Annotated in this window: 61 protein-coding genes, 1 tRNA gene and 2 pseudogenes (1 of these 64 cut by a window edge); 26 read left to right on the top strand and 38 right to left on the bottom strand. The window is 62.9% G+C overall.

Features of this window, described 5'->3' with window-relative positions:
• Both purL and NKJ46_RS04830 read right to left on the bottom strand, forming a co-directional pair.
• Positions 1–561, bottom strand: partial view of a phosphoribosylformylglycinamidine synthase subunit PurL gene (purL, locus tag NKJ46_RS04835; protein WP_352663343.1) — the beginning only. The gene continues 1,677 nt to the left of window position 1, outside the view; 561 of the gene's 2,238 nt are visible here — the first part of the coding sequence; the start codon lies at positions 559–561; its stop codon lies off the left edge, out of view.
• 149 nt (positions 562–710) lie between these two features.
• Complete coding sequence (locus NKJ46_RS04830) at positions 711–2,123, bottom strand: aminotransferase-like domain-containing protein (RefSeq protein ID WP_352662554.1); 1,413 nt, start codon at positions 2,121–2,123, stop codon at positions 711–713.
• Positions 2,124–2,216: 93 nt separating this feature from the next.
• On the opposite strand from NKJ46_RS04830, the gene NKJ46_RS04825 reads away from it, so the two are divergent.
• The 3 genes from NKJ46_RS04825 to NKJ46_RS04815 all read left to right on the top strand — a co-directional run bounded on the left by NKJ46_RS04825 (position 2,217) and on the right by NKJ46_RS04815 (position 3,249).
• Complete coding sequence (locus tag NKJ46_RS04825; protein ID WP_352467262.1) at positions 2,217–2,462, top strand: DUF1127 domain-containing protein; 246 nt, start codon at positions 2,217–2,219, stop codon at positions 2,460–2,462.
• Between the two features lie 135 nt (positions 2,463–2,597).
• The gene (locus tag NKJ46_RS04820; protein WP_352662547.1) at positions 2,598–2,849 is read left to right on the top strand and encodes a type II toxin-antitoxin system prevent-host-death family antitoxin; all 252 of its coding nucleotides are present in this window, start codon (positions 2,598–2,600) and stop codon (positions 2,847–2,849) included.
• Positions 2,842–3,249, top strand: coding sequence for a hypothetical protein (locus NKJ46_RS04815; protein ID WP_352662544.1), 408 nt, complete (start codon positions 2,842–2,844; stop codon positions 3,247–3,249). The genes NKJ46_RS04820 and NKJ46_RS04815 overlap by 8 nt, the downstream gene beginning before the upstream one ends.
• Before the next feature lie 22 nt (positions 3,250–3,271).
• Here NKJ46_RS04815 and NKJ46_RS04810 read toward each other — a convergent pair whose 3' ends face one another.
• Genes NKJ46_RS04810 through purC form a run of 7 tightly spaced genes read right to left on the bottom strand, consistent with a single transcriptional unit; the run spans position 3,272 to position 7,049 of the window.
• Positions 3,272–3,919 (bottom strand): Pr6Pr family membrane protein, encoded by a 648-nt coding sequence (locus NKJ46_RS04810; RefSeq protein WP_352662541.1) that lies wholly within the window; start codon positions 3,917–3,919, stop codon positions 3,272–3,274.
• Between the two features lie 4 nt (positions 3,920–3,923).
• A complete protein-coding gene (locus NKJ46_RS04805) occupies positions 3,924–4,334 on the bottom strand; it encodes a hypothetical protein (RefSeq protein ID WP_352662538.1) in 411 nt (136 codons plus the stop codon).
• Between the two features lie 2 nt (positions 4,335–4,336).
• Entirely contained in the window at positions 4,337–5,002 is a 666-nt protein-coding gene (locus tag NKJ46_RS04800) for a glutathione S-transferase family protein (RefSeq protein WP_352662535.1), read from the bottom strand.
• 31 nt (positions 5,003–5,033) lie between these two features.
• Positions 5,034–5,702: a phosphoribosylformylglycinamidine synthase subunit PurQ gene (gene purQ / locus NKJ46_RS04795; protein WP_352662532.1), complete on the bottom strand. Its 669-nt coding sequence runs from the start codon at positions 5,700–5,702 to the stop codon at positions 5,034–5,036.
• Positions 5,699–5,953: a hypothetical protein gene (locus NKJ46_RS04790; protein ID WP_352662529.1), complete on the bottom strand. Its 255-nt coding sequence runs from the start codon at positions 5,951–5,953 to the stop codon at positions 5,699–5,701. Before NKJ46_RS04790 ends, purQ begins: the two co-directional genes overlap by 4 nt.
• Positions 5,954–5,971: 18 nt before the next feature.
• Positions 5,972–6,214 (bottom strand): phosphoribosylformylglycinamidine synthase subunit PurS, encoded by a 243-nt coding sequence (gene purS, locus NKJ46_RS04785; RefSeq protein WP_352663341.1) that lies wholly within the window; start codon positions 6,212–6,214, stop codon positions 5,972–5,974.
• A 40-nt stretch (positions 6,215–6,254) separates the two neighbouring features.
• Complete coding sequence (gene purC, locus NKJ46_RS04780) at positions 6,255–7,049, bottom strand: phosphoribosylaminoimidazolesuccinocarboxamide synthase (protein WP_023674725.1); 795 nt, start codon at positions 7,047–7,049, stop codon at positions 6,255–6,257.
• 270 nt (positions 7,050–7,319) lie between these two features.
• Here purC and NKJ46_RS04775 point away from each other — a divergent pair, with 270 nt between their 5' ends.
• On the top strand, positions 7,320–7,640 hold the full coding sequence (locus tag NKJ46_RS04775; RefSeq protein ID WP_352662526.1) for a DUF1476 domain-containing protein: 321 nt from the start codon (positions 7,320–7,322) through the stop codon (positions 7,638–7,640).
• Between the two features lie 120 nt (positions 7,641–7,760).
• Positions 7,761–8,534 carry an HpcH/HpaI aldolase family protein gene (locus NKJ46_RS04770; protein WP_352662523.1) on the top strand — a complete coding sequence of 258 codons (774 nt, stop codon included), beginning with the start codon at positions 7,761–7,763 and terminating at the stop codon, positions 8,532–8,534.
• Here the strand turns inward: NKJ46_RS04770 and NKJ46_RS04765 are convergent.
• Entirely contained in the window at positions 8,531–9,079 is a 549-nt protein-coding gene (locus tag NKJ46_RS04765; protein WP_352663339.1) for an RBBP9/YdeN family alpha/beta hydrolase, read from the bottom strand. The two genes, NKJ46_RS04770 and NKJ46_RS04765, sit on opposite strands and share 4 nt — an antisense overlap.
• A 271-nt stretch (positions 9,080–9,350) precedes the next feature.
• Between NKJ46_RS04765 and NKJ46_RS04760 the strand changes: the two genes are divergently transcribed.
• Positions 9,351–10,163 carry a VOC family protein gene (locus tag NKJ46_RS04760; protein WP_352662520.1) on the top strand — a complete coding sequence of 271 codons (813 nt, stop codon included), beginning with the start codon at positions 9,351–9,353 and terminating at the stop codon, positions 10,161–10,163.
• A 70-nt stretch (positions 10,164–10,233) separates the two neighbouring features.
• Here NKJ46_RS04760 and NKJ46_RS04755 read toward each other — a convergent pair whose 3' ends face one another.
• Genes NKJ46_RS04755 through NKJ46_RS04740 form a run of 4 tightly spaced genes read right to left on the bottom strand, consistent with a single transcriptional unit; the run spans position 10,234 to position 13,410 of the window.
• A complete protein-coding gene (locus tag NKJ46_RS04755; protein ID WP_352662517.1) occupies positions 10,234–10,806 on the bottom strand; it encodes an RBBP9/YdeN family alpha/beta hydrolase in 573 nt (190 codons plus the stop codon).
• The gene (gene purB / locus NKJ46_RS04750; RefSeq protein ID WP_352662515.1) at positions 10,806–12,113 is read right to left on the bottom strand and encodes an adenylosuccinate lyase; all 1,308 of its coding nucleotides are present in this window, start codon (positions 12,111–12,113) and stop codon (positions 10,806–10,808) included. Before purB ends, NKJ46_RS04755 begins: the two co-directional genes overlap by 1 nt.
• A gap of 59 nt (positions 12,114–12,172) precedes the next feature.
• Positions 12,173–12,673: a hypothetical protein gene (locus NKJ46_RS04745; protein WP_352663337.1), complete on the bottom strand. Its 501-nt coding sequence runs from the start codon at positions 12,671–12,673 to the stop codon at positions 12,173–12,175.
• A gap of 11 nt (positions 12,674–12,684) precedes the next feature.
• Positions 12,685–13,410: a DUF2259 domain-containing protein gene (locus tag NKJ46_RS04740; RefSeq protein WP_352662512.1), complete on the bottom strand. Its 726-nt coding sequence runs from the start codon at positions 13,408–13,410 to the stop codon at positions 12,685–12,687.
• A gap of 245 nt (positions 13,411–13,655) precedes the next feature.
• Between NKJ46_RS04740 and NKJ46_RS04735 the strand changes: the two genes are divergently transcribed.
• The gene (locus NKJ46_RS04735; protein ID WP_023674734.1) at positions 13,656–13,910 is read left to right on the top strand and encodes a DUF2171 domain-containing protein; all 255 of its coding nucleotides are present in this window, start codon (positions 13,656–13,658) and stop codon (positions 13,908–13,910) included.
• A gap of 47 nt (positions 13,911–13,957) precedes the next feature.
• Here the strand turns inward: NKJ46_RS04735 and NKJ46_RS04730 are convergent, their stop codons facing one another.
• Entirely contained in the window at positions 13,958–14,977 is a 1,020-nt protein-coding gene (locus NKJ46_RS04730) for a P1 family peptidase (RefSeq protein WP_352663335.1), read from the bottom strand.
• 14 nt (positions 14,978–14,991) lie between these two features.
• Entirely contained in the window at positions 14,992–16,065 is a 1,074-nt protein-coding gene (locus NKJ46_RS04725; protein WP_352662510.1) for a branched-chain amino acid ABC transporter substrate-binding protein, read from the bottom strand.
• A gap of 179 nt (positions 16,066–16,244) precedes the next feature.
• Between NKJ46_RS04725 and NKJ46_RS04720 the strand changes: the two genes are divergently transcribed.
• From NKJ46_RS04720 to NKJ46_RS04700, 6 genes and pseudogenes are all read left to right on the top strand, one after another.
• Positions 16,245–16,739, top strand: a complete 495-nt coding sequence (locus tag NKJ46_RS04720; protein WP_352662507.1) for a flavin reductase — start codon at positions 16,245–16,247, stop codon at positions 16,737–16,739.
• A 33-nt stretch (positions 16,740–16,772) separates the two neighbouring features.
• Positions 16,773–16,893 (top strand): annotated as a pseudogene (locus tag NKJ46_RS34720) (AAA family ATPase); the annotation flags it as partial.
• A gap of 72 nt (positions 16,894–16,965) precedes the next feature.
• Positions 16,966–17,304: an XdhC family protein gene (locus tag NKJ46_RS04715; protein ID WP_352662504.1), complete on the top strand. Its 339-nt coding sequence runs from the start codon at positions 16,966–16,968 to the stop codon at positions 17,302–17,304.
• Between the two features lie 6 nt (positions 17,305–17,310).
• Entirely contained in the window at positions 17,311–18,015 is a 705-nt protein-coding gene (locus NKJ46_RS04710; RefSeq protein WP_352662501.1) for an XdhC family protein, read from the top strand.
• A complete protein-coding gene (locus NKJ46_RS04705; RefSeq protein ID WP_352662498.1) occupies positions 18,012–19,622 on the top strand; it encodes an NTP transferase domain-containing protein in 1,611 nt (536 codons plus the stop codon). Before NKJ46_RS04710 ends, NKJ46_RS04705 begins: the two co-directional genes overlap by 4 nt.
• Before the next feature lie 92 nt (positions 19,623–19,714).
• Positions 19,715–20,572 carry an alpha/beta hydrolase gene (locus tag NKJ46_RS04700; protein ID WP_352662495.1) on the top strand — a complete coding sequence of 286 codons (858 nt, stop codon included), beginning with the start codon at positions 19,715–19,717 and terminating at the stop codon, positions 20,570–20,572.
• On the opposite strand, the gene NKJ46_RS04695 is transcribed toward NKJ46_RS04700, so the two are convergent.
• Entirely contained in the window at positions 20,569–21,606 is a 1,038-nt protein-coding gene (locus NKJ46_RS04695) for a DUF1176 domain-containing protein (protein WP_352662492.1), read from the bottom strand. The two genes, NKJ46_RS04700 and NKJ46_RS04695, sit on opposite strands and share 4 nt — an antisense overlap.
• Positions 21,607–21,729: 123 nt before the next feature.
• Between NKJ46_RS04695 and NKJ46_RS04690 the strand changes: the two genes are divergently transcribed.
• The gene (locus NKJ46_RS04690; RefSeq protein ID WP_352663333.1) at positions 21,730–22,236 is read left to right on the top strand and encodes a DUF1993 domain-containing protein; all 507 of its coding nucleotides are present in this window, start codon (positions 21,730–21,732) and stop codon (positions 22,234–22,236) included.
• Between the two features lie 51 nt (positions 22,237–22,287).
• Here the strand turns inward: NKJ46_RS04690 and NKJ46_RS04685 are convergent, their stop codons facing one another.
• Positions 22,288–22,452, bottom strand: coding sequence for a hypothetical protein (locus NKJ46_RS04685; RefSeq protein ID WP_023674744.1), 165 nt, complete (start codon positions 22,450–22,452; stop codon positions 22,288–22,290).
• A 386-nt stretch (positions 22,453–22,838) separates the two neighbouring features.
• Here NKJ46_RS04685 and NKJ46_RS04680 point away from each other — a divergent pair, with 386 nt between their 5' ends.
• Together NKJ46_RS04680 and NKJ46_RS04675 are read left to right on the top strand one after the other, a co-directional pair.
• A complete protein-coding gene (locus tag NKJ46_RS04680) occupies positions 22,839–23,906 on the top strand; it encodes an aldo/keto reductase (RefSeq protein WP_352662489.1) in 1,068 nt (355 codons plus the stop codon).
• 48 nt (positions 23,907–23,954) lie between these two features.
• Entirely contained in the window at positions 23,955–25,220 is a 1,266-nt protein-coding gene (locus tag NKJ46_RS04675; protein ID WP_352662486.1) for a cysteine desulfurase-like protein, read from the top strand.
• A gap of 18 nt (positions 25,221–25,238) precedes the next feature.
• Here NKJ46_RS04675 and NKJ46_RS04670 read toward each other — a convergent pair whose 3' ends face one another.
• From NKJ46_RS04670 to NKJ46_RS04650, 5 genes are read right to left on the bottom strand one after another with little or no spacing between them, the layout of a single operon-like run.
• Positions 25,239–26,270, bottom strand: coding sequence for a histone deacetylase family protein (locus NKJ46_RS04670; protein WP_352662483.1), 1,032 nt, complete (start codon positions 26,268–26,270; stop codon positions 25,239–25,241).
• On the bottom strand, positions 26,267–26,791 hold the full coding sequence (locus NKJ46_RS04665; protein ID WP_352662480.1) for a GNAT family N-acetyltransferase: 525 nt from the start codon (positions 26,789–26,791) through the stop codon (positions 26,267–26,269). Before NKJ46_RS04665 ends, NKJ46_RS04670 begins: the two co-directional genes overlap by 4 nt.
• The gene (kce, locus tag NKJ46_RS04660; protein ID WP_352662477.1) at positions 26,791–27,720 is read right to left on the bottom strand and encodes a 3,5-dioxohexanoate:acetyl-CoA acetone transferase; all 930 of its coding nucleotides are present in this window, start codon (positions 27,718–27,720) and stop codon (positions 26,791–26,793) included. Before kce ends, NKJ46_RS04665 begins: the two co-directional genes overlap by 1 nt.
• Positions 27,721–27,730: 10 nt before the next feature.
• The gene (locus NKJ46_RS04655; RefSeq protein ID WP_352662474.1) at positions 27,731–29,098 is read right to left on the bottom strand and encodes an aminotransferase family protein; all 1,368 of its coding nucleotides are present in this window, start codon (positions 29,096–29,098) and stop codon (positions 27,731–27,733) included.
• Position 29,099: 1 nt separating this feature from the next.
• On the bottom strand, positions 29,100–30,740 hold the full coding sequence (locus tag NKJ46_RS04650) for a N,N-dimethylformamidase beta subunit family domain-containing protein (protein ID WP_352662472.1): 1,641 nt from the start codon (positions 30,738–30,740) through the stop codon (positions 29,100–29,102).
• Between the two features lie 156 nt (positions 30,741–30,896).
• On the opposite strand from NKJ46_RS04650, the gene NKJ46_RS04645 reads away from it, so the two are divergent.
• The 5 genes and pseudogenes from NKJ46_RS04645 to NKJ46_RS04625 all read left to right on the top strand — a co-directional run bounded on the left by NKJ46_RS04645 (position 30,897) and on the right by NKJ46_RS04625 (position 33,619).
• Positions 30,897–31,145 (top strand): ParB N-terminal domain-containing protein, encoded by a 249-nt coding sequence (locus tag NKJ46_RS04645; protein WP_023674751.1) that lies wholly within the window; start codon positions 30,897–30,899, stop codon positions 31,143–31,145.
• Positions 31,146–31,266: 121 nt separating this feature from the next.
• Complete coding sequence (locus NKJ46_RS04640) at positions 31,267–31,752, top strand: SRPBCC family protein (RefSeq protein WP_352662469.1); 486 nt, start codon at positions 31,267–31,269, stop codon at positions 31,750–31,752.
• Between the two features lie 24 nt (positions 31,753–31,776).
• A pseudogene (locus NKJ46_RS04635) lies at positions 31,777–32,732 on the top strand (alpha/beta fold hydrolase).
• 157 nt (positions 32,733–32,889) lie between these two features.
• Positions 32,890–33,288 (top strand): GFA family protein, encoded by a 399-nt coding sequence (locus NKJ46_RS04630; protein ID WP_352662466.1) that lies wholly within the window; start codon positions 32,890–32,892, stop codon positions 33,286–33,288.
• Positions 33,289–33,406: 118 nt separating this feature from the next.
• Entirely contained in the window at positions 33,407–33,619 is a 213-nt protein-coding gene (locus tag NKJ46_RS04625) for a hypothetical protein (RefSeq protein WP_023717422.1), read from the top strand.
• A 13-nt stretch (positions 33,620–33,632) separates the two neighbouring features.
• Here the strand turns inward: NKJ46_RS04625 and NKJ46_RS04620 are convergent, their stop codons facing one another.
• Complete coding sequence (locus NKJ46_RS04620) at positions 33,633–33,995, bottom strand: hypothetical protein (protein ID WP_352662463.1); 363 nt, start codon at positions 33,993–33,995, stop codon at positions 33,633–33,635.
• A 5-nt stretch (positions 33,996–34,000) separates the two neighbouring features.
• On the opposite strand from NKJ46_RS04620, the gene NKJ46_RS04615 reads away from it, so the two are divergent.
• The 3 genes from NKJ46_RS04615 to NKJ46_RS04605 all read left to right on the top strand — a co-directional run bounded on the left by NKJ46_RS04615 (position 34,001) and on the right by NKJ46_RS04605 (position 37,579).
• On the top strand, positions 34,001–34,369 hold the full coding sequence (locus NKJ46_RS04615; protein ID WP_352662460.1) for a hypothetical protein: 369 nt from the start codon (positions 34,001–34,003) through the stop codon (positions 34,367–34,369).
• Positions 34,370–34,806: 437 nt separating this feature from the next.
• On the top strand, positions 34,807–35,826 hold the full coding sequence (locus NKJ46_RS04610) for a glycoside hydrolase family 25 protein (protein ID WP_352662458.1): 1,020 nt from the start codon (positions 34,807–34,809) through the stop codon (positions 35,824–35,826).
• 742 nt (positions 35,827–36,568) lie between these two features.
• Positions 36,569–37,579: an MBL fold metallo-hydrolase gene (locus NKJ46_RS04605; RefSeq protein WP_352662455.1), complete on the top strand. Its 1,011-nt coding sequence runs from the start codon at positions 36,569–36,571 to the stop codon at positions 37,577–37,579.
• A 179-nt stretch (positions 37,580–37,758) separates the two neighbouring features.
• On the opposite strand, the gene NKJ46_RS04600 is transcribed toward NKJ46_RS04605, so the two are convergent.
• From NKJ46_RS04600 to NKJ46_RS04580, 5 genes are all read right to left on the bottom strand, one after another.
• Complete coding sequence (locus tag NKJ46_RS04600) at positions 37,759–41,523, bottom strand: vitamin B12-dependent ribonucleotide reductase (protein WP_352662452.1); 3,765 nt, start codon at positions 41,521–41,523, stop codon at positions 37,759–37,761.
• A gap of 645 nt (positions 41,524–42,168) precedes the next feature.
• Complete coding sequence (locus tag NKJ46_RS04595) at positions 42,169–42,657, bottom strand: NUDIX hydrolase (RefSeq protein WP_352662449.1); 489 nt, start codon at positions 42,655–42,657, stop codon at positions 42,169–42,171.
• 220 nt (positions 42,658–42,877) lie between these two features.
• Entirely contained in the window at positions 42,878–43,378 is a 501-nt protein-coding gene (gpt, locus tag NKJ46_RS04590) for a xanthine phosphoribosyltransferase (RefSeq protein WP_023674762.1), read from the bottom strand.
• A 213-nt stretch (positions 43,379–43,591) separates the two neighbouring features.
• A complete protein-coding gene (locus NKJ46_RS04585; protein ID WP_352662446.1) occupies positions 43,592–44,425 on the bottom strand; it encodes a universal stress protein in 834 nt (277 codons plus the stop codon).
• 77 nt (positions 44,426–44,502) lie between these two features.
• Positions 44,503–45,252, bottom strand: a complete 750-nt coding sequence (locus tag NKJ46_RS04580; protein ID WP_352662443.1) for a competence/damage-inducible protein A — start codon at positions 45,250–45,252, stop codon at positions 44,503–44,505.
• Positions 45,253–45,401: 149 nt separating this feature from the next.
• Between NKJ46_RS04580 and NKJ46_RS04575 the strand changes: the two genes are divergently transcribed.
• Positions 45,402–46,388, top strand: coding sequence for an alpha/beta fold hydrolase (locus tag NKJ46_RS04575; protein WP_352662440.1), 987 nt, complete (start codon positions 45,402–45,404; stop codon positions 46,386–46,388).
• 37 nt (positions 46,389–46,425) lie between these two features.
• Here the strand turns inward: NKJ46_RS04575 and NKJ46_RS04570 are convergent, their stop codons facing one another.
• The 8 genes from NKJ46_RS04570 to NKJ46_RS04535 all read right to left on the bottom strand — a co-directional run bounded on the left by NKJ46_RS04570 (position 46,426) and on the right by NKJ46_RS04535 (position 53,120).
• A complete protein-coding gene (locus NKJ46_RS04570) occupies positions 46,426–47,319 on the bottom strand; it encodes a carbohydrate ABC transporter permease (protein ID WP_023674766.1) in 894 nt (297 codons plus the stop codon).
• Between the two features lies 1 nt (position 47,320).
• On the bottom strand, positions 47,321–48,172 hold the full coding sequence (locus tag NKJ46_RS04565) for a carbohydrate ABC transporter permease (protein ID WP_376705884.1): 852 nt from the start codon (positions 48,170–48,172) through the stop codon (positions 47,321–47,323).
• Between the two features lie 186 nt (positions 48,173–48,358).
• Positions 48,359–49,684, bottom strand: coding sequence for an ABC transporter substrate-binding protein (locus NKJ46_RS04560; protein ID WP_352662437.1), 1,326 nt, complete (start codon positions 49,682–49,684; stop codon positions 48,359–48,361).
• Positions 49,685–49,717: 33 nt separating this feature from the next.
• A complete protein-coding gene (locus NKJ46_RS04555; RefSeq protein ID WP_352662435.1) occupies positions 49,718–50,803 on the bottom strand; it encodes an ABC transporter ATP-binding protein in 1,086 nt (361 codons plus the stop codon).
• A gap of 164 nt (positions 50,804–50,967) precedes the next feature.
• Positions 50,968–51,207 (bottom strand): DUF2188 domain-containing protein, encoded by a 240-nt coding sequence (locus NKJ46_RS04550; protein ID WP_023674770.1) that lies wholly within the window; start codon positions 51,205–51,207, stop codon positions 50,968–50,970.
• Between the two features lie 28 nt (positions 51,208–51,235).
• Positions 51,236–51,529, bottom strand: a complete 294-nt coding sequence (locus NKJ46_RS04545; protein WP_352662432.1) for a DUF982 domain-containing protein — start codon at positions 51,527–51,529, stop codon at positions 51,236–51,238.
• A 62-nt stretch (positions 51,530–51,591) separates the two neighbouring features.
• A complete protein-coding gene (locus NKJ46_RS04540; RefSeq protein WP_352662429.1) occupies positions 51,592–51,909 on the bottom strand; it encodes an SH3 domain-containing protein in 318 nt (105 codons plus the stop codon).
• Positions 51,910–52,016: 107 nt separating this feature from the next.
• A complete protein-coding gene (locus NKJ46_RS04535; RefSeq protein WP_352662426.1) occupies positions 52,017–53,120 on the bottom strand; it encodes an NADH:flavin oxidoreductase/NADH oxidase in 1,104 nt (367 codons plus the stop codon).
• A gap of 153 nt (positions 53,121–53,273) precedes the next feature.
• Between NKJ46_RS04535 and NKJ46_RS04530 the strand changes: the two genes are divergently transcribed.
• Entirely contained in the window at positions 53,274–53,852 is a 579-nt protein-coding gene (locus NKJ46_RS04530) for an NUDIX domain-containing protein (RefSeq protein ID WP_352662423.1), read from the top strand.
• A gap of 63 nt (positions 53,853–53,915) precedes the next feature.
• On the opposite strand, the gene NKJ46_RS04525 is transcribed toward NKJ46_RS04530, so the two are convergent.
• Positions 53,916–54,001, bottom strand: a tRNA-Leu gene (locus tag NKJ46_RS04525).
• Positions 54,002–54,463 lie beyond the last annotated feature (462 nt).

Raw genomic sequence — 54,463 nt, 5'->3', positions numbered from 1 at the left:
CGCGGCAAACGCATTGACCAGGATATTGCCATTGTAGCGGGCGTCGAAATTGACCTCGCCGCCGACCGTCGGCACACCGAAGGAATTGCCGTAGCCACCGACCCCGGAAACGACGCCGGCAACGAGGTGCCTGGTTTTGGGATGGTCCGGCGCACCGAAGCGCAGCGCGTTCATCGCCGCGATCGGCCGCGCGCCCATGGTGAAGACATCGCGCAGGATGCCGCCGACGCCGGTCGCCGCTCCCTGATAAGGCTCGATGTAGGAGGGATGGTTATGGCTCTCCATCTTGAAGACGACGCAGTCGCCATCTCCGATGTCGACCACGCCGGCATTCTCGCCCGGGCCCTGGATGACTTGCGGCCCGGTGGTCGGCAGCGTGCGCAGCCACTTCTTCGAGGATTTATAGGAACAATGCTCGTTCCACATCGCGGAAAAAATACCGAGTTCGGTAAAGCTCGGTTCGCGCCCGACCAGGTCGAGGATGCGCTGGTACTCGTCGGGCTTCAGCCCGTGCGCGGCAATGAGTTCCGGAGTGATCGGCACGGAATTGGAAATGGTCATGGTCGGCAATTTGTGTCCTTGGGATCGAGTCCCGTCTTATCGCAAGCTTTGCAGCCGATACACCCCGTCCGATGACTAAAACAACGGAAAGCAACAGCTGGCCGCAAGTAGCGAAAGATCGCCACTCGACCCGCCGGTTTCAAGCCGGTTCAGGAAAAGCTGTCATAGCCGGCGCGGCCTTCGTCCAGAAGCCGCCGGATCACCGCGACGCCGTGCGCGATATCGCCCCGGTGTCGCGGCTGCGAGATGCCAAACCGCACGCCGTGAAAGGCCTGTTCGGAACGTCCCGCCTTGAACTCGTCCTCGTCGTCGATGAGCACGCCATGTTCGAGGCAAGCCTGTTTGAAAGTGCCGGAAAGCCATGGGTCCGGCAAAGTGAGCCAGACGAAGGGCACATTATCCAGCGCCTTGAAGTCGAATCCGTCGAGTGTCTCGCGCACGATCGCAATGCGCGCACCGATCTCGCCAATGCTGCGCTTGCGCATCTCGGCGGCCTGACCGGACAGCACCAGTCGGCTGCCCACCTCCGCCAGCAGGAAGGGCAGGCCGCCCGTCATCATCTTGTGGGCAACCCGGATGCGATGACGATAGGCCGGCGGGCAGGCGAGCCAACCGCCGCGAACACCCGCCGCGACCGATTTCGACAGGCCGCCGGCAACGATGGTCCGTTCGGGAGCATATTCGGCCAATAAAGGTGTCGGATCATCGGTCAGTCCGCCATAGAGATCGTCCTCGATCAGGACGACGTTGTATTGACGGGCGACTTGCGCGATTGCCTCGCGGCGCGAGGCCGACAGCGTTGTCAGCGTCGGATTTTTGGCCGTCGGCATCAAAAACATCATCTTCGGATGCTTTTGTGCACAGACGCGTTCGAAATCCTCGGGATCGATGCCCTCGTCGTCAGCCGCCACCAATGCGGTCCGGCGACCGATAAGGCCGGCGCTGCGGGAAATCTGCGAATAGGTGAGGTGCTCGAAGACGACATAGTCGCCTGGGGCGGTGAGCCCCGCAATGGTTGCCATCACCGCGGCGTGGGTGCCGAGCGTGGGTACGATCGCATCTGCGGCCGGGCGAAAGGAATTGCGTGACAGCCAGCGCCTGCCGGCTTCGAACCAGCGGTCCGGGAAATCACGAGTATAGCTTGAAATCTCATGCGGATGGTCTTGCGCCGTGCGTGTCAACACATCGGCGACGATGGCACCCTGGCCGACATCCGGTGCGGCCGTGCTATCGAAGCGCAGCTTGTCGCCGGGCTCATCCATATAGCGCGTGCCTTGTTCGACCGGCCCCAGGAACTCCGGCTTCGCGCTCTCCGACTGTTGAGCGAGAACATAGGTCCCGCGGCCGACCTCGCCGCTGACCAATCCCCGCTCGCGCAGCAGTTGATAGGCCCTGCCGACCGTGCCGACGGTCGTGCCGATGTCGTATGCCAGATCGCGCTGCGGCGGCAGCTTTGCCCCTGCACCGATCAGGCCGCGGTCGATGTCCGTCTCGATGGAATCGGCAAGCCGCTGATAGAGCGGGCCGGTGCCGGCGGTAAGGTCTGGAAGCCAAGTTGTCATGGTGACAATTTTGTACATTGCACCGATTTGGGAGTCAACACATATGAAGCAAGCCGTAAAAAACGGCACAATTGCAATCTTGGCAGAAAGAAAATGGGTACAATAGAGACAATCCGCTACGCGGCAGTTGAATTGACCGGAAGCCGCTCGTCGGGCCGGAGATCCTATGTTCGCCGGCTTGTGCAAGTGGTCACGTCATTCGTCCGATGGATCGACAGCCTGCTGGATCGCCGACGCAGTCGGCTAGTTCTGCTCGAGATGACCGACGCCCAGCTCAAGGATATCGGCATTTCGCGCTGCGATGCCCATCGTGAGGGTCTGAGGCCGTTCTGGGACTGAGCCGCCACGCTGGTCATCGCGGAGATGCGACCTCCTTCTTGCCTTCACAGGATTCCCACCTGCGACGCCTCCGATAAATAGGGGTATTGCTGAAAACAGCTATTTCACCTATTTTCCGGCGTGAAGGAGATTACCATGGCGAGTTTCACGCTCACAGATCTCGGCAATAAGTCTGGCGAGGTCGTCGAGGCTGCGTTCCGTGGTCCCGTCGACATCACCAAGCGCGGCAAGCGAAAGTTCGTGCTCCTCACGGCGGAGCAGTTTGACCGCATCACCGGCCGCAGCGCTCAGCGGGCACACCGCGTTGAGGATCTGTCGGCCGAGGAACGCGACGAGCTTCTGGCCGGCCTCGACGCAATTGCGCGAGATGATGTCCGGGATGACTGAGCTTGGTCACGGACAGATCATTCTCTACTCCTATCTGTGGGCAAGGGAATATGACCGCGGCGAGGAGAGCGGACGCAAGGCGCGGCCGGCTTGCGTCATGCTGATCGTTGCCGGTAAGAATGGCCGCAAGCAGGCGCTGCTCTTTCCGGTCACGAGTCAGCCGCCACGCCCTGACGCGTACTATGTCGAGGTTCCTGAGACGGAGGCCCGTCGCGCCACGCTCTATACGCCAGCCTGGGTTATCGTCGATGAGTTCAACACCGATGATCTCGCGACGAGCTGGGCGCTCGAGGATGCCAAGCCGCTTGGCCAATTCACGCGCAAGTTCATGTCACGGATCGCCGGTGAAGCTGCTGCGGCGATCCGTGCAGGCGCCGCGCGAACCGTGCCAAGACGCTAAAGGCAGCCAGGGCGGGAGAACGTCATCGCGGATGCATGCGTTCCGCCCTGATCCGCGTGACACCGTGGTCCACAAGCACCGCCACAATGCACAGCATCAGAAAAAGCCCGGTGATGGCCAGAGCTGAGACGGCGACGCTGGTCGCACCGTTCTTAGCGAGATCGAGGAACGGGTAGGGCACTTCACCGGCAATCGGCGCCCGCAGCAGCGCGTAGGCCAGGTAGGCGATCGGATAGATCATCCACCAGGAGATGTCGCGCCACCGCGTCGAGCCGTCAGCTCCCGCCACAAGCCACCACAGCACAAACAGCACCGGCGTCACATAGTGCAGAAGAACGTCGCAGAGCAGGAACAGCCCTTGCGGCTGCCAGAGCTGCGCCAGGACCGTTGCATAAACGATGAGAACCAGCGTTATGGCGACGGCTACGCCCGCTCGCATCCGTGGCCCGGCAAAGGCCGGAAACCAGGCGTAACCCGTCGATGACAGCAACGAGGCATGGACAAGCACCGCGCCGATGTTGGTCAGGATGGTGAAGAAGCTGAAATAGAAGACCAGCGAGCCGACAAAGCCGCGGCCGGCCGCCATTGATGCCGGGACGGTGATGCAGATCTGCAGGACGAGTCCGGCCAGGCCGATAACCAGACCGGTGATCTGCAGCAAGCGACCCACTGGGCTAGGCAGCAGCGCCGCAGGCCGGATTGCCCGCCTGCCAGCGGGCAATGTCCGAGCCGATGCGCGCGCCGAGCGGTTCCGCCATCAGCGGGCCGAACACGTCGACGCGGCTCGAATTGCCTTGCGCCTGCACGACCAGCAGCGGCTTTCCGCCATAATGCTTGGCCGGCACCAGCAGGAAGCGGGGCGTGCCGCTAAACGAATTCAGTTCGTTGGCCATCTGGTAAGATTTGAAGGCAGGGTCCTTGCTGGCGATCCAGCATTTGTGGGCAGCGATTGCCACCTGTTCCATGGCAAGCAGTGACGCGCTCTTGCCCGCCGGCGCCGGCGTGCTCTTCGGGCCTGACTGGCATGAGGCGAGTACAAGCCCGGCGACAGTAGCGACGGCGAGGCGCGTGGTCGTCAGTCTCATGTTCAAGCGGCGCCCATCTCGAGTTCGGACAGAAAGATCTTCAGACCGTCTGTCATCTCACCCCAGACGCGCGACAGCGCCGGATGCTGCAAGGCGATTTGCTCGTAGGCATCGAATTTCGGATAGGCGTCAAGCAGGTCGGGGCGGCCGATCGTTGTCCTGAAATTGTTGAAGATGAAGCGGGTCGGCGTCAGCCAGGCATCGGCGAAGGAGATGTCGTCGCCGAGCGCGAACGGGCCATGCGCCATGCGGGTCTCGATTGCAGCAAGCCCGTGATGCAATCGGGCGAACTGGGCCTTGATCTCCGCCTCATTGCGCTGCGGCACGAAATAGAGCTCGAACAGCTTCATCATCGGCGCGAGCACGTCGAGGTCGGTGATGCGGGCGAACATGCGCACCAGCGCCCGGTCTTTCGAATCCTTGGGCAGCAATGCAGGCTCGGGAAAGCGCTCCTCCAGATATTCGGCAATGACCACCGATTCGACGATCGTTTCGCCCGAGCCGGTGATCAGCACCGGAATCCGGTTGAGCGGCGAGATGGCACGAAAGGCTTCGGGGATGGGAAACCCCGGCGGTGGTGCAATGACCTTGAGCGGCACGTTCTTGATATAGGCCAGCGCCCGCACGATCGACGAATAGGGCGACAACGGCCGCGAATAGAGTTTCATGACCGTCGCTCCAGGAGGAAAATTGAAGGCATCAAGCGGCGATGCCCAGCGCGCTTTCGAACAGCGCCCGGCCGTCGCTGCCGCCATGCGCCGCTTCGATCAGGTTTTCCGGATGCGGCATCAGGCCGAGCACGTTACCGCGGCCGTTGACGATGCCGGCAATGTCGTTGATCGAGCCGTTGGGATTGGTGCCTTCGGCATAGCGGAACACCACCTGGCCTTCGCCCTCGAGGCGAGCCAGCGTTTCCACGTCGGCAAAATAATTGCCGTCATGATGCGCCACCGGCGCGCGGATGACCTGGCCCGGCTGATAGCGGCGGGTAAACATCGTGTTGGCATTAGCAATCTGCAGCTTGACTTGCCGGCAGACGAATTTCAGCGAGGTGTTGCGCATCAATGCGCCCGGCAGCAAGCCTGCCTCGACCAGGATCTGGAAACCGTTGCAGACGCCGATGACCGTGACGCCCCTGGCCGCCTTTTCGGCCACAGCCCGCATCACCGGCATGCGCGCGGCAATGGCACCGCAGCGCAGATAATCGCCAAAGGAAAAGCCGCCGGGAATGGCGATCAGGTCGACATCGGGAATTTCGGTGTCGGTCTGCCAGACGGTGACCGGCGGCGTGCCGGAAATCTTGGTCAGCGCCGCGATCATGTCGCGGTCGCGATTGAGGCCGGGGAGCAGAACGACGGCTGATTTCATTTTGGTTCGTAAGGCCTCTGGGCTTCGGCGAGTTCACGCAATTCTAGGCGGCGTCCGATATGTTCGAGGCGATCGTCCTGCCGCACCACCACGCCGTAAATATTCTTCACATCGCCCTCGGTAGCGATGAGATGACAACGGATTGAACCCAACTCGGACTTTGCCTCGCCAAGTGTCAAATCCATCCTGTCCACCCGCAACTGAATGGATTTGAGGACTTCAAAAATCAGGCTTCCATCGATCTCGGTCATCTACCCTCCGGCACAACCTCAGGTAATGGCCACACTATAATTCTCAATCACCGTATTCGCCAGAAGCTTGTCGCACATCGCCTTCAAGTCGGCCTCGGCCTTGGCCCTGTCGCCCTCGGCAAGCTCGACATCGAAAACCTTGCCTTGCCGCACCTGGCCGATGCCGCCGAAACCCATTGCGGACAGCGCATGCTCGATTGCCTTGCCTTGTGGGTCGAGCACGCCGTTCTTGAGGGTTACGGTAATGCGGGCCTTGATCACGCTGGACATGCTCCTGTTCATCTGTTGAGCGCGCAAGCCGTCAGTGCGGCTTGCCTTTGACCCCGTCGGTCGATGCGACCAGCACCGGCCCGGCCGGACGCGGCGGTTCGTTCTCGTTCATGATGCCGAGACGGCGGGCAACTTCCTGATAGGCTTCGACGAGCCCGCCCATGTCGCGGCGGAAGCGGTCCTTGTCGAGCTTGTCCTGCGTCGCCACGTCCCACAGCCGGCAGGAATCCGGCGAGATCTCGTCGGCGACGACGATGCGCATCATATCGCCTTCGAACAGGCGGCCGCATTCGATCTTGAAGTCGACGAGCTGGATGCCGACCCCCATGAACAGGCCGGAAAGGAAGTCGTTGACGCGAATGGCCAGCGCCATGACGTCGTCGATCTCCTGCGGGCTCGCCCAGCCGAAGGCGGTGATGTGCTCTTCCGATACCATCGGATCGTCGAGCGCATCGGCCTTGTAATAGAATTCGATGATCGAGCGCGGCAGCACGGTGCCTTCCTCGATGCCCAGGCGCTTGGCCAGCGAGCCGGCGGCGACGTTGCGCACCACCACTTCGAGCGGGATGATCTCGACTTCCTTGATCAGCTGCTCGCGCATGTTGAGCCGGCGGATGAAGTGGGTCGGAATGCCCATCCGGTTGAGATGATTGAAGATGTGCTCGGAAATGCGGTTGTTGAGCACGCCTTTGCCATCGACGATTTCATGCTTCTTCTTGTTGAAAGCGGTGGCGTCGTCCTTGAAGAACTGGATCAGCGTGCCAGGCTCCGGTCCCTCATAAAGGATCTTGGCCTTGCCTTCATAAATGCGGCGGCGATTTTTCATCTGATTTTTCTCTGGATTTGCGGGCAGGCGGCAAGCGACCAGTTCCTGTCCGTCTGCCTAAAATAAGATGGCGACGGTGGGGTTCAATGCCGGTGTCTATCCCAATCGCACTGTTTGCTCAATCGGCAAATCCTTTCAATCAACCGCTTTCGGGGACCGAAATGCCGCAGCGCAGCAACCAATGTAGCATATTGACCGGCCGGCGCCCTTTTGGTTTGTGCTCCGGCAACACATATTGGCGCAACGAATCGGATTTCACGGAGGGATGCCATGAGCAGCATGAAAGACCGCGAAGAGGGCTTTGAGCGCAAATTCGCATTCGACGAGGAACTTCGGTTCAAGGCCGCGGCACGCCGCAACAGAGCGCTTGGCCTGTGGGCTGCCGAAAAGCTCGGCAAGTCCGGCGCCGATGCCAACGCCTATGCCAGGGAGGTGGTCGTCAGCGACATCGAGGAAGCCGGCGATCACGACGTTTTCCGCAAGATACGCAAGGATTTCGATGCGGCCGGCATCGACCAGTCGGACCATCAGATCCGCCGCACCATGGATGAATTGATGGCGCAGGCGATCGAGCAGATCAAGAACACCTGATCCTTCCGCTCGTTCCGATCGCATTCTGGACCAATCGACCGCCCGGCCTAGCCGGGCGGTTTTTCTTTGCCTTTGCGGTCATTTCCGGCTGAATTGCTGCAAGCAAAGAGGAAATCGCCAATGTCCCTGAAGTCACGCCTTGCGGCCGACGAGACGCTGTTCACCGCATGGTCAGGCGTGCCGGATGCCTTGACGGTCGAGATACTGGCCAGACAAGGGTTCGACGCGGTTACGCTCGACATGCAGCATGGTGGCCATCACGAGGACAGCGTACTGCGCGGGCTTGTGCCGGTGCTGGCCGCCAACAAGCCCGCTTTGGTGCGCATTCCGGTCGGCCGCTTCGACATGGCCAGCCGCGCGCTCGACTTCGGCGCCGAGGCGGTGATCGCGCCGATGGTGAATTCAGTGGCGGACGCAAAGCTGTTTGCCGCCGCCATGAAATACCCGCCGCTCGGCGAGCGCTCCTGGGGCCCCACCTATGCCTTTCCGCGCCATGGCAAGGGCGATCATGCCGACTGGCTGCGCGACAGCAACCAGCGCACCATGGCGTTCGCCATGGTCGAAACGCGCGCCGCGCTTGAGGCACTCGACGGCATCCTCGACACGCCGGGCATCGACGGTATCTTCCTAGGCCCTTCGGATTTCTCGATCGCCTGGTCGAAGGGGACCACCGTCAGTTCGACGCTGGAGAGCATGATGGAGACCGTCGCCTCGATCGCCGAGCGCACCCGTAAAGCCGGGAAGCATGCGGCGATCTATGTGATGGAACCGGCCATTGCCGGTCGCGTGGTGTCGATGGGCTACCGGCTGCTGGCGATGGGTTCCGAGCATTCGCTGATTTCGCTTGGGGCAAAGACCCTGCTGAACAGCGTCAGGGGCTCAATCGCTTCCTAGAGATCCGTCAGGAATTTCGCGAAGGTCATCGATCCTTCGGGCCAAGGGCCGAAGCCGGAATCTGCGTTGAGATGGCCGGCATCGCCGGCGTCGATGAACAGCGAGCCCCACGCCGCGGCAATGTCCTCGGCGACGCCGAAGGCGCAGAACGGGTCGTTGCGGCTGGCGATCACCACCGACGGAAACGGCAGCGGGTCGCGCGGATAGGGGCCGAAGGTCATCAGGTGCCTGGGCTTTATCTTTGGATTGGCGACATCGGGCGGCGCCACGAAGAAGGCGCCGGCGACCTGCCGCTCAAACCGAGGCAAGGCCTGGATGACCGCGGCGACGCCAAGCGAATGAGCGACGATGACGACCGGCCGCTCGGCCTCGTTGACCGCCTTGGCGACACCGGCCGTCCAATCCTCGCGCACCGGCTTCGACCATTCCGTCTGTTCGACGCGGCGCGCTGTCGACAGTTTCGACTGCCAGCGGCTCTGCCAATGATCGGGGCCGGAATTTGTGTAGCCCGGCACGATGAGAATATCTGCTTCCCTGACTTTCATGGCGCGCATGTAGCGAGAGGCGCTGTCGGGTGCAACCGGGTATAAACTCAACAGCGACACGCAAACGGTCTCTCACGAGCCCGGTTCTGCTCGTTATTGTGAACACCATGTTCGCTTCTTGCACTCTTGTGTGAACGATCGCGATCGATGATCTGTCGCCGGGAAAGAATGGCTGTTCCGAGATTTTGGCACGGACACGGCGTAGAATGATTGATGGCGCCGGGTTCCTCCATTGGAAGCTTGTCGAGCGCCGCTTGAACGGAGCACTTTGATGAGCGAACTGCCTTTTGCCGCGACGACCCCGGTCAGCGTTGCCCGCGTCGGCTTGCGGGCGCGCGAAGCAGAAAATCTCGCTGCCTACTATCGCAAAGTCGTCGGTTTGCAGGAACTGAGCCGCGCCGGCGGCACGATTACGCTCGGCGCAGTCAATCGCCCTTTGCTCGACATCGAAGCGGATCCGGCCGCGAAACCCGATGACCCGCGCAGCGCCGGTCTTTTCCACACCGCCTTCCTGCTACCCAGTCGGGCCGATCTCGGCCGCTGGATCAATCACGCCATCGCCGGCAAGATCGGCATCGAGGGTGCATCCGATCATCTGGTCAGCGAGGCGCTTTATCTAACCGATCCGGAAGGCAACGGCATCGAGATCTATGCCGACCGCCGTCCGCAGGACTGGAAATGGAACGGGGACAAGATCGCGATGGCGACGGAGCGGCTGAACATTCAGTCGGTCGTTGCCGAAGTGCCGGCCGGCGACACCGGCTGGCAGGGCGCGCCGGAAAACAGCATTATCGGTCACGTCCATTTGCGGGTCGGCAGGCCGGAAGAAGCCGAAGCATGGTGGCATCAGGAGTTCGGTTTCGACACCGTGGCAAAGTACGGCGGCGCGGCGGTGTTCCTGTCGTCCGGCGGCTATCATCACCACATTGGCGCAAATGCGTGGCAGAGCGCGGGCGCCGGTCGCCGAGATCCCTCCCGCTCCGGCTTGGCCTGGGTCGAGATGCGTTCGGACAATGCCGCAAGCGAGACCACCCGCGAGGACCCGTGGGGCACAGTGATAAGGACGGTTCCCGGCAAGGCGTAGGCCAATGCATGTCGCGCAAAAGTGTGCAGCGGTTTTGCGATAACGACATGCATAAAAACAAGAATCTAGATTAGAGGTTCGCCTTCTCAAGCAGGCGTCCAAGCATGAGCAGGCCCGCTGGCCATACGCCCAGGCCGGCCTCGTTCCCCATATGGCCAAGATCGCCGGCATCGGCGATATCCGCGCCCCAGGCGGCGGCAAAAGCGGTCGCCTTGTCGAAGGTGACGCGTGGGTCGCTGCGGCTCGCCACCACCAATGTCGGGAAGGGCAGACGCTTCAGCGGCATCGGCGCGAACGGGCGCACCGCGTCGAATGAGGGATCGGCATCCTCGACATTGGTCGCGGCAACCAGGAATGCCGCCGCGACTTTGTCGACTTGGCTTTGACTGGCGCCGGCAGCCCACTTTACCGCCGTCGCCACGGCCAGCGAATGCGCAAGCAGCACGACGCGGCGCGGTGCGGCGGCCACCGCGGCATCCACCTTGTCGATCCAGTCTTCAGGCTTCGGCCGGTCCCACTCGGCCTGCAGCACGCGGCTCGAATTGGGGAACACCTGGCACCAATGCGACATCCAATGATCCGGCCCGGAATTGCCGCGCCCGGGCAGGGCAAGGAAATCGAAATCTCCGGCCGACGAAATCATCAGGCTTCTCCGAACACTCTGCTGAATATCGTGTCGACGTGCTTGGTATGGTAGCCCAAGTCGAATTTCTCGCGGATCTCGGCCTCGGGCAAGGCTGCGACAACGTCCTTGTCGGCCAGAAGTTCCTCAAGAAAATCAGCGCCTTGCTCCCACACCTTCATCGCATTGCGCTGCACCAGCCGGTAGGCGTCCTCGCGCGAAACGCCGGCTTGCGTCAGCGCTAGCAGCACGCGCTGCGAATGCACAAGGCCGCGGAATTTGTTCATGTTCTTCAGCATGTTGTCGGGGTAGACGAGCAGTTTGTCGACAACGCTGGTCAGCCGTGAGAGCGCGAAATCGAGCGTCACCGTCGCGTCGGGCCCGATCATGCGCTCGACCGAGGAATGCGAGATGTCGCGCTCGTGCCAGAGCGCCACATTCTCCATTGCCGGCAATGCGAAGGAGCGCACCATGCGGGCAAGGCCGGTGAGGTTCTCGGTCAGCACAGGGTTGCGCTTGTGCGGCATCGCCGACGAGCCCTTCTGTCCGGGTGAAAAGTACTCTTCTGCCTCGAGCACCTCGGTGCGCTGCAGATGGCGCACCTCGATCGCCAGCCGCTCGATCGACGAGGCGATGACGCCGAGCGTGGCGAAGAACATCGCATGGCGGTCGCGCGGAATCACCTGCGTCGACACCGGCTCGGGCTTCAGTCCGAGTTTCTTGGCCACGTATTCTTCGACAAAAGGATCGATATTGGCGAAGGTGCCGACCGCACCCGAGATGGCGCAGGTGGCGATGTCCTCGCGTGCGTGCACCAGCCGCTCGCGGCAACGCGAGAACTCAGCATAGGCCTGTGCCAGCTTGATACCGAAGGTGGTCGGCTCGGCATGGATGCCGTGGCTGCGGCCGATGGTGATGGTGTCCTTGTGCTCGAAGGCGCGGCGCTTGAGCGCCGCAAGCAGCCCGTCAATGTCGGCCAGCAGGATGTCGCTGGCCCGGGTGAGCTGCACGGCAAAACAGGTGTCGAGAACATCGGACGATGTCATGCCCTGGTGGATGAAGCGGGCATCCGGCCCGACGAATTCGGCAAGATGCGTGAGAAAGGCGATGACGTCGTGCTTGGTGACGCGCTCGATCTCGTCGATCGCTTCGACATCGAACTTCGCCGCCCCGCCTTTCTCCCAGATGGTCTTGGCGGCCTCCTTCGGGATGACGCCGAGCTCGGCCAATGCGTCGCAGGCGTAGGCCTCGATCTCGAACCAGATGCGGAACCGGGTTTCGGGCGACCAGATGGCCACCATTTCCGGCCGGGAGTAGCGAGGGATCATCAGTCGGTCCTGACTTGCGAGAGCATTTGCCCGCGTCCTAACAGAGGCAGGCAAAATGCTCAACGTTGCTGGCGCGCAAACCAGACACTGGCGACAGCGAGCGCAATGAAACCGAGCGGAAAATACAGCCGGATGCCAAGGACGACGAACTGGTAGAGTGCCGTCAACATCGTGAACACGAACTGGAAAACCCAGGTGATGGTAAGCGCGGGTGCATGCCATTGGACGTAGTAGGAGCGGTATTGCAGCCCAAACAGGCCGCCGGTGACGGCGATCGTCGCTGCGAGAAAGCAGACGAAGGCGGCCGCGAGGGCGATCTCCCAGTGGCGTCCGAGCGAGACGAGCCGCGCCAGGAATAGCCCAATCGGGAAAGCCAGCGCACCGCCGGCAGCATAAAGCAGCGAGACGAAGCGGATCTTTGCCGGGGTCTCCCAGTCGTACTGCAGCAGATTGAGCAGCGCGCTGGCGCCCATCGCTATGGCCCACAGCAGCGCGCCGACGGACGCAGCACGCAGCGGCGGTAAAGCGCGGCGGAGACGATGCAAGGCGCGGGTGCGCATGGCCAGGAGCGTCACAGCCGTCCGGTTACCGCGATCCAGCGATAGTCCGGCCCTTCGAAGCCGTATTGGCGCACCGCGATCAGCACGGCATAGGCGCTGAGGCTATCCAGCGAAAATGTCTGAACCGCGCCGATCTGGTAGCCAGTCGGACAGCCTCTGCTTTGCGGGATCGATTTGTCCTCGTGAATAATCCTCGTCTGGCCGCCGTCCTTCGCCTCGATGCGCAGCAGGCGAAAGCCGTTGATCTCGCCCAGGCTCTGGCAGCGTTCGGTGTCATTCATGCCGATCTGGTCGAGCCGGAACTCGAGCGGATCGTCGACCGGCGAGAAGATCGGGCGCGGATTGACCACCATGCGGAAGGGATCGGCAGAAAGCTCGGTCACCGGGTTGAAGCCGGCGGTGATGCCGCGATTTGCCGTGAGTTCCGCCTGACTGACGATCGCTTCGCCCTTTTGCCGGGCCTGCAGCCGCGCTGCGTCCACGGCGGCATTCTCGTCGTCGAGCCGGACACGGATCGGCGAACCCTTCAGGAAACTGTCGTCGGCCGTGTCGATATAATAGCGGTTCGCATGGGGAAATCCCGATCCGTCCTGGACGCCGTATTCCTCGAAGGCAAAGACCCCGCCATCACGGCTGAAGCCGAGGATCTCAAGCCCGGCGACATCGCCTGCGTGGGCGGCGGCCAAAGTTGCAAGCGGGGCAAGCAGGCAGACGGCAAACAGGGCAAGATTTCGCATGGGGCTTCCATTCAGGCGGTCGACGCCGTTAAATTCCTATCACGATGCCGTCAAAAGATCGTGCTGACTGAAACACAAGGTCGATGCATCCAATCCGGCCGTCGTTTGTTATTGTCGGCAACCTCACCGCATCGTGCCTTCCGAAAATCAGGATCGATTTTCGGAAGGCACAGTGCATTGATTCAAAATGTTTAGAGCGTCCTTGCCCGTTCAAAAGGACGCGCGGCGCTCCAAGGGAGACCCCCATGACAGATGCAGCCAAGATTCGCGAACGTATGGAAGTGATCGGCGCCGACGGCGTCCATGTCGGTACCGTCGACAAGGTTGACGGAGATCGCATCAAGCTGACCAAGCGCGACAGCGGCGAGGGCGCTCACAGGGGCCATCACCACTTCATTCCTCTCAGCCTTGTCGCCGAGGTCGAGGGCCAGAAGGTGCGGCTCTCAGCAAACTCGGATGTTGCGGTCACGTTCGAAGAAGAAAAATCCGAACCCACCTGATCAAAAGTCCAGTCTGATTACGGCAAACCCGAATGAGCGTTGCACGATCAGCGCGACGACCAGACCGGGAACAGATCGCCCTCGGCCGGCGTCGCGGCAAAGACGCCGCGGCTGATGGCGCGCGCCATCGTGGCGCCGGCCGCGGCGTAGAGATCGATGGCATCGTTGGGTGCGAGCTCGATGCCGCTCTTGCCCGTTGCCAGCGCGAAGACCAGATCGCCGTCTGCGGGCGTGTGCGTCGGCCAAATGGCACGGACGAAGCCGTCATGCGCTGATATCGCCAGGCGTTTGGCGGCGGCCTTCGTGAGTACCGCATCGGTGGCGATCACGGCGATGGTCGTGTTGGCGCCGGTTTCCGCCTGCCCTGCGGCATGCTTGTCACGGAACTTCAGCACGATCTTTCTGGCATCGTCAGGCACCGGGTGGGGAAAGCCTAAGCCGCCGAACTCGCCGCCGATCTCGAATGGCGCCGCCCAGAAATGGCGGGTGCCTGCGACCGTCACCGAGCCGGTCGGGTTGACGGCGGCGAGCGCGCCGATGGTGACGCCGCTGTCCAGCGCTGTCGAGGCCGAGCCGAGCCCGCCCTTCAGGCCGGAGCTCAAAGCCCCGCAACCTGCGCCGGCAGTGCCGAGCGCAAAGTCGATCGCGGCGGCTTGCGCGGCTTCGTAGCCGAGGTCGCGGTAAGGCGGATACCGGCCCCAATCCTTGTCGCCGCCATTGCGCAGGTCGAACAGGATCGCCGCCGGCACGATCGGCACGCGAAAGCCGCCGACCTCGACGCCGATGCCTCTTTCGCGCAAGGCCGCCTGCACCCCCGACGCGGCGTCGAGGCCAAAAGCCGAGCCGCCCGAAAGCACCACGGCGTGGATTGCGTGGATCGAATTGTGCGGCTCGAGCAGGTCGGTTTCGCGGGTGCCCGGCGCACCGCCCAGGATTTGCACACCGGCCACGGCCGGTTCGTCGCAGATGACGGTGGTCACACCGGATTTCAGCTTGGCGTTCGCCGCATTGCCGACACGCAGGCCGGCGACGTCGGTGATGAGATTGCGCGGACCCGTATGGAACATCCCCGTGCTTGACATCATTGGCTCTCCGCCGGCACGAAACGGCCGCCGTCGAAACGGTAGGCTTGATAAGGATTTTGCGCCAGGTCACCTTTTTCGTCAAAGCGGATCGGTCCGATCGCCGTGGTGAAGTCACGCGCGGTCAGCACGTTAGCCAGCCTCTCGCCGGAGCTTTGCGTCAATGCTGAAGCGGCCTTGGCGATCTCGACCGCGGCATAGGCGGGTAGCGTGTAACCTTCCGGCACGATGTTTTGTCCGGCAAAGCTCTGCAGCACCTTGGGGTCGGCGACATCGGCCCATTCGGGCGGCGCAATCATCAGCGTGCCGACGGCATAAGGCACGTCGCCGAGCGGCGCCCGCAACGCTTCGCCGCCGGCAAACACCATTCCGGTGTCGAGCTGGCCGGCGTCGCGGCCCATAATGGCGACATCATCGCCGTCGCCGCCGGCAAAGACATGCGTTGCGCCGGCTTTCTTAAGTCGGCCGATCAGGCCGATCTGATTGTCGAGCTGCGGCCGGAACGTGTCGACGAACACCGGCTTCAGCGCCGCTTGCTCGGCGGCTGCCCGAAACGTCTCGGCCATTTCGCGGCCATAGATCGTGCCGTCGTCGACGATGGCGAACAGCTCGTTCTGCCATAGGCGGGTGAGGATGGTGGCGACGGCATTGCGCTCGTCGTCGCCGCGCGGCCCGAGACGATAGATCGGCCATCCGGTCTTGGCGCGCCGGTCGGTCAGGCTTTCCGTGCGGACGCCGACTGTGATCACCGGTATGCCGGCATCCTTGAGGATCGGCAGAGCCGCCTCGATTGCGTCGGTGCACAAAAACCCGATGACGACGTTGACCTTGGCTGCGGTGAACTCCCGCGCGGCGGCGACGCCACCGTCGGCCGTGCAGGCGTCGTCGATCGTCTTGATTTCGGTATTGCTCGCTTCAGCCGCCATTGTCGCGCCGGCCTCGATCTGTTTGCCGAGGATCGCCGACGCCCCCGACAAAGGTGCCGCGACGCCGACCAGCAGCGTCTCGGCACTTGCACTACCGGCGACCGAGAGCCAGGCCAGCACCGCTATCGTGGTCGTCCAAGGTCGCATGCGAGCGAAGAATTCCTCTGCACCGGTCGCGTGGTTGCTGGCGCCAATGCCGTCAAGACCTAAAGGCTGGCCAGCTTTGGTGCAACACGCGAATTCTGGATATACGTCAAGCACTTCGCTTGTGGCATGCAATATCCCCCCATATATAACGGTTGGTTCTGACTAGTGGAAAATCATCGGTGCTGAAGAAGAATGACATCGGGCCGCAGGCCTACCGCGACGCGATGGCCCATTTTGCCGGCCATGTACATGTAGTCACCACCGATGGCCCTGCCGGCAGGCGCGGCGCGACGGTGATCGCGGCCTGCTCGGTGTCGGACACGCCGCCGACCATCCTGGTCTGCCTCAATCGTGAAAATCCCAAGAACGAGCCGTTCGTGGAAAACGGCAAATTTGCCCTGAACACGCTGGCTTCGGATCAGGAGCCGCTGTCGATCGGCTTTTCCGGCATTACCGGCCTGCCGGTCGAGGAGCGTTTCGCGTTGGCCGAATGGGATGTGATCTCGACCGGTTCGCCGACGCTGAAGGGCGCGCTCGCCGTCTTCGACTGCGAACTGATCGATACCAAGGATCTGGCCACCCACCGTGTGCTTTTTGGCAAGGTTACAGGTTTGCGCATCGGCGATAATTTGCGGCCGCTGATCTATCACAACCGCGGCTATCACGCTCTGTAGAGGCTTTCAGATGGCCGCGCCCGCGGAGACAGAATGACCGAGTTGAAAACCGCGTCCGGCGCCGCGGACGATCGACGAGACGCTCGATCTGTTGACCCGTGCGGATTATGTGGCGGACCGGTCGCTGGCGACCGTGCTGTTTTTATGCGTTCGGTCGACCCACGCCGGTGGATCGAGGCTGGCGTGAAGCGCGTCGCATGACCACATGTCTCCCAGGGAGAAAATCATGGAACGCAGTATCTATCTCGATGAGGCTCGCGACCCGCTGATCATCGCGGAGGGCTGGATGAAGGACGGCAAGGATGTCGCCATCGCCACCGTGGTCGAGACCTGGGGTTCGGCACCGCGGCCGGTCGGCAGCCATCTGGTCATCGACGCCGAAGGCAATTTCCACGGCTCCGTTTCGGGCGGCTGCGTCGAAGGCGCCGTGGTGACCGAAGCGGTCGACGTCATCGATAGCGGCAAGGCGAAGATGCTGGAGTTCGGCGTCGCAGACGAGACCGCCTGGCAAGTCGGCCTGTCATGCGGCGGCCGCATCAAGGTCTATGTCGAAAGATTGGGTTGATCTCGAATGGATCCCTATGCCCTGAAGACACTCAACGCCGAACGCCGCGCCCGCCGCGCGGCAATCCTGGTCACCGATCTCGGCGACGGCCGCGACCGTGTCGTGCGCGAGGGCGACCGGGTAGCCGGCGAACTCGGGGCGGCCGTCGCCAAGGCATTTCGCACCGGCAATTCCGGTTCGGTCGAAGCTGAGGGGCGGACGTTCTTCCTCAACGTACATCTGCCGCAGCCGCGTCTGGTGGTGATCGGCGCCGTCCACATCAGCCAGGCGCTGGCACCGATGGCCAGGATCGCCGGCTATCCCGTAGAGATCATCGATCCGCGCACGGCCTTTGCCACGCCCGATCGTTTTCCCGATATCGCACTGCATGCCGAATGGCCAGAGGATGTGCTGACGCGTCAGCCGCTCGATAGCTATACGGCGCTGGCTGCTCTCACCCACGATCCGAAGATCGACGATTTCGCGCTGAAGGCGGCGCTCGACGCCGGCTGCTTTTATGTCGGTGCGCTCGGCAGCCGCAAGACCCACGCCAAACGTGTGGAACGCCTGCTGGCTTCGGGGGCGACGGCCGACCAGATCGCCCGCATTCATGCCCCGATCGGCCTCGACATTGGGGCTGCCAGCCCGGCCGAGATCGCCGTCGCGGTGTTGGCGCAAGCGATCCACGCCTTTCGCTCCCGCGGCCTCGAATCCAAAGGCGCGGTCGCGTGAAATTTGGTTCCGTTGCGATCGATGCGGCCGAAGGGGCAGTGCTTGCGCACGCCACCACGGCCGGAGAGCGCCGCTTCCGCAAGGCGCACAGGCTAAGCGCCGGGGATGTGTCCCTGTTGAAGGCCGCTGGCATTTCCGAGGTCGTCGCGGCGGTGTTGGCGCCCGATGATCTCAGCGAGGATGTCGCCGCCGAAAAGATCGCAGCATCCATGATCCATCGCAACATCGAGGCGAAGCCTGCCGCGACAGGTAGGGTCAACCTCCACGCGCAGGCTGCCGGCATGTTCACCGTCGACGCGGTGATGATCAATGCTATCAACGCCGTCGATCCGACGATCACCATCGCGACGCTCGCGCAGCATGCGCCGGTCGAAAAAGGTCAGATGGTAGCAACGGTGAAGATCATTCCGTTTGCGGTCGCCTCCGCTTTGGTCGACGCGGTGGCAGGGATCTGCGCCGGCGGCGAGATCTTTGCCGTCAACGCCTATCAGCCGGTGCGCGTCGGCGTCATCCAGACGGTGCTGCCCGGCATCAAACCCAGCGTGCTCGACAAGACGCTGCGCGTCACCGAAGCACGCCTGGCGCGTTCGGGCGGCAGGTTGGCGGCGGAGCGTCGAACGCCGCATGAAATTATCCCCGTCGCCGAGGCTGCGGCTTCGCTGATACGCGACAACGATATGGTGGTGATCTTCGGCGCCTCGGCGATGGCCGATTTCGGCGACGTCGTTCCCGCTGCGATCGAAAAGGCGGGCGGCACTGTCATCCGCGCCGGCATGCCGGTCGATCCCGGCAATTTGCTGGTGCTAGGCACTCTAGGTGGCAAGCGCATCATCGGTGCGCCGGGCTGCGCCCGCAGTCCCAAGGAGAACGGCTTCGACTGGGTGCTCGACCGGCTGATCGCCGGTCTCGACGTGACCGCCAGGGATATTGCCGGCATGGGTGTCGGCGGGCTGTTGATGGAAATTCCTACGCGGCCGCAACCGCGCGAGCCATTGCCGGCCAAAGCCGAACCAAAGGTCGAGATCGTGCTTCTGGCCGCCGGCCGCTCCAGCCGCATGGGCGGGCCGAACAAGCTCTTGGCGCTCTTCGACGGCAAGCCGCTGGTCCGTCGCACTGCCGAACGCGCGGTCGGTTCGAAAGCCGCGGCCACCATCGTCGTCACTGGCCACCAGCGCGAGCGCGTGCGCGAGGCACTGTCTGGCCTCGATGTGACGTTCGCCGACAATCCGGAATTCGCCGAGGGTCTGTCTTCGTCGCTGAAGGCCGGCATCGCCAAGATTTCCGGCGACGCCGCCGGCGCCATGATTGTCCTCGGCGATATGCCCGGCGTCGCCTCGGCCGACCTCGACAGGCTGATCGAGGCGTTCCGCAGGTCCGAAGGCCGATCGGTGGTGCGGGCCTCGCACGATGGGCGGCGCGGCAATCCCGTGCTGCTGCCGCGTCCGCTGTTTGCCGCGATCGCTCACCTCGAAGGCGATACCGGGGCCCGCCATCTGGTCGAGGCCGAAGGGCTCGACGTCATCGATGTCGAGATCGGCGAAGGGGCAGCCGTCGATGTCGACACGCGCGAGGCGCTGGAAAGCGCCGGCGGCGTGCTGCAGGATTGACAAACCGAAGCCGAAAAACGCATGGCTGAGGCATGGCCTTTCGTTTCTGCTTCCGGTTCCGCTTGCCTCCCTCTGGCCTCCCGGCCCTGCTGATGGCGATTCTTTTGTCGCTCTCTTGCGCCGCCTACGCCAACGCTCTCGAACTCAAACCCTTCAAGGACGATCTGTTCGCCTATCCGGTCACACTCTCGTCCGAGAGCAACGGCGCCTATACGGTTGTCGATTATCGTGAGCTGCGCGACATCAACGCTCGTGACGAAGTGCCTGAGCGTCGTGTGCATGCGCAATACACCGAAACCGGCGTGCGCAAGGTGCAGCAGGATCTCTTGCTGAAGACCGACGCCGGCGATGTCCGCCACATTGCCGTCGGCAAGACCGGGGGCGCCAGCATCATCGTGCTTTATCTGCACGGGCAGGGCGGCAGCCGTAAGCAGGGCACCGACGACTTCACCTTCGGCGGCAATTTCAACCGCATCAAGAACCTGATGGCCGGCAATGGCGGCCTTTATCTGTCGCCGGATTTTTCCGATTTCGGCGACGCCGGTGCCACCCAGGTCGCCGCGCTGATCGACCACTATGCCGAACAATCGCCGAGCGCAAAAATCTTCGTCGCCTGCGGCTCGATGGGCGGCTCATTATGCTGGAAGCTGGCCGCCCGCAATGACACCGGCGGGCGCATCGACGGGCTGCTGCTGCTCGGCTCGCTATGGGATGAGAGTTTCTTCTCAAGCCCCGCATTCAAGCGTCGTGTCCCAGTCTTCTTCGGCCAAGGCAGCAAGGACCCGGTGTTTCCAATCGAGAAACAGGAAGCCTTCTTCCGATCGATTCTGGCCAAGTCGAAAACCTATCCGACCCGCTTCGTCCGCTTCGAGACCGGCACGCACGGCACGCCGATCCGCATGACCGACTGGCGCGGCACGCTCAACTGGATGTTGTCGAAGGCTCCTTAAGGCGCGGTATTGTAGTCGACGACCGTCTGCGGATTTTCCTCGCCGTCATAAGACGCGTCGACATCGTACTGGACCAGGGAAAAATCGCCGTTGCGAAACAGATAGGTCCCCGATGAAGAGGCATCGCCGATGCCACGCCACTTGTTAAAGGTGGTGATCGTCTTGGTCTCTTCGTCGTAATCGGAATTGGTTGCCCAGCCGGAGGTCTGGAAGCCAACTATGGTCATGCCCAGCAATTTGCCGTCGCTGTCATTGTTCTCGTAGCGGATGTCCATTTCAGGTTCGGCGAACTGCAATTGTCTCACGCCAAGCACGTCGTCGCTCATGTAATAGATCGAGTTTTCGTTGTAGGCCGCGGCCGAGCAGGCGAAATGGAAAAGCCGCGTTTCGCTTTCGGGATCGCTGGCAGCCGCATCCTTCTCCTTATAGTGGATCGAGAAAATCTCCGGCTCCTGCGCCAAAAGATCCTTGTCGCACTGGTCGCCATAAGTTGCGGCAAACGCCTTGTTGGCCTGCTCAAGCGCTGCGTCCTTCTTCTGCGGCGGCGGTCCTTCGCCGCAGCTTGCCGGCACGGCATCCTCGAAATCGGCCTTTGAGGGTTTCAGCGCGCCCTTGTCGATGAAGATCGAGCGAAATGGCGGTTCCTGGATCGAGGCGTTGATCTGGCGCAGCGTATAGCAGCCGGCAAAGACATTTTCGCTGCCGTCCTTGGCCGTCGCCAGGATGGCGACCGGAACGCTGTAGTAGATGCTGCCGGCAGCCCCGTCTTCGGATACGCCACCGGTTTTGACTTCGACGGTGTCCGTGCCGTCATAGCCTTTGACGAAGGAATTGAAATCCTTGGCCGGCTTGGTGTCGCCGAAATAGTCCCAGGCGCGCGCGAATTCGTGCCGGCTGATGGCACTATAAAGCGACCGGATGACCGCTTCGGCATTCGACCTGTCGTCGATATAAGGCGCGTCTGCGGCGAGCGCCGATTGGCCGGCAACGGCAAGCGAGATAAAAGCGGTCGCTGCAAAAAAGGCGCGTCTCATCGGGAACCTCCACTCGATGAAAAATCCTATCATATCGATTGCGGCGGCGTGGTGACGCTTGAACAACCCCCTGCGAAAGCGCTACCTCTCGCCGTCGGCAGTCGGGCCGCGTGGAGATTTCTTGTGACCATATCAATGTATGAAGCATCCGTGCCGGTATTTTCGGCGAGACTGAAGGCACTAGCTAATGTGCTGAACATTGCCGAGCAAAATGCGGCTGATCGCAAGATCGATCCGCAGGTGTATCTGACAGCGAGGCTGGCGCCGGACATGTTTGCGCTGACCAGGCAGGTGCAGATTGCCACCGATCACGCCAAGGGCGCGCCGTCGCGGCTTGCCGGGCGTGAGGTGCCAAAATACGAGGATAATGAGGCGAGCTTCGCCGATCTGCAGGCACGCCTCACCAAGACGCTCGACTATCTCTCGACATTTTCGGCGGCCGAATTCGATGGTTCAGATGACAGGATGGTTGAACTGCGGCTTGCGGGACGCGAGGTTTCGATGGCGGGAATGCAGTACCTGCTGCACGCCGCCATGCCCAATTTCTATTTCCACCTGACCACTGCCTACGACATCCTGCGCCACAACGGCGTGCCATTGGGCAAGTCGATTTTCCTCGGATCGCGTTGAGATCCGCTCGTGAGATATCCCGCCGCGGCGTGATATCTCACGGTGCGCTGTTTAGCGCAGGGACATTTCCCTGGCGATGCGCGGGAAATCGGCCGGCTTGACGCCGATATCGGCGCGATCGGCATTGCTCATCGAATGGAGCAGCGCCAGTGCCGCACGATAGCGCAGCTGTTCCCGCGGACGCGGGCGAGCGAACATTTCAGTGAAGAATCCCATGAATTCAAGCCCCGTATTGAACCTCCACGGCCGTCAGTATAGGCAGATCATGACAATTGTGCAGTGCAGCATTCGCATGGCAGCCATGCTGCCCTGATCTTTTTCGACATAATTCGGCTGTGTCGGCGAAACTTCTGCGGTGCTTCGACCGTAGGCCTCAGTGCCGGCACTTGGCCGGTTTTTCCTCGCCATTCCTGGCGAACTTCCGGACTGCATGCACATGCAGTCCGGCTTTTCTGTTAGCCGCAGGGATAACCCCCGTTCGCCGGCATTCTGGGAAAGTCGCCTGGCCTGCCGTCGGTGGGCTTGGAAGCGGGCGGCGCTTTCCTGTATGTTATCGCTTCCTCCTCGCGCAGCCGCGAAAAAAATCCCGCCGGAGAAACTCCATGCACAAACGCCGTCTCGGCCAGACCGATCTTTTCGTGTCGCAAATCTGCCTCGGATCGATGACCTGGGGCCAGCAGAACACCGAGGCGGACGGTCACGCCCAGATGGATCTGGCGTTTGCTCGCGGCGTCAATTTCATCGACACCGCCGAACTCTATCCGATCCCGCCCAAGGCGGAGACACAAGGCCGTACCGAGACAATCATCGGCAATTGGATGAAGGAGAAGCGCAATCGCGACCAGGTGATCATCGCCTCGAAGGTAGTTGGTCGCACCGCCAACACCTGGTTTCGCGGCGACCGCCCGTCCAAGCTGGTGCGCGCCGATATCTTCGACGCTATCGATAAGTCACTCGCCAGGCTCAACACCGATTACATCGACCTCTATCAGATCCATTGGCCGGAACGCGACGTGCCGTGGGGCGCCAATCCGAACCGCATCGGCGCCGTGCCGCGACGCTCCGATACCGCCGGCGTGCCGGAGGGCGAGACGCCGATCGCCGAGACGCTTGCCGTATTCGATGAACTGGTGAAGGCCGGCAAGATCCGCCATTTCGGCTTGTCGAACGAGAATTCCTGGGGCGTCATGCGCTTCATTGCCGAAGCCGACAAGGGCCTCGGCCCGCGCGTCGCCTCGCTGCAGAACGCCTATAATTTCGTCAACCGCACCTTCGAGGTGAACCTTGCCGAAGTCTGCGAGCGCGAGCAGGTGTCGCTGCTTGCCTATTCGCCGCTTGCGCAAGGCTATTTGACCGGCAAATACGATCATGGCGCGCGGCCGCAGGGCTCGCGCTCGCAATTGTTCAACCGCGGCCAGCGCTACGAGACGCCGAATGCTGCCGAGGTGCAGCTCGAATACAACCGGTTGGCGCGCACCTTCGGCATGGAGCCGGCGCTGTTTGCCAATGCCTATGTCTCGAACCGGCCCTTGGTCACCTCGAACATCATCGGCGCCACCACCATTTCGCAACTCGAAATGGCGCTCTCTTCCGCCGACGTGGTTTGGACCGAGGACATGCAGAAAGCCGTCGATGCGATCCACCAGCGTGTCGGCAATCCGTGCCCTTGATGCGTCGGGACGTGGTTGTCCGATCGTCATAAGGAGAGGGGAACAGCCATGGACTTCCGGATCGACGCGGTGCGCGCGAAATTTCCGGCCTTGTCGCTGACCGACAAGGGCCGCAGGCGCATTTATCTCGACAATCCTGCCGGCACGCAGGTGCCGCAGGCGGTGGCGGACGCGGTGTCACGCTGCCTGCTGACCACCAATGCCAACCTCGGCGGCTTCTTCGAGACCACCATTGCGGCACAGGACATCGTGGACGAGGCCCATCTGGCGATGGCGGATTTCCTTGGCGCGGCAAGTCCGCGGGAAATCATCATCGGTGCTAACATGACGACGTTGACCTACCAGATGTCGCGAACGCTCGGCCGTACGATGAAATCCGGCGACGAGATCATCCTCACCCGCATGGACCATGAGGGCAACATCTCGCCCTGGCTGCAACTGGCTGAAGACCTTGGCCTTGTCGTGCGCTGGCTGCCTTTCGACCAGCAGAGCTGGCAGGTCGAGGAGGCAGCACTCGCCGCGCTGCTTTCCGAGAGGACGCGGCTCGTCGCGCTGAACTACGCCAGCAATCTCACCGGGTCGATCAACCGGGTGAAGGCTTTGACCCGCATCGCCAGGCAGGCTGGTGCGCTGGTCTACGTCGATGCCGTCCAGTTCGCGCCGCATGGCCTGATCGACGTCCAAAACCTCGGCTGCGATTTCCTGATCTGCTCGGCTTACAAGTTCTTCGGCCCGCATATGGGAATTTTGTGGGGCAGGCTGGACGTCATCGATGCGCTGAAGCCGTATAAATGCCGTTCCTCGTCCAACGCCTTGCCGGAGCGCTTCGAACTCGGCACGCCGCAAATTGAACTGATGGCCGGCCTGTCGGCGGCTGTGGATTATTTTGCCGAGTTGGGCGCGGCAGCTGGCGCGCAAGGGTCGCGTCGGCGGAAAATCGCCAAGGCCTTCGAAGTGTCAATCGCTTACGAGAACCCGCTGGCGCAACAGTTGATCGACGGTCTGTCGGATATTGCCGGCCTGACCATCCATGGCATCACCGATCCGAAGCGGATCAATGAGCGTGTGCCGACGGTGTCGTTCACTGTCGAAGGCATCGTGCCGGAGACGATCGTGCGGCAGATGAATGCCGAAAACATCTTCCTGTGGTCCGGCCACAACTACGCCTGGGAGATCGTCCACCAGCTGGGCATTCCGGCCGAGCAGGGCGTGGTGCGCATCGGCATAGCTCATTACAACACTTCAGCCGAGATCGACGAGACGCTGGAGAGCGTGCGCCGCGTTGTCGCCTTGCTGAGGCAGGAACGATCCTGAGCGGGCCTCGCGGGCGGATCATCGCTTGTGGGCGTCGCCAAAACCGGTGAGGAAGGCGATGAGATTGTCGCCGAGCTCGTCGCAGAGATAGCCGCCTTCCTGGACGATGACCGTTGGCAGGCCGAGCCCGGCGATCACGTCGCCAATGCGCGAAAAACCAGGCGTGCTCACCGACAGCCCGCCGAACGGATCGCCTTCGAAGGCATCTAGCCCCAGCGCCACCACAAGCGCATCGGGCGAGAAGGCGTCGATGCGCTGGAACGCTGCCGCCAGTGCTTCGAGGAAAGCCGCATCGCCGGATTTGCGCGGCAGCGCCAGGTTGAGATTGTAGCCGAGGCCGGCGCCTTCGCCGCGCTCGTCGGCATGGCCCCAGAAAAACGGATAGAAGCGCACCGGGTCGGCATGCAGCGACACGGTGAGCACGTCCGGCCGGGCATAGAAGATGCCTTGCGTGCCGTTGCCGTGGTGCAGGTCGACATCGAGGATCGCCACCCGCGCCGCCTGCTTGCGCAGAACCTGTGCGGCGACCGCCGAATTGTTGATGAAGCAGAAGCCGCCGGCGACATCGGCAAAGGCGTGATGGCCGGGCGGCCGGCACAGCGCATAGGCGGCCGGCGCCCCCGACATCACCGCCTCGGCGGTTTCAACCGCGCTCCAGGCGCTCCAAAGCGCGCTCTGCCACGTCTCGCCGGAGATCGGGCAGGCGGTGTCGGCCATGTGGTAGCCGGCCTGGCCGACCGCCGAGGCCGGATAGGAGCCGTTCCGCGCGATCGGATGGATGTTGGGGATTACCTCGGCCGAGGCGCCCTCGATGCGCTGCCAGCGCGCGAAGATATGCTGGAGGAAATCGAGATATTCCGGCGTATGCACCGCCGCAATCGGGCCGAGCCCGTGATCCCGCGGCCGTTCGATCGTGCAGCCGGCAGCCTTTGCGCCGGCTAACAATCGCTCGACCCGTTCCGGCTTTTCCGGATTGGGCTGCGGCGCGCCGCTTGAGAGGAACGCCTTCGGGTCGTGGCGCTTCTGTTCTTCGGCATAGAAGGCTTTCATGTTGGCTCCTCCGGTGCATCGGCAAAGGCGAAAAAGGCGTCGCCGACGATCTTCTGCACCTGCTCGTAGCTCGACCAGGCAATGCCCAACCGTTCGTAAAAAGCCTTGGCGGTCTTGTTGTCGGTGTCGACGGACAGCCTGAGATAGACGCCGCCTGCCTTCCGGCACTGCGCCGCAACCCGGCGCAGCAGGCGCTCGCCGATCCTACGGCCACGAAACCGGTCCTCGACATAGAGATCCTGCACATAGACGCCGGGCCGGCCCATCCATGTCGAGAAGGTCGGAAAATACAGGCAAAGCCCGGCAAATTCGCCGCCGACTTCGGCGATCAAGGTCGAGAAGGCAGGCTTTTCGCCAAAGCCGTAGGTGCGGAGATCCTGAGCTGTCGAGATGATCTCCTGATGTGCGCCGACGTGAGCGCTGAGCCGTAAGAGTGCGGCGTGGATGGTTTCGACGTCTTCGCTGGTGCCGGGGCGGATCACAATGTCTCTTGACGGTGGGTTGGTCACGGCCACAACCATCAGAACGCCACGCGGTCGCCGCCCTTGAGCGCCAGCATCTGCCGCGCCTCGGCCGGCGTTGCAACGTCCAGCGACAGCCCTTCGAGCACGCCGCGGATCCGGCGGACCTGGTCGGCATTGGACTTGGCGAGCTGGCGCCCGTCGTAGAGGCTGTCCTCCAGTCCGACGCGGACGTTGCCGCCCATCGCCGCCGCAATCGAGATCATCGGCATCTGGTGGCGTCCGGCGGCCAGCACCGAAAACTGATAGCTGTCGCCGAACAGTTTGTCGGCGATGCGCTTCATGTGGACCAGGTTTTCTGGATCGGCGCCGATACCACCCAATATGCCGAGCACGAACTGGATGAACAACGGTCCCGACACCAGCCCGCGGTCGCGAAAATGCGCCAGCGAATAGAGATGGCCAACATCGTAGCACTCGAATTCGAAGCGCGTGCCGCAACCACGCCCAAGCTTCTCCAGCACCATCTCCATATCGGCAAAGGTGTTCTTGAAGATCGTGTCGCGGGTCGCCTCGAGCAGTTTCGGCTCCCATTCGTGCTGCCATTCGCGCGGCCGGTCGAGCATCGGGAACAGCGCAAAATTCATCGAACCCATGTTGAGCGAACACATTTCCGGCTCGGCCCTGAGCGGCGCGGCCAGCCGCTGGTCGAGCGTCATCAGCGACGATCCGCCGGTGGTGATGTTGATCACCGCATCGGTCGCCTGCTTGATGCGCGGCAGGAACTGCATGAACACCTCGGGGTCGGCGGTCGGCCGCCCATCCTTGGGGTCGCGGGCATGGAGATGCAGGATCGAAGCACCGGCTTCAGCGGCGGCGATCGCGTCTGCAGCAATCTGGTCCGGCGTCACCGGCAGATGCGGCGACATCGATGGTGTGTGCACCGACCCGGTGACGGCGCAGGTGATAATGACTTTTCGCAGCGCCATGGTTCGCCCCTCAGCCTTCGACCGGCAGATCGAGCTCGCCGGCCAGCACTTCGAGCGAGTCGCCGATGATGGATATGATCTCGCCGATCTGCGCGGCGGTGACGATCATCGGCGGCGCGACCATGAAATTGTCGCCGTCGACACCGCCCTTGACCTTGCGTCCGTAGATGATCAGGCCGCGCTCATAGGCGAGGTCGAGCAGCCGCTGGGTGGCCTTCTTTGCCGGCTCGATCGGCCTCAGAGTGTAGGGATCGGCGACCATTTCGGCACCGGTGAGCAGGCCCTTGCCGCGGACGTCGGCGATGAACGGAAACCGTTTCGCCAATCCCTTCAGCTCGTCCATCAAAAGGTCGCCCATGACAGCCGCGTTGGCGATCAGGCCGAGGCGGTCCATTTCGCCGAGTACGGCGAGCCCGGCGGCGCAGGCGAGCGGGTTGCCGGCATAGGTATGGCCGTGCTGAAAGCCGCCCGATGCGAGCAATGGCTGCACCAGCCGCGTCGGTGCAGCAAGTGCGCCAAGCGGCGCGTAGCCCGAGCCCAGACCCTTTGACAAGGCGACGATGTCGGGCTTGCAGTTCCAGTGGTCGCCGCCGAGGAATTTTCCGGTGCGGCCGGCACCGCTCATCACTTCGTCATGGATGAGCAAGATGCCGTAGCGATCGCAGATCTCGCGGATTCGCGGATAATAGCTGTCCGGCGCCACCAGTGCTGCCGTGGCAGCGCCGCCGACCGGCTCCATGATGAAGGCGAGGACGCTCTGCGGTCCCTCGGCGAGGATCTTTTCCTCCAGCATATCGGCGTAGCGGATGCCGCGCTGTTCCATGGAAAGATTGTCGCGGTCGCGCCACGCGATGGGCGCCGGCACCGTCGGCATGACCTGCATCATCGGCATAAAATTTTCGGCCAACGCATCGTCGCCGGTGACGGCGAGCGCGCCGAGCGTGCCGCCGTGATAGGAGGGAAAGCGCGTGATCACCTTCCAGCGGCTGGGCTGGCCGGTGGCGACCGCCCATTGCCGCGCCAGCTTGATGCAGGATTCCGTCGCTTCCGAGCCGCCGGAGACAAAGAAGATGCGGTCCAGGCTCTCGGGGAGTTTGGCCGCCAGTTGCCGCGCGAGCTCCTCGGCCGGTTCGTTCTCGAAATGCAGGCGGTAGGCGAAGGTGGCGCGGTCCATCTGCCGTTTCATCGCGTCGAGCACGTTGCGGTTGGAATGGCCGATATTGGCGACCATCGGCCCGCTCGATCCGTCGATGAAGCGGCGGCCATCCTGCGTCCACATGTAGATGCCTTCGGCGCGGTCGATCAGCGGCCGGCGCAGGCTGGACAGATAAAACAGATGCGAGGCTTCGCGGGCTTCCGGGGCGGGGGACTTCAGCATGTCATGACTTTCCGAGATAGCGGTCGAGGACATTTTTGGTAACACGCTCGACCATCGCATCCTGCCTTAGCAGGCCGGCAACCCATTCGCAGCTTCCGGCGTGAAACACCTCGCCCTTGCCGCGCGGGAAATTGACGATCATGCCGTTGCCGCGTTTGACCTTGTCGAGATTGGCGTCGCTTGCCTCGCCAAACAGCGTCTCGGCGGTGAAGCGTCCATCCTCGTCGCCGAGGAACTGGTCCTCGAACGGAATGTCGGCGCTTTCCTCGACCTGGGAAGCCATGCCGACCGCAAGCACCTGGAGGCCGTCCGGTGCGCCGCTGTCCGGCGTGGGGTAGGGCAGGCCGCCGCGGATCTCGAAGTCGAGCCCGTCGACCTCGTAACCATAGACATGGCTGTCGGCGCCGAGCAGGTCGCCATAGTAGATGCCGGTACCGGCAAAGGCCCAATGCTCCGGCCGGTAGACCGGAAAGCCGCGCACGCCACGCGGTGCGCAGCCGCCCCAGCCGGCATAGACGCCTCGTGTCGCGTTGAGGCCGAAGGTCGCCGCACCCGGCCGGCCGATTTCCGGCGCTTCCCAGGAGTTAGTGGCGCGCCTCGCATCGCCGCCGCGGTAGGCCGGGTCCTCGGCGCGAGCGCGGTATTTGTAGCAGACCTGCCGGCGGCCTTCGTCCTCGAGCCTGGTCTGCCACATGAAATTGCCGGCAAAGCGCGCCGCATGGCCGCCGCGCTCGACATAGGTGTCGACCGCATCGCGCATTTCCCAGGTCCAGTATTCGTCGTGGCCGACGAAGACGACGCAGTCGTAGCCGTCGAGGATGTCGGGCGAAAAATGCAGATCGTGCTGGCTGGCGAGATCGACGGCGTAGCCGGCACGCTCGGCGAAGCGGAAGAAATGGCTGTCGTAGCTTGCCCAGCCGGACGAGGCGTATTTCTTGGAATGGCCGGTGGCAAAGGCCCATTCCATATGCGGATAGCGCGGCACGGTTTTCGGCGGTACCGCGACTTCGAGCGGCACGCGCGGCGCGTCCTTGGGCAGCACAACGAAGCCGCGACACCAAGGCCGCTGCGTCGACACCGTTCGTGCATACTGGTCGCGGCCTGGCCCGGTAATGCCCTCGTAGTGGTTGGAACCGCCCCACGTATTGTAGGCGAGCCAAGTGCCGGTGGCCGCCACCTGCAGCACACGGCCAGGCTTCTTGCTGGGCTGCGGCGCGACGATGAAATGATGATGGCAGCGGATCGGCTTGCCGTCGCGACCGTCCGCTTCAAGCGTGACGCGATAGGCGCCGGACGGCCAATCGTCGCCGATGCGAACCTCGAACGACGCTTGCCAGCCGCAGCCTTCGACCGAACATTGGTCCGGCGTATCTTGCCAACGCGCCGCGATACCGGCCTCCTCGAACATTGTCGCTTCCGCGCCGCCGTCGCGGATGATCGCGACGCCGAAACTGGCGGCCGTCGAGCTGACATGCAGCGCCACCATCTCGCCAGGGCGATAGGAAAGACGGTCGCTGTAGCACCAGATTTCGCCGCGCCCGCCATCCATACCGGGCCACTCCCAGTAATGGCTGCGCACCGCCTGGCGTCGCTGCTCCGGCGTCAGTCCGAAATCGGGAAACTCGGTCGGCAGATGGTTCATGGACACCGCTAAGGTCGAAGGCCGCCATTTCGGCCATCGGGCGGCCAAGCGTCAATTGGAAACGATCGGGCCAGCCATTGCCGGGCCGCTCCCTTGGCCTTGCCGGCCAAACAGACTATCTCACAAAGGGCGGCGTTGTCCGCCACGGGAGCCGATATGCTGAGAGTGCAAAAGGTCAGGGTCAACGACATCTACGTGCCGACCGCGCGCAAGAAGACGCTGCATCCCGAGACCGTCCGCCATCTAGCCGAGGACATTCTGGAAAACGGCATGAAGATGCCGATCCAGGTGCGCCATGACGGCAAGCGCCATATCCTGGTCGAAGGGTTGCATCGGCTGGAAGCGGCCAAGTGGCTCGGCGAGACCGAGATTGACGCCTATCTGGTGCAAGCCAAGCGCCACTGAAGCCACTCAGTTCCCTCGTTCGAATCTCCTGTCCGGCGGATTTTTTCGCGGACCGTGTCGGCTTGCGTCTTGTCGGTTCGTCCTAGACACGAAAGCCAAAACCGACATGTGAGGAAACATCATGACCACCAGGCTCGACATCGCCCCCGACTCCGACCGCGAGCTGGTTCTCGCCCGCATCATCGATGCGCCGCGCGAGAACGTCTATCGCTGCTGGACCGAGCCAAAGCTGTTGACGCAATGGTTCGCGCCGAAGCCGTGGACGACACCGCGCGCGGAGATGGACGTTCGCGCCGGCGGCACCAGCCTGGTCGTCATGGCCGGTCCCGATGGCAACGAGTTTGCGAACCCCGGTGTCTTCCTCGAAGTCGTGCCGGGCAGGAAGCTCGTGTTCACCGATGCCTATACAAAAGCGTGGGAGCCTTCCGCCAAACCGTTCATGACCGGGATTGTGACACTCGAGGACGAGGGCACGGGCAAGACCCGCTACATCGCCCGGGTTGCGCATTGGTCGGTCGCCGACCGCGAACAGCACGAGAAAATGGGTTTTCACGAGGGCTGGGGCCAGTGCGCCGAACAGCTCGAGGAGGTCGCAAAGCGACTTTGATGCAAACGGGAGAGGGAGACTGATATGTCCAGATCGATATTTTTTGCCATTTTCGCCTCGGCCGCCGCGTTGTTTGCGCGCCGGGCACCATCAACGCAGAGGAGGCCAAGCCCGCCATGACGACCGCAACCGCAACACTGCCGACGCCGGAAAAATCCGGCCTGCTGCCGATCAACGGCCTGAACTATTATTACGCCGTCTATGGCAAGGGCGAGCCGCTGCTTCTGCTGCATGGCGGTCTCGGCACGACCGACATGTTCGCGCCGATCCTGCCGAAGCTTACCGAAAACCGCACCGTCATCGGCGTCGACCTGCAGGGCCATGGCCGTACCGCGCTCGGCGACCGGCCCCTCAGCCTGGAGGCGATGGGCGACGACATGGCGGCGATCGTCAAGGCGCTCGGCTACGACAAGGTCGACGTCATGGGTTATTCGCTGGGTGGCGGCGTCGCCTTCCGCATGGCCGTCCAGCATCCCGAAACGGTGCGCCGCCTCGTGCTGGTCTCGACCGGCTACGCCGCGGATGGCTTCTATGCCGAGATGCGTGGCCAGCAGGCACAGGTCGGCGCGGCGATGGCCGACATGATGAAGGACACGCCGATGTACAAATCCTACGTCGCGGTTGCGCCGCATCCGGAGGATTTTCCGAAACTGCTGGACCAGCTCGGCGCCTATATGCGCAAGGACTACGACTATTCGGCCGACGTGCCGAAGCTAAAAATGCCGGTGATGCTGGTGTTCGGCGACAGCGACATGTACCGGCCCGAGCACGAGATCAAGTTCTATCAGATGCTTGGCGGCGGGTTGAAGGACGCCGGATGGATGCGCGAGAACCTGTCGCAAAACCGCCTGGCGATCCTGCCGAACCGCACCCATTACGATGTGTTCTTCGCGCCGGAACTGACAGCAGCCGCGCTGCCGTTCCTCAATGGCGAGACCAAGGTCAAGACTTGGGATGAGGTCGTCAAGGAAACGAACTGACGCCCAGTCAATTGTCTGCCGGCCGTCTCCCGCGAGATGGCCGGCATTTCGCCCATCGGCCGGATCACAGCTTTAGATGGCGCCATCAAAGCTTTTCAATTGACGGTGCCACCTATCGATAGGTATCGCCTATCCTCGCAGGGAAGGGACACGGGCGATGGCAAGATATCAGGGCGGGTGCTTGTGCGGTGCGGTGCGCTACCGCGCCGAGGCGGCACCGATCAATGAGCGCGTCTGCCATTGCCGGCTCTGCCAGAAAGCGCTGGGTGCCGCCTTCAACGCGCGCGTACTGTTCCGTATCGACGATGTGACGGTCGACGGACCGGTGGCGATGGTGAATTCCTCGCCCGATCTCAAGCGCGGCTTTTGCCCGCGATGTGGCACGACGATGTTTTCCCGGCGCGATTCCGCCGGCATCATCGGCATCACCACCGGCTCCCTCGATGATCCCTCGGTGTTCAGGCCTGAGATGCATATCTGGACCGCCTCGAAGCAGCCCTGGGTGCAGATCGACGACGGCCTGCCGCAATATGAAGGCGCGCCACCTCCGGCTTGAGGTGAAATCTGGACAAAATTTAATCCGAAGCGACACGAGATAGCCGGCAAAGCGTCATTGGCGGGCCATCATTGCTGCCTATCTATTGCGTGCGGGCAGCAGTCGAGGAGGCGACGGAATGAACGACAGCATCAACACCCTGGACGAGCTCTTGAGCGATCCGATGATCAAGCTGGTGATGGAGCGCGACCGCGTGCAGCCGGCAGAACTTCGCACGCTGCTCGAGGAAAAGGTCCGCCGGGCCGACGATGATGTGGCGGTCAACGATCGTTTTGTACCGCCGGCCCACCTGATGGCCACGACCTGCCACAAGCTGTGGCTGTGCGGCTAGGGTCTTGAAGCGGTCAGCCGGAATTTGCCGGCAAATAGCTGTAATGGCTGCGGAAATAAGCGAGCTTGAAGCCGAGGCGCGCATAGTTGCGATACGCCGGCCCGTTTCGTTCGGCGTGCGGCGCCTCGATGTCGGCCACGAACAGTTTTGCACCGGCCGCAAGTCCGTCGCGCACCATCGCTTCGCCGAGCATTGCATCGAGGTCGAAGCTCGGCGCCATGATGCCGGGAACCGGCGCGTCGATGCCGCTCCAGGCCACGCCGTCGGCACCGATGAACATCGAGCGCACCGCCGCCACCGCGCCTTCCCGCCGCAGCATGTAATGATACCAGCCGCGCCGGCCGGCCAGCGCCAGCAACCACGGTGAAGTCGGCAACGATATTGGCTGTCGATGAACCCCGCCCATTCCCTTGCCGTTGCCGGCGTCACCCGCTCGACCGAGACGTTCTCAGTCGGGAAAAGCGGCTCCGCTGGCAATGGCGTGGCGTCGCGAAAGATGCGTTCCCAGCCGCCCTGACGCTGCAGGCCGCGCGCCTCGAGCCAGCAGCTGAGCGTCGCGGGCTCGGTGTGTGGATTGGTGTAGAACCAGGGCCGCAGAATGCCGGCGTCGCGATAATGCGTCAGAAGCGCATCGAGCCGGCTCTCGGTGGCCGCGCTCTCGACGCCGAAATTCTTGACGCAGTTGAAATGGATGAACGGGATCGTCGTGCAGGTGGCCCAGACGAGATCGCCATCTTCGGCGATGGCTAAGCCTTGCCTTGCGGCAAAGTCTGCCGGGGCGGCGCGATAGAGATCGAGCCAGGCCTTGACCTCGGCGCGTTCGATGGTGCGGCTGAGATCGCCAGATATCTCGTCGATCCCGATGGCGGGCGAGTGTGGCTCCGGCGGGGCTACGGGCTGCAATTCTGACAGGGCGGCGGGCTGCATCACTTCCTCCCAAGTACGGGCCTTACACTGTAAGATTAGTGAAGACTAATCTCATGCCGTGAGTTGTCAAGCGGCATTGCGAGGCAGCGACGTGGCCGAACGTTTGGGGATAGCGCACCTCAGTCCGGGCAAGCGTCCCGATGCAAAGCCCTAACAATTCGATTCAAACTTTGTTGGTAGTTTCTTGTTAGGAATCCAGCTTGGTTTGTCCGGCGGCGTTGTCCTGCCTTCGGTCTGTTGTGTTTTGCGTACAGGTCCAGATGCGGTTATCAGGCGTCGTCATCTTCTCGATCGCAGCGCTGTGCCTTGCCGGCTGCACGTCGACGTCCGGCGTCGATGCGCTGCAAGTGCCGTCCAGCGAGACGACCAGCTCGGTTGTACGGCCACCCGCGCCGGTGGCATCCGTGGCGACAACTGATGCCGCGCCAGCCTTCGCCGAACAGGAGCAGGACGAACAGCTGGTCGCGATGGACGTACCCGATCAGGACGTCGAACCGCCGGCCGAGGTGATCGCGCTGATGTCGCCGCCGAAGCGGCTGACACGTGCCGCACCGGCGATGCTTGCCGAGCCGGTCACGCGCTATGGTTTTCGCGACGCCAAGCCGATCAATTTCGGCAAGGCGTCCTCGCCAAGGCGTCTTGCCGTCCATGGCGTCGACGTTTCGCGCTGGCAGGGCAATGTGAACTGGCAAAAGCTGCGCGCCCAGGGCGCCAACTTCGCCTACATCAAGGCGACCGACGGCGGCGATCATCTCGACCCGATGTTTGCCAGGAACTGGCGCAATGCCGACGCCGCCGGCCTGAAGCGCGGCGCCTATCATTTCTTCTACTGGTGCCGCACCGCCGGCGAGCAGGCCGACTGGTTCATCCGCAACGTGCCGAGGGTCGAGGGCGCGCTGCCGCCGGTGATCGACGTCGAGTGGAACGGCGAATCCAGCTGCAAGCGCCGCCCCTCGCGGCAAAAGGTGCTGGAAAAAATGCAGGTGTTCATGGACAAGCTCGAGCGCCACTACGGCCAGCGCCCGATCATCTACACCGCGCCCGACTTCTACCGCGACAACCTGCGCGGCGCCTTCCCGGATTATCCATTCTGGCTGCGCGCCGTGGCCGCCCACCCGTCAAAGGTCTATCCCGGCCGCAAATGGCTGTTCTGGCAATATTCCGGCTCCGGCCTGTCGCACGGGGTGAGGGGCCGCATCGACCTCAATGTGTTCCGTGGCGATGAGAAGGCCTGGCGCGACTGGGTGAGCGGACGGCAGATGGTGGCCGAGGCGGAGTAGCACATCGGTCGAGTGCTTGGCTTCCACCGTCGGCGTCCGCCGCGTGGGGCACGGCATGGATCCTAGGGTCTCCGCAACGTCGCTTCGCTCCTGCTCCGCCCTAGGATGACGAAAGGGACGTTCCCGCTACTACCGGCCTTGGCGATTGGCCTTCGGCCTCCGTGTCTTCGTCATCCTAGGGCGGAGCGAACGCGAAGCGGAGCGCAGACCCTGGGATCCAGGCCGTGCCGTCGAAGCGAAACGCGCGGTGATAGCTACCAGCCCTGGTTCGGCTGACGGCTCTACGCCTCTACATATTCCGCCAGGCTGACACCTTTGGGCACATGCAGTCCATCCGCACGCAAGCCTTCGATATGAAAGCGTCCAGAATGCTCGAGGATGCTGTTCAGTGTTCCTGGCGCAACCTCTTCGGTTGGAAATGTCATTATGGCCAGCGGCCGATCATCTACACCGACGTAGTTGAACCGCAGCTCCTCCTGAGATCTTTCCTGCTCTAAAGAGCACATCGTCGCGGATATCGAGGACGGCTTCGAGTCAACGCTGAGCGCGGGGCGCCGTTCGGTGGGCGAGAGCGTCTACTCCCTCATGCCAGCCTCTTCACCACCAAATCCTCGCTGGGGTCCACTGAGAGCACAGGCTGACCCATCCTCAGGTGTAGCTCGATAGCCGACACGCTTCCCCATAGGGTCCCCGACGTGGCTCGTGACCGACACGTCTCGATCACGCAAAACAGGAGCGCATCATGTCGCAGGTAGAAACAAAAACCCGCACGACTGGTCAGCAGGAGACAAACATGAGCTTGGACAACATTTCACACCCCTCGATCCAGCACTGCGCCGACAGCCTGAACGCCAAGCACAGCAACGGTAGACCGGAGCCCGAATTGGTTCCGTCGCGCTACGCGCTGCAGGTCGGCGACATCGACGTGCTGGTGGTCAGCGATGGAGTGCTGCCGATACCAGCGCCGGTTATGGCATACAACGTCGACCCGGCCCTCCGGGCGGCCTGGCTGGACGACATGTTCCTGCCGCCGGACGTGCTCGAGTGGCCGCTGAACGTGGTCGTCGTACGCAGCGGCGACCGGACCATACTCGTGGACGCCGGGCTGGGGATGGACCCGGACTTGCACTTGCCGAGGGCCGGGCGGTTGGTCTCGCGACTGGAGGCCGCCGGCATCGATCTCGCATCCGTCACCGACGTGGTGCTGACCCATATGCACATGGCCCACATTGGCGGGCTGCTCATCGACGGGGTGAAGGACCGGCTGCGTCCGGATCTGCGGATTCACGTGGCGGCCGCCGAGCTCAAGTTCTGGGAGTCGCCCGATTTCTCCCGCGTCTCCATGCCAACGGGGTTCCCGGATGCGCTTCGGCGGGCGGCCAAGCGGTTCGTGAACGACTACCACAGCCAGTTGCGGCCGTTTGAGACGGAGCACGAGGTGGCGCCGGGGGTGGTCGTCACGCTCACCGGCGGCCACACCCCCGGGCACAGCGTGGTCCGCCTGGCGTCCGGCGGCGATCGGCTGACCTTCGCCGGCGACGCCGTGTTCCAGGTCGGGTTCGACCAACCCGACTGGCACAACGGCTTCGAACACGACCCCGAGGAGGCGGCCCGCGTCCGGATCAATCTTTTGCGGGAGCTGGCGGCGACCCGCGAGCCGCTGGTGGCCACTCACCTGCCGTTCCCGTCTATCTGCCATGTGGCGGTGGACGGCGATGTCTTTCGTTGCGTGCCGGCTGTCTGGGACTACTGACCCGCTTGTCGGGTTAGGGCCGAGCACAGCGTTGAACGACCGCACGAGCAACGTCGCGAGCTTTGAGTAGCTAGGCATCGGGCGTGCCTGATCGGGTGGTGGCAATTGGCTTGCTTTGGCCGTTAGAGGTGGGTTGCCGTCAACCCACCTCCAAGCGATCAACTTGCCTATCAGCTGTCTCAGCTACATCCGCTCGTAGCCCCGCAAGTATCGCACTTCTCGCACGTCCCGTTCCGCACCATCGTGAAGTTATGGCATTCCGAGCATTCGTTGCCGGTGTAGCCCTGCATCAATGATTGCTGGCGGCGGTTGGCGGCAAGGGCTTTTGCTTCGGCTGCTTCTTTGGCGGCCTCGTCGGTGAACAGCTCCGTCGGGTCGGACGCTTCCGCGTAGACGATGTCCTCGACCAGTTCCCTGGCGCGCTCCTCGTAGTCGCGCTTGTAGGCGATGGCTTCGTCGCTGGCCGGCTTTAGCGTCAGCACGTTGGAGCCGGAGAAGGCGGTCGGGGCGGTACGGGCTGGAGTTCCGGAGCCCGAACCGGCAAAGCCTTTCGGCTCGGCGCCCATGCCCGACACCAGCTTGACCGGCGAGGCGCCGCGGGTCAGGCCCTTGGAGAAGGGCGTCGCCTTGCCTTCGTTGATGCCGCGCCCGAGTGCGGTCTTGTCGAAATCCGACTGGTCGACATGGGCGAGGTCGTGGCGGCCGAGATAGGAGACGGCGAGTTCGCGGAACACATAGTCGAGGATCGACGTGGCGTTCTTGATGGCGTCGTTGCCCTGCACCATGCCGGCCGGCTCGAATTTGGTGAAGGTGAAGGCTTCGACGAATTCCTCGAGCGGCACGCCGTATTGCAGGCCGAGCGAGATGGCGATGGCGAAGTTGTTCATCATCGCCCGGAAGGCAGCACCTTCCTTGTGCATGTCGATGAAGATCTCGCCGATACGGCCGTCATCGAATTCGCCGGTCCTGAGATAGACCTTGTGGCCGCCGACGACCGCCTTCTGGGTATAGCCCTTGCGGCGGTTCGGCAGTTTCTCGCGGTCGCGGTAGAGGCGTTCGACGACGCGCTCGACGATCTTTTCGGTCACCTGTACGGCGCGCTGTGCGGCCGGTGCCGCGATCAGCTGCTCGACCGCTTCGTCCTCGTCGTCCTCGCTATCGGCGAGCAGCGAGGAATTGAGCGGCTGGGAGAGCTTCGAGCCGTCGCGATAGAGCGCGTTGGCCTTCAGCGCCAGCTTCCACGACAGCATGTAGGCACCCTTGGCGTCTTCCACCGTCGCGTCGTTCGGCATGTTGATGGTCTTGGAGATGGCGCCGGAGATGAAGGGCTGCGCCGCTGCCATCATCATGATGTGGCTGTTGATGGACAGCGAACGCTTGCCGATCTTGCCGCACGGGCTGGCGCAGTCGAACACCGGCAGGTGTTCGGCCCTCAGGAACGGCGCGCCTTCCAGCGTCATCGCTCCGCAGACATGGATGTTGGCGGCCTCGATGTCTTTCTTCGAAAAGCCCAGCGCCGGCAGCATCTCGAACGAGAAATCATTGAGCTGCTCGTCGGTGAAGCCGAACGTCTCCTTCACCCAGTCGGCGCCCAGCGTCCACTGGTTGAAGACAAACTTGATATCGAACGCCGATTTCAACGCAGCATTGAGTGCTGCGATCTTTTCGTCGGTAAAGCCTTTTGCCTTGAGCGAGCCGGGGTTGATGCCCGGCGCCTGGTTGAGATTGCCGTGGCCGACAGCATAGGCCTCGATCTCGGCGATCTGGCTCTCGGAATAGCCGAGCGTGCGCAGCGCTTCCGGTACGGCGCGGTTGATGATCTTGAAATAGCCGCCGCCGGCGAGCTTCTTGAATTTTACCAGCGCGAAGTCGGGCTCGATGCCGGTGGTGTCGCAATCCATCACCAGGCCGATCGTGCCGGTCGGCGCGATCACCGTTGCCTGCGCGTTGCGGTAGCCATGCTCCTCGCCAAGTTCGATGGCGCGGTCCCAGGCAGCCTTGGAATGGTCGGCAAGCTCCTGCTGCTTGAGATCCGAGGCGACCAGCGGCACCGGATTGACGGCTAGCTTCTCGTAGCCGTCCCTTTCGCCATAGGCCGCGCGGCGGTGGTTGCGCATGACGCGCAGCATGTTCTGCGCGTTGCGGTCGTAGTCGGGAAAGGCGCCCAGCTCGGCGGCCATTTCGGCCGAAGTGGCATAGGCCGTGCCGGTCATGATCGCGGTGAGGGCGGCGCAGATGGCGCGGCCCTCGTCGGAATCATAGGGAATGCCCGAGGTCATCAGCAGGCCGCCAATATTGGCGTAGCCGAGGCCGAGCGTGCGGTACTCGTACGAAAGCTTGGCGATCTCCTTCGACGGGAACTGCGCCATCATGACGGAGATTTCCAGCACCATGGTCCACAGCCGCACCGTGTGCTCGTAGGCGGCAATGTCGATCGTGCCGTCCGCATTGCGATAGGGCAGAAGGTTGATCGACGCCAGATTGCAGGCGGTGTCGTCGAGGAACATGTATTCCGAGCACGGATTGGACGCCCGGATCGCACCGGCCGAGGCGCAGGTGTGCCAGTCGTTCATCGTCGTGTTGAAATGCAGGCCCGGATCGGCCGACGCCCAGGCGGCATAGCCGATCTTTTCCCAGAGATCGCGCGCCTTCAGCGTCTTCAGCACCTTGCCGTCCTTGCGGGCGGTGAGATGCCAGTCGCCGTCCTGCTCGACGGCGCGCAGGAAATCGTCCTTCAGCGACACCGAATTGTTGGAATTCTGGCCGGAAACGGTGAGATAGGCGTCGGAATCCCAGTCGGTGTCGTAGGTCTTGAACGACATCGAGGTATAGCCCTGCCTGGCGAACTGGATGACGCGGTAGATGTAGTTCTCCGGCACTGCGTCCTTCTTGGCCGCCTTGATCTCGCGCTTCAGCGCGGTGTTGACCGCCGGGTCGAAGCAATCCTCGCCATTGCCTTCGCAGTTGATGCAGGCCTTCATGATCGCTTCGAGGTGCTTCTTGACGATCTTCGAACCGGTGACCAGCGAGGCGACCTTCTGCTCCTCATTGACCTTCCAGTCGATGAATTCCTCGATATCGGGATGGTCGGCGTCGACGATGACCATTTTCGCCGCGCGACGCGTCGTGCCGCCCGACTTGATGGCGCCCGCCGCGCGGTCGCCGATCTTGAGGAAGCTCATCAGCCCCGACGAGCGGCCGCCGCCCGACAGCTTTTCGCCTTCGCCGCGCAGGAACGAGAAGTTGGAGCCGGTGCCGGAGCCATATTTGAACAGGCGCGCCTCACGCACCCACAGGTCCATGATGCCGCCTTCGTTGACGAGGTCGTCCTGCACGCCCTGGATGAAGCAGGCATGCGGCTGCGGATGCTCGTAGGAAGACTTCGACTTGGTCAGCTTGCCGGTGAACGGGTCGACATAGAAATGGCCCTGGCTGGGGCCGTCGATGCCATAGGCCCAGTGCAGGCCGGTGTTGAACCATTGCGGCGAATTCGGCGCGACGCGCTGGGTGGCCAGCATATAGGCGAGCTCGTCGCGGAAGGCGCGCGCGTCCTCCTCCGACTTGAAGTAGCCGCCCTTCCAGCCCCAATAGGTCCAGGTGCCGGCAAGCCGGTCGAAGACCTGGCGGGCGTCGGTCTCAGAACCGTAGCGCTCGGCTTCCGGCAGCTTGGCCAGTTCAGCCTCGTCGGCGACGGAGCGCCACAGGAAGGAGGGGACTTGCGTCTCCTCGACTTTCTTCAGCCGTGCCGGGACGCCCGCCTTGCGGAAATATTTCTGCGCCAGGATATCGGCGGCAACCTGGGAGAACTGCGCCGGCACGTCGATATTGTCCAAGCGGAACACCACCGAACCATCCGGATTCTTGATCTCCGAAAGCGCCTTGCGGAATTCGATCTCCGCATAAGCTGATTGTCCCTGTTTGGTGAAACGACGCTCGATGCGCATTGGTCCGGTCCCTTTTGTCTACATATAGCGCTTTTCCCAGAGGATTTCTGCCCTCTTGACGAAACGCGCATGCTCGCCGTCTGCCGGCGTTCGAAAACCCCGGCTCTCATCGTCACAGTCTCCGCCGCCCTGCCGGTCGAACCTCTTGCGAGGCCGCTGTCCAACGCGCTCACGGACCCTGTGGGTCCCTCAAAACTGAAAACTTTTTGTAACGCCCTCGGTCGAGGGAAATTCACATTATCTAGCGCCGAACCTACCTGCAAACACTAAATATAGTATTAACAGACAATTTATTCAAGTCCGACAATCCTCCCTTTCGCCCCAAAAGAGCTTCAAAATTCCACGCCTTCGCCGGCCTCGTGAACAGGCGGGAATGCGGCTCAAAACGCACATATTCCGGGAAAAAGACCGGCCTCGAAACTTTTCCGGTCGCACTCTCAACAGGAGCGCATGGCCTATAAAAGGCGACTCGTTTTGCGGCGTCAAGGATTCGTTTGCGTAGCTTTTATGACCCCAACATCTTGTGTGTCACATATGTGGATAACGGGGATAGAAGCGGAGCGGGGCGAGGAGGTTCGGCGCGGCGCGGCGGCGCTTCGGCCATGGCGTTCGCGGCACCTGACCGCAGCTATGCGCGACTCGGGCTCAGGAGAACCGGCGTGGATCGGCGCAGAAATGGGCGATGATCTGGCGAAGATCCGGTTCATGCACCATGCGCACCGCCTCGGTGGCGCTGACCCACTTACGGGTGCGTGCCCGCTTTTCCTTCCATCGGTCGGCGACCTTGTCGACCTCCAGCGGGAACACCAGCACCTCGCACGGCACTTCCTCGCCGGAATCCAGCACCTTGGCATAGAAATAGCGGCCGGCCTCGTGATGCGAGATCGTGCCGCGCAGCCCGGCCTCCTCGCCGGCTTCGCGCGCCGCCGCCTCGCAAAGCGGCTCCTTTGCTTCCGGCCAGCCCTTGGGAAGCACCCAGCGGCCGGTGTCGCGACTGGTGATCAACATGATTTCGACGCCGTCGCCGCCATCGCGCCAGGGCAGGGCTGCAACCTGCAGGCGGGACGGCACCGTGCCGAAGAGTCGCCGGACCCTTTCGGCCAGATGGTTGTGCGTCGTTGGCCTTGTCAACATCGGAGAAGCTTGCCCCAGCTTCCAGAATCGTTTGCCGTCTTACGAATCTTACGGCTAATCATGAGCAATAAAAGTAAAAAATCTTTCATGGACCAACGAAATTGCGCCAATTTGCGCCGGTCCCGCCCAAATGGCGCGGCCGCGCGAGCATCACGCCGGCATTTGTCGGTCGCGGATGGTGCCTTGGGCGACCGGCTGCAATGAGCGGCGTTGCCGCGAATCAGCCGGCGTGGTCGTCGGCGATCGGCTTTTGGTAGGTGAAGCCCATGTCCCAGGGGAAATAGATCCAGGTGTCCTGGCTGACTTCGGTAACGAAAGTGTCGACCATCGGCCTGCCTTTCGGCTTGGCATAGACGGTGGCGAAATGCGCCTTGGGCATCATCGCGCGCACGATGCCTGCCGTCTTGCCGGTGTCGGTGAGGTCGTCGATGATCAGCACGCCGGCCCCGTCATCGGCGAGCAGCGCCGGCGTGACCTCCTTCAGCACCTGCAATTGCCCCTGGCTGGTATAATCGTGGTAGGAGGCGACGCAGACCGTCTCGATGATGCGGATGCCAAGCTCACGTGAAATGATGGCGGCCGGAACCAGGCCGCCGCGGGTGATGCAGACGATCGCCTTCCATTGCCCCTTGTTGGCGCCGGCAAGCCGCCAGGCGAGCGCGCGCGCATCGCGGTGGAACTGGTCCCAGGAGACCGGGAAGGCTTTTTCGGGCAGGGACATCTTTCGCGCACTCCGCAAAGCGCGCATCGCGCGCATACACTATGGAATGCGCGCGGAATTAACTGGAAAGGCTTGGTCTTGGCAAGGGGAGTGGCAAGCTATCCCTGTGAACCTAGAGCCTGTTCCATCCCGACATAATCGGGATGGGGCTCTATTCTTTTTTCTTGAGCATGATCTTTCCGAAAACCGGATTCCACTTTTCGGGATCATGCTCTACCGCGACAGGAAAGCCGCCACCGGCGCGGTGCGCAGCACCGTCCGCGTCACTCCGCCGAACAGCAGCTGGCGCAGCCAGGAATGGCTGTAGGCGCCGAGCACGAGCAGGTCCGCACCCGACTCGGCGACCCTGGTCTGGATGATGTCGTCGACCGAGGCGCCGCCGGACCTCAGCACCGAGACGCTGACGGTCGCGCCGTGCCTGGACAGCGAGGCGGCGATCTCCGCGCCGGCCGTTTCCGGCGCCTCGTCGAGCGTATCCGGCGGGTCGATGACGACGATGTCCGTCTTCTCGGCCTCGATGATGAAGGGCAGGGCATCGAAAGCCGCGCGCGCGGCTTCCTTGCTGCCGTTCCAGGCGAGCAGCACATGCTTGAAGCTGGTGACGAGGGGACCCAAATGCGGCACCACCAGCACCGGCCGGCCGGCATCGTAGACCAGCGTGTCGACGTCGGCGCTCGGGTCGCTGCCGGATTCGCGCTGCGCGGCGATGATCAGGTCCGCGGTGCGAACGGTCGAGATGCCGGTCAGCGCACTGTCGCCGGAAAAACTCTCGAGGCTGCGCCACTCGAACGACAGGCCGGAATTCTCGATGCGCTTGTAAAAGGCGGCCTGCAACTTCTCGGCGCGCTCCCGGTTCATGTCGGCGGAAACCTGCAGGAACTCGGTGTCCGGAAAGCCGGTGGCCGAGGTGTAGGGCACGGGCAGCGCCTCGGCATGAATGCCGGTCAGATGGCTCTGGAATCGGCTGGCCAGCGGGATCGCGCAGTCGAGGACGCGCTCGGCATCTTGTTCATTCTGCAATATGGCAACGATGGTCTTGAAGCGCATGGCAATCCCTCAGTTTTACGGCGATCCCACTCGTGACAAACGTCACTGCGCGATGCTGGTTCCGTCAGGCCGGCCGATCAGCCCACCCTGCTTGCCCTGGTCAAGCCCGCCACCATAGCCTCTACGTCGGCGCGTGCCGAGTCCAGCGCCGGCTGGCTGCGGGCCCGCACCACCAGTTCCGTCCAGAATTTGCCGTCGCCATATTTCGGGTAGGAGCCGATGATCGTGTCCGGATGCGCCTTCTGGATGTCGCCCAGCGGCCCGCCGATCAGGCCTTCGCCGAACGGGCATTCCACGGTTGCCGACAGCATTTTGGTGCCGGCCCGCAATGTCGGCACGACATTGTCGAGCATCGCCTGGAAAATCGCCGGCACGCCGGCCATGACATGGACGTTGCCGATGCGAAAGCCCGGCGCAACCGACACTGGATTGTTGATGTGGTCTGCCCCGCGCGGCATCCGCGCCATGCGCTTGCGCGCATCGGTGTATTCGATGCCGCGGGCAGCATAGCTTGCTTCCAGCAGGGCATAGGCCCTGGCGTCGTATTCGCATGGCACGCCAAAGGCCTTGGCAACCGAATCGGCGGTGATGTCGTCATGCGTCGGGCCGATGCCGCCGGTGGTGAAGACATAAGTGTAGCGGGCGCGCAGCGCATTCACCGCAGCGACGATCTCGTCTTCCTCGTCCGCAACGATGCGCACTTCCTTCAGGTCGATGCCGATCGCCGTCATGATGTCGGCGAGGTGGCCGATGTTCTTGTCCTTGGTGCGGCCGGACAAAATCTCGTCGCCGATGACGAGCATGGCAGCGGTGACGATTTCGGTCATGACTGGCTCCGGCAAACGGGTCGCCTGAGATAGCGCGGCGGACGGCCCGCGGCAATGCCGCCAAACGACGGATCCACCTGTGCCAACTCTCTTGCAGTGGATCCTTCGGCGGGTGATGCTGCGTGCCGGTTTGGAGCCTTGAGCAAGACATGCCGGTATCGATTCTGCTATGGCTGCCCGGCGCGCTGTTTCTGCTGGCGCTCGTCATGGCAGCCTATCCGATGCTGGCGACGCGGCGGATCGCGGCGAAAGCCGAAAGGCTGGTGCCGGCCAGCGGAAAATTCATCGAGATCGACGGCAACCGTATTCATTATGTCGAGATGGGCGAGGGACGGCCGATCGTCTTCCTGCACGGCCTCGGCGCGCAGCTTCATCAATTCGGCCACACGCTGTTCGGACGGTTCGGCCCGAACTATCGGCTGGTCGCGCTCGACCGTCCGGGTTCCGGCTATTCGGTGCGGGCCACGGGCGCCAGCGGACGGCTGCCCGAGCAGGCCGAGATCGTACGGCGCTTTATCGAGGCGCTTGGGCTGGAAAAGCCTCTGGTCGTCGGTCATTCGCTGGGTGGCGCCATCGCGCTGACGCTGGCTGTCGAGCATCCAGAGGCGATTTCCGGTATCGCCTTGCTGGCGCCGCTGACCCATCCGGAGCCGGAGGCGCGCCAGAAGTTCGGCCCGCTATACGTCAGGTCGCCGCTGCGGCGGCGGATCATGGCGCATACGGTGGCGATCCCGGCGGCTCTCAAATATGCCGAAGCGACGCTTGCCTTCATTTTCGCGCCGCAGACCGCGCCGGCCGACTATATGGTCGAGGGCGGCGGCTGGTGCGGGCTGAGGCCAAGCCATTTCTACGCAACGTCGACCGACGTCGTGGCCATCGAGCACGACCTTGGCCGCGTCGAGCAACGCTATGGTGAGATCACCATGCCGGCCGGCATTCTGTTTGGTGCTTCCGACCAGGTGTTGGGCATCGATATCCATGGCTGGCCGCTGATGGAAAAGATCAGCGGGCTCCATTTCGAGCCGGTCGAAGGGCTTGGCCACATGCCACAATTCGTCGAGCCGGAACGGGTCGTCGCTTTCATCGAACGCATTGCCGACCGCGCATTTGCGCCGAAGTCCGACACCATCAGCTGACACCTCCTGGAACCTCACGCATTCCCGATCATGCCGCCTATTCCTTCACGGCTCCGGTCATCGAGGAAACATAGTGCTCGACAAAGAACGAATAGAGCACCACGACCGGCAATGAACCGATCAGCGCTCCCGCCATCAGCGCCCCCCATTCATAGACGTCCGAGCGCACCAGCTCGGTGAGCACGCCGACCGGCACGGTCTTGTTTTCGGACGACTGGATGAAGGTCAAGGCGTAGATGAACTCGTTCCATGACAGGGTGAATGCGAAGATGCCGGCGGAAATCAGCCCCGGCACCGACAGCGGCAGCACGATCTTGGTGAGGATCTGCCAGCGGCTTGCCCCATCGATCAGCGCGCATTCTTCCAGCTCGAACGGGATCGAGCGGAAGTAGCCCATCAGCAGCCATGTGCAGAACGGGATCAGGAAGGTCGGATAGGTGAGGATGAGCGCGAACGGCGTGTCGTAAAGCCCAAGGTTGAACACCATCACCGACAGCGGAATGAACAGGATCGAGGGCGGTACGAGATAGGCGAGGAACACCGCGAGGCCGACCTGCCGCGCCCCGGAGAACCGCAAGCGCTCGATCGCATAGGCGGCGAACACCGCAGCCAGCAGCGACAGGAACGTGGCTGCGGTCGAGATGATGATCGTGTTGAGCAGCCAGCCCGGATAGGATGTCTCGAAGAGCAGGTAGCGGATATGCTCGAGCGTCGGATGCACCACCCAGAACGGATTGAAATTGGCGTAGTCGGTCATCTCGAGGTTGGGCTTAACCGCCGTGATCGTCATCCAGTAGAACGGAAACAACAGCACGATGACGAAGATCAGCAGCGGCAGGTAGACCGTCACCACGCGGCGCGGCAAACTCTGCAGGTAGCCCATGCCGCCTTCGTCGAGTTCCGGGCGTTTGCTCGTTTCGATCGCGGTCATGTCAATCTCCGCCGCCCTGCTGCCATTTGCGGCGTTGCAGGCCAAAATAGCTGAACAGGATCGCCGCCAGCAGGAACGGGATCATGGCGACTGCGATCGCAGCGCCTTCGCCAAGCTGGCCGCCGGAAATGCCGCGCTGGAACGACAGCGTCGCCATCAGATGGGTGGCGTTCACCGGCCCGCCGCGCGTCAGCACATAGATCAGCTGGAAATCGGTGAAGGTGAACAGCACCGAAAACGTCATGGTGATGGCGATGATCGGCGTCAGCAGCGGCAGCGTCACATAGCGGAACAATTGCCAGCGGCTGGCGCCGTCGAGCGTGGCGGCCTCGTAGAGCGACTGCGGAATCGTCTGCAGGCCGGCAAGCAGCGTGATCGCCACGAAAGGAATGCCGCGCCAGACATTGGCGGCGATGACCGAAGCCCGCGCATTCTCGGGATCGCCGAGGAAGTTGATGCGGTGGTCGATCAGGCCCATTTCCATAAGTGCCCAGGACAGGATCGAGAACTGCGAATCGTAGATCCACCAGAAGGCGATCGCCGACAGCACCGTCGGCACCACCCAGGGCAGCAGGACGATCGCGCGGAAGAACGATTTGAACGGCAGGTTCTGGTTGAGGATAAGCGCAAGCCAGAGGCCGAGCGCAAACTTCAGGATCGAGGCGCTGATCGTGTAGAGCAAGGTGTTGAAGACGGAGAGCCAGAAGACGGCGTCGTCCCACAGATATTCGTAGTTCTCGATGCCGATGAAGATGCCGGGGCGGCCGATGCGGGCATCGGTGAAGCCGAGCCAGACGCCGAGCCCGAGCGGATAGGTCAGGAAGACCAGCAGCAGTGCCGCCGCCGGCAGCATGAAGCCGAAGCCAAGCGCGTTATGACTTTCAGACACGAACGTCAAAATGCGCGACAGCGTCGACCGGCGTGGCTGAGCGGCAGCGGAGGTCACGGCCATGGGTCGGCTCCTCTAAGTCTCATTGATCGGCCGGGCGGCCATGCGCGATTCGAAGCCGGGCAGCATGGCTGCCCGGCAGAACCCGGCTCAAACGCGATAGTAGCGGTTTGCGCGCTTCTCGGCTTCTTCCATCGCTTCTTGCGGCGTCGCCTGGCCCGTCACCGCCTTGGCGAACATGTCGACCAGCACATAATCGGCCATGGTCGCCGCCGAGGCGTAGCCGAGCGGGCCGGCATAGCCGTTGGGCCGCAGCGTCGCCGAGGCCTTGGCGTAGGCGGCATTGTTCGGATCGGCCGTCCACACCGGGTTGTTGTCGAAGGCTTTGAGCGTCTGGCAGCAATAGCCCGCCGAGGACGTGATCCACTTGGCCATTTGCGGTTCCTCGAACATGAACTGCAGATAGGCTTTGGCCGCGTTGGGGTAGGGCGTGTAGTCGAAGATCACGGCCGTGGTCACCTGGAACAGCTCGACGGATTTCCCGACCGGACCGATCGGCAGGTTGGTGGTGCGGATGTCCTTGGCCATCTCGGCCAGTTTCGGATCCTTGTCCTTGTTGACCTTGGCGGTGTTGTAGGCCGAAATGCCGTTGGCGATGACGCTCAATTCGCCGGCCAGGAAGGCGCGGTTGTTGTTGACGTCGAGCCAGCTTTCGGTACCGGGAATGAAGGTCTTGTAGAGCTCCTGCGCGTATTCGATCGCCTTCAGCGTCTCGGGGCTGTTGATCGTCACCTTGCTGCTCTCGTCGACCATTTTGCCGCCGTGGCTCCACAGCAGCCAGTGGGCGTAGTTGTTGCCGTCGCCGACGCCATGGCCGTGCGTGAAGCCGGCCGGATGGCCCTTCGCCTGCAACGCCTTGCAAAGTTCGAGCAGGCCTGCCGTGTCCTTCGGAAACTCGGAGAAGCCGGCCTCCTTCACCCAGCTTTCGCGATAGACGATGGCATTGCCGATGGTCGCCAGCGGCAGGCCGAGGAACTTGCCTTGCCGCGTCGCATATTGGTGCGGTCCATCGTGCCAGCCGCCATATTTCGAGCCGAGATATTCGCCCAGTTCCGTCACGTCGTGCAGCTTGTCGGGATATTGGTGCGGGTCGTCGAACCAGACGAACATCAGGTCCGGGCCGGAGCCGACATTGGCGGCGACCGCCGCCTTGGGGCGGATGTCCTCCCAGCTTTCCTTGTCGACGCGGACCTCGACACCGGTCGCTTCGGTGAAGCGCTTGGTGTTGGCCAGCCATTGATCCTCGTCGCCCTGCACGAAGGGCGACCAGCGCAGCAGCCTGAGCTTGGCGCCGTCCTCGGGCTTGTACTTCAATCCCTCCTGGGCAAAGGCGGGAGAGCCGATGAGCCGGCTTCCCAAGGCTCCCGCCGCCACGCCGGCGGTGGTGCGGATCACGTCGCGTCTGGTGAATTTCATGCTCGCTTCCTCCTGCTTATTGTCCTTGCCGTCCTACTGCTCGATGGGTGTTTCGAACCGCTGTCCGGTTTTGCCGTGAAAGAGATGGATGAGGCCGGGCTCGGCCGTAAGCCGGATGGTTTCGCCCGGCGTGAAGGAATGGCGTTCCCGGAAATTGGCGACGATCTCCTCGCCCCCGGCGGTGCGGCCGATGAGCTGCACTTCGGACCCTGTCGGCTCGACCACCACGACGGTGACCGGGATACCGTCGTGGTCGGACAGCCGTAAATGCTCGGGCCGTATCCCCAGCACCACCGGCTCGCCATTGCCGATGGAAAGTGCCGAGGCCAACGGGACCGAAATCCCTCCGGCGCCGCGAAACGACGGCGAGCCGTCGCTTACGATCTCGCCCCTGAGCATATTCATGGCGGGCGAGCCGATGAAGCTGGCGACAAAGAGGTTGTTCGGCCGGTCGTAGAGTTCGAGCGGCGGCCCGATCTGCTCGACGATGCCGTCATGCATGACGACGATCTTGTCGGCCATGGTCATCGCCTCGATCTGGTCGTGGGTGACGTAGACCGTCGTCGTTTTCAGGCGCTGGTGCAGTTCCTTGATCTCGGCGCGCATCTGCACCCGGAGCTTGGCATCGAGATTGGACAGCGGCTCGTCGAACAGGAAGACCTGCGGATCGCGCACGATCGCACGGCCCATGGCGACGCGCTGGCGCTGGCCGCCGGAAAGCTGGCGCGGATAGCGGTCGAGCAGCGGCACCAGTCCCAGGATCTCGGCCGCACGCCGCACGCCGGCATCGCTCTCCGTCTTGGGAACGCCCTTGAGCATCAGCGAGAACGCCATGTTCTCGGCAACCGTCATATGCGGGTAGAGCGCATAGTTCTGGAAGACCATGGCGACGTCACGCTCCTTTGGCGCAACGTTGTTAACGACACGTTTGCCGATCGCGATCTGGCCGCGCGAGATTTTTTCCAGGCCGGCGATCATCCTGAGAAGGGTCGACTTTCCGCAACCCGAAGGACCGACCAGCGTGACGAACTCGCCGTCGTTTATATCGACGCTGACCCCGTGCAGGACCTCGACGGTCCCGAATGATTTGTAGACATCGCCGATTGCGACAGACGCCATCGATCTCCTCCCGATTGATTCCTGCAACGACTTCGAAGGAAACCGCTTTCCTGCCTGGCCCGCGACAGCGCCCAGACTCCTCCCCGGTCACGCGCGATGTGAGACGGTAGCGCTACCAAACCGACCTGTAAAGCACGCCGGCATCACCGGGATGTCGACACACCCTAATCCGAAACCTCGGTCTGCGGCCGGTCGCGGCCGTCGGCGAGCTCGTCGTGCCATTTGCCGTCGGCGTCCTCGTACTGGATGCCGTCGGTGTTGCCGGCGACCTGCTGTTCGGCGGAAGCGATCTCGGCGGCGCGCAACGCGTCCTGATGGGTCGGGAACGTTTCGGAGAATGTCGAGCCGACCTTGTAGGCCCAGCCTCCGTCATGCTCGACGATCTTGTAGGTCAGTTTCGCCATGAAACCCTCCGGTTGAAAGCCCGTTGCCTCAATGCAGCCTGTCGTCGGCCAGTCTGTCGTCTGGCAGCCTGTCGTCTGCGACCAGCACGTCCGATTCCCTGGCGGCTTCGATCAGTGCCCGGCGCGCATCCGCCGTCGAACGATAACCTTCCAGCACTTTTAGGCAAGTGTCGAGGGCATCACGATGACGGGGCCCGCGATTGAGTGGCCAGATCGTCATCAGGCACTCCGCCGCCTCCTGGGCGCTGCGGATGTGGCGATACTTGCCGACATGGCCGAGTTCGACCACGACCGGCTTTTCAAATGGCTTGCTGTCCATCATCGCCGCCAACGCGGAGCGGCCGATTTGGTTGCAACTGCTATTTTAGCTCAGGCGAAAATAGCTCAATAGCCGCAGTCATTGCGCAGCCAGCGCGCATTCGCCCAGCCGGTGCGGCCGCCGAAATCGACCTGGTACCAGTTTCCGCGGCGGTCGAAGATCTCGGTTTGGTCGCCGTTGAACAATTGCCCGATCATGCGTGACGACGAGTTCGGTCGGGCTCGAACGGCGAGAAAGCCGCTTCCCGTTGCCAGATTGTAGTGCCTGGAAAGTCCGTGCACCGTACCTTCGCAATATTGCGCCCCGGCCGGCGTCGATGCGCCGAACGACAGCCCGGCCAAAACCGCGGCGGCGGCCGCAATGGAAATCCCCCTGAACGACATGTCTCTGCTCCCCCCAACCCGCCGCGCCCAGCCGCGGCCGGCCACTCTACACCGGCAGTGGATCAATGCGAAGCTGTGCTGGCCCGTCCAGCGAGACGAACCCGGCGTCAGTTCGCCGCCTTCATCCAGTGCTGCATCGTCGTCACCGAGCGGGCAAGCTGCGGCGCCGGGTGGATTTTTTCGCCGAAGGTGGCCGCGGCGCGCCAGCCCCAGCGCGGATCGGCAAGGAAGGCGCGCGCCAGCGCCACCATGTCGGCGCGGCCGTCGGCAACGATCGCCTCGGCCTGTTTCGGATCGTCGATAAGGCCGACGGCCCGCGTCGGGATGCCGACGGCCTTGCGCACCGCTTCGGCCAGATGCACCTGGTAACCGGGCCCGGACGGCAACTTCTGCAACGGCGAATTGCCGCCGCTCGAGCAGCAGAGATAGGCGACGCCGGCTTCCTTCAGCGCTTTTGCCACTTCGATCGCATCCTCGACCTCGAAGCCGCCATCGACCCATTCCTTGATCGACAGACGCGCGCCCAGCATCAGCCTGGGCACTGCCTTCTTCACCGCCTTGGCGATCTCGACGGCGAAACGCATGCGGTTTTCCAGTGAGCCGCCCCAGCGGTCGGTGCGCCGGTTGGAGAGCGGCGACAGGAACTGGAAGATCAGATAGCCATGCGCGGCATGCAGCTCGATGAAGTCGAAGCCGGCCCGCTCGGCCCGCCGGGCCGCTTCGGCGAAGCGTTCGATGATTTGCAGGATCTCGGCGTCCTCCAGCGCCCGCGGCACCTGCCAGCCGGTGTCGTAGGCGATCGCCGAGGCCGACACGATCGGCCACGGGTCCTGATCGGCGCTTAGCGGGCCGCCGCCCTCCCAGGGTTTGCGGTTGGAGGCCTTGCGGCCGGCATGGGCAAGCTGCGTGCCGAATTTCGTGCCCGGTGCGGCGACACGCTTGGCTGCATCCAGGGTGCGCCGGGCGGCCGCCTCGTTGTCCTCGGAATAGAGGCCGAGGCAGCCGTGCGAGATGCGGCCGCGCCGCTCGACATCGGTCATTTCGACGGTGACCATGCCGGCGCCCGACATCGCCAGGTTCATCCAGTGATAAAGGTGCCAATCGCTGGCCGAGCCGTCCTCGGCCGAATACTGGCACATCGGCGCGACGGCGATGCGGTTGGGGAAGGTGAGGCCGTCGAGGGTGATCGGCTGGAAAAGCGATGAGGTCATAAAAAACTCCGCGAAGGGTTGCCGCTATTTATGCAGCCGATTGTGCCAGCGCCAGACACGAGACGGTGAACCGGTGCTCTGGACCAATAGCTGGCCGGATTGCACGAACGGGCGTTCGCGGCTACGCCTTGCCGCGGCAGCAGGGAGTCCACCATGGAAGATCGCATTCGCATCCGCTCTGAGGAAGTCCTTTCCGACGAATGGGCGGTTTTGAAAAAGACCGTCTTCGACTACCGCCGGCGCGACGGCAAATGGGAAACGCACACCCGCCAGACCTACGATCGCGGCGACGGCGCGGTGATCCTGCCTTTCGATCCGGAGCGCTCGACGGTGCTTCTGGTGCGGCAGTTCCGCTATCCGGCCTATGTCACCGGCCACAAGGAGCCGCTGATCGAGGCCTGTGCCGGCCTGCTCGACGAAGACGATCCCGAAACCTGCATCCGCAAGGAGGCCGAGGAGGAACTCGGCTACTGGCTGAAGGACGTGCAGCGGCTGTTTTCGCCCTATATGAGCCCCGGCAGCGTGACCGAGCGGCTCTGGTTCTTCGTCGCCCGTTATTCGCCCGCCGACCGCATTTCCGACGGCGGCGGCGCCCACGACGAAGGCGAGGACATCGAAGTTTTGGAAATGCCGCTCGACGAGGCGCTGGCCGGTATCCACGACGGTCGGATCATCGACGCCAAGACGATTATCCTGATCCAGCATTTGAAGCTGAACCCGATCGGGAGGTGAGGCGGCCAGAACCGGGTCGAGCGCCCTGGTCTCCAGTTACGAAGCTAAAAACGAAGACCAATCTGGTGCGGACGACGGGAATCGAACCCGTACGATCAGAGATCGAGGGATTTTAAGTCCCTTGCGTCTACCAATTCCGCCACGTCCGCAGGCCAGTCCTTTTCAGATGCCGGGCAGGGGCCGTCAAGCCGTCTTCTGCGGTCGCGGGTTGGTGGCGCGGCCCATGGATGCATCGAGAGCTCCGAGTCGAAGCCGTAGCGGTTCTGAGTGTCGACTGCGAAAACCGAGACAAACCGGCTAAAACAAAAAACCCGCCTTTGCGGGCGGGTCATCGGTACGAATCAGTACCATACCCAAATTAGTAGCATAGCTGCCGGCACAAAGCAAGAACAAAGTTGCCTGTCAGCGTTGAATCGCCGCTTCATTTCTCAGCTTGGGTTCCTCGCCCCCACGAAAGTGGGGGAGAGGTGGCTCGGCGAAGCCGAGACGGAGAGGGGGACCGCGCTCTATGAAAGGCCCCCTCTCCGGCCGCGTCGCGGCCCCCACACCCCCCCCGGGCGGGGGGGGGGGGACCCCCGGCGTGAGAGGTCGGCGCCCCCCCCCCCCAGTAG

This window comes from Mesorhizobium sp. M0166 (assembly GCF_040322255.1).
Taxonomy (GTDB): domain Bacteria; phylum Pseudomonadota; class Alphaproteobacteria; order Rhizobiales; family Rhizobiaceae; genus Mesorhizobium.
Note: the sequence above shows the minus strand (reverse complement) of the source record. Positions and strands in the feature narration are given on the sequence as shown.

Coding starts and splice junctions, on each gene's coding strand:
- NKJ46_RS04740 (WP_352662512.1), bottom strand. CDS start 13,410: ATGCGAAATCTTGCCCTGTTTGCCGTCTGCCTGCTTGCCCCGCTTGCA.
- NKJ46_RS04765 (WP_352663339.1), bottom strand. CDS start 9,079: ATGAAAGTCAGGGAAGCAGATATTCTCATCGTGCCGGGCTACACAAAT.
- NKJ46_RS04665 (WP_352662480.1), bottom strand. CDS start 26,791: ATGGTTGTGGCCGTGACCAACCCACCGTCAAGAGACATTGTGATCCGC.
- NKJ46_RS04535 (WP_352662426.1), bottom strand. CDS start 53,120: ATGACCTCATCGCTTTTCCAGCCGATCACCCTCGACGGCCTCACCTTC.
- NKJ46_RS04580 (WP_352662443.1), bottom strand. CDS start 45,252: ATGACCGAAATCGTCACCGCTGCCATGCTCGTCATCGGCGACGAGATT.
- NKJ46_RS04550 (WP_023674770.1), bottom strand. CDS start 51,207: ATGGCGAAACTGACCTACAAGATCGTCGAGCATGACGGAGGCTGGGCC.
- NKJ46_RS04555 (WP_352662435.1), bottom strand. CDS start 50,803: ATGGCGTCTGTCGCAATCGGCGATGTCTACAAATCATTCGGGACCGTC.
- NKJ46_RS04710 (WP_352662501.1), top strand. CDS start 17,311: ATGGATCCCTATGCCCTGAAGACACTCAACGCCGAACGCCGCGCCCGC.
- NKJ46_RS04685 (WP_023674744.1), bottom strand. CDS start 22,452: ATGGGATTCTTCACTGAAATGTTCGCTCGCCCGCGTCCGCGGGAACAG.
- NKJ46_RS04570 (WP_023674766.1), bottom strand. CDS start 47,319: ATGACCGCGATCGAAACGAGCAAACGCCCGGAACTCGACGAAGGCGGC.
- NKJ46_RS04670 (WP_352662483.1), bottom strand. CDS start 26,270: ATGAAAGCCTTCTATGCCGAAGAACAGAAGCGCCACGACCCGAAGGCG.
- NKJ46_RS04790 (WP_352662529.1), bottom strand. CDS start 5,953: ATGACCGAGATCGATGGAAGCCTGATTTTTGAAGTCCTCAAATCCATT.
- NKJ46_RS04770 (WP_352662523.1), top strand. CDS start 7,761: ATGTCCCTGAAGTCACGCCTTGCGGCCGACGAGACGCTGTTCACCGCA.
- NKJ46_RS04755 (WP_352662517.1), bottom strand. CDS start 10,806: ATGATTTCGTCGGCCGGAGATTTCGATTTCCTTGCCCTGCCCGGGCGC.
- NKJ46_RS04585 (WP_352662446.1), bottom strand. CDS start 44,425: ATGCGCTTCAAGACCATCGTTGCCATATTGCAGAATGAACAAGATGCC.
- NKJ46_RS04820 (WP_352662547.1), top strand. CDS start 2,598: ATGGCGAGTTTCACGCTCACAGATCTCGGCAATAAGTCTGGCGAGGTC.
- NKJ46_RS04565 (WP_376705884.1), bottom strand. CDS start 48,172: ATGCTGCCGGCGGCGGCACTGCTGCTGGTCTTCCTGACCTATCCGCTC.
- NKJ46_RS04800 (WP_352662535.1), bottom strand. CDS start 5,002: ATGAAACTCTATTCGCGGCCGTTGTCGCCCTATTCGTCGATCGTGCGG.
- NKJ46_RS04540 (WP_352662429.1), bottom strand. CDS start 51,909: ATGTCGTTCAGGGGGATTTCCATTGCGGCCGCCGCCGCGGTTTTGGCC.
- NKJ46_RS04530 (WP_352662423.1), top strand. CDS start 53,274: ATGGAAGATCGCATTCGCATCCGCTCTGAGGAAGTCCTTTCCGACGAA.
- purC (WP_023674725.1), bottom strand. CDS start 7,049: ATGAAAAATCGCCGCCGCATTTATGAAGGCAAGGCCAAGATCCTTTAT.
- NKJ46_RS04645 (WP_023674751.1), top strand. CDS start 30,897: ATGCTGAGAGTGCAAAAGGTCAGGGTCAACGACATCTACGTGCCGACC.
- NKJ46_RS04745 (WP_352663337.1), bottom strand. CDS start 12,673: ATGCGCACCCGCGCCTTGCATCGTCTCCGCCGCGCTTTACCGCCGCTG.
- kce (WP_352662477.1), bottom strand. CDS start 27,720: ATGGCGCTGCGAAAAGTCATTATCACCTGCGCCGTCACCGGGTCGGTG.
- NKJ46_RS04545 (WP_352662432.1), bottom strand. CDS start 51,529: ATGATGGACAGCAAGCCATTTGAAAAGCCGGTCGTGGTCGAACTCGGC.
- NKJ46_RS04640 (WP_352662469.1), top strand. CDS start 31,267: ATGACCACCAGGCTCGACATCGCCCCCGACTCCGACCGCGAGCTGGTT.
- NKJ46_RS04560 (WP_352662437.1), bottom strand. CDS start 49,684: ATGAAATTCACCAGACGCGACGTGATCCGCACCACCGCCGGCGTGGCG.
- NKJ46_RS04715 (WP_352662504.1), top strand. CDS start 16,966: ATGGAACGCAGTATCTATCTCGATGAGGCTCGCGACCCGCTGATCATC.
- NKJ46_RS04730 (WP_352663335.1), bottom strand. CDS start 14,977: ATGTTCCATACGGGTCCGCGCAATCTCATCACCGACGTCGCCGGCCTG.
- NKJ46_RS04760 (WP_352662520.1), top strand. CDS start 9,351: ATGAGCGAACTGCCTTTTGCCGCGACGACCCCGGTCAGCGTTGCCCGC.
- NKJ46_RS04655 (WP_352662474.1), bottom strand. CDS start 29,098: ATGCTGAAGTCCCCCGCCCCGGAAGCCCGCGAAGCCTCGCATCTGTTT.
- NKJ46_RS04595 (WP_352662449.1), bottom strand. CDS start 42,657: ATGTTGACAAGGCCAACGACGCACAACCATCTGGCCGAAAGGGTCCGG.
- NKJ46_RS04775 (WP_352662526.1), top strand. CDS start 7,320: ATGAGCAGCATGAAAGACCGCGAAGAGGGCTTTGAGCGCAAATTCGCA.
- purB (WP_352662515.1), bottom strand. CDS start 12,113: ATGATCCCTCGCTACTCCCGGCCGGAAATGGTGGCCATCTGGTCGCCC.
- NKJ46_RS04700 (WP_352662495.1), top strand. CDS start 19,715: ATGGCGATTCTTTTGTCGCTCTCTTGCGCCGCCTACGCCAACGCTCTC.
- NKJ46_RS04825 (WP_352467262.1), top strand. CDS start 2,217: ATGGGTACAATAGAGACAATCCGCTACGCGGCAGTTGAATTGACCGGA.
- NKJ46_RS04650 (WP_352662472.1), bottom strand. CDS start 30,740: ATGAACCATCTGCCGACCGAGTTTCCCGATTTCGGACTGACGCCGGAG.
- NKJ46_RS04600 (WP_352662452.1), bottom strand. CDS start 41,523: ATGCGCATCGAGCGTCGTTTCACCAAACAGGGACAATCAGCTTATGCG.
- NKJ46_RS04630 (WP_352662466.1), top strand. CDS start 32,890: ATGGCAAGATATCAGGGCGGGTGCTTGTGCGGTGCGGTGCGCTACCGC.
- NKJ46_RS04680 (WP_352662489.1), top strand. CDS start 22,839: ATGCACAAACGCCGTCTCGGCCAGACCGATCTTTTCGTGTCGCAAATC.
- NKJ46_RS04695 (WP_352662492.1), bottom strand. CDS start 21,606: ATGAGACGCGCCTTTTTTGCAGCGACCGCTTTTATCTCGCTTGCCGTT.
- NKJ46_RS04575 (WP_352662440.1), top strand. CDS start 45,402: ATGCCGGTATCGATTCTGCTATGGCTGCCCGGCGCGCTGTTTCTGCTG.
- NKJ46_RS04725 (WP_352662510.1), bottom strand. CDS start 16,065: ATGCGACCTTGGACGACCACGATAGCGGTGCTGGCCTGGCTCTCGGTC.
- NKJ46_RS04610 (WP_352662458.1), top strand. CDS start 34,807: ATGCGGTTATCAGGCGTCGTCATCTTCTCGATCGCAGCGCTGTGCCTT.
- purQ (WP_352662532.1), bottom strand. CDS start 5,702: ATGAAATCAGCCGTCGTTCTGCTCCCCGGCCTCAATCGCGACCGCGAC.
- gpt (WP_023674762.1), bottom strand. CDS start 43,378: ATGTCCCTGCCCGAAAAAGCCTTCCCGGTCTCCTGGGACCAGTTCCAC.
- NKJ46_RS04815 (WP_352662544.1), top strand. CDS start 2,842: ATGACTGAGCTTGGTCACGGACAGATCATTCTCTACTCCTATCTGTGG.
- NKJ46_RS04830 (WP_352662554.1), bottom strand. CDS start 2,123: ATGACAACTTGGCTTCCAGACCTTACCGCCGGCACCGGCCCGCTCTAT.
- NKJ46_RS04805 (WP_352662538.1), bottom strand. CDS start 4,334: ATGAGACTGACGACCACGCGCCTCGCCGTCGCTACTGTCGCCGGGCTT.
- NKJ46_RS04625 (WP_023717422.1), top strand. CDS start 33,407: ATGAACGACAGCATCAACACCCTGGACGAGCTCTTGAGCGATCCGATG.
- NKJ46_RS04675 (WP_352662486.1), top strand. CDS start 23,955: ATGGACTTCCGGATCGACGCGGTGCGCGCGAAATTTCCGGCCTTGTCG.
- NKJ46_RS04605 (WP_352662455.1), top strand. CDS start 36,569: ATGTCGCAGGTAGAAACAAAAACCCGCACGACTGGTCAGCAGGAGACA.
- NKJ46_RS04735 (WP_023674734.1), top strand. CDS start 13,656: ATGACAGATGCAGCCAAGATTCGCGAACGTATGGAAGTGATCGGCGCC.